Here is a 42665-nt window from a genome sequence, read left to right as displayed (position 1 = left end):
CGGCCCCTGCCGTCCACCGACCCTGCAGCCCACGGCCCCTGCCGTCCACCGACCCTGCAGCCCACGGCCCCTGCCGTCCACCGACCCTGCAGCCCATGGCCCCTGCCGTGCACCGCCCCGTGCTACGCCGTCGCCCGGTCCGCGTACATGCGCGCGATCACCGCCTCGATGTCCGGCTCGCGCACCGAGAGGTCGACCAGGGGGTACTCCGCCGCGATCCTGGCCACGAGGCCCGCCGCCGACTCCCCCGCCGGGAACGCCAGCCACTGCCTCGGGCCCTCCACCTTCACCACCCTCGCCGACGGGCCCGCCTCGATCGGTGGCAGCTCCCGTTCCAGGTCCACCACCAGGGTGCGCTCGCCGCCGCCCACCTCGTGCAGGCCGGTGAGCGAGCCGTCGTAGACCATCCGTCCGTGGTCGATGACCATCACCCGGGAGCAGAGCTGCTCGATGTCCTGGAGGTCGTGCGTGGTCAGCAGCACCGTCGTGCCGCGGTCGGTGTTCAACTCCCGCAGGAACTCGCGGACCTTCGCCTTCGAGATCACGTCCAGGCCGATCGTCGGCTCGTCCAGGTACAGCACCTCCGGGTCGTGCAGCAGCGCCGCCGCGATGTCCCCGCGCATCCGCTGGCCGAGGGAGAGTTGCCGTACCGGGACCTCCAACAGGTCCTCCAGCTCCAGCAATTGGACACACCGGTCCAGGTTCTCCCGGTAGCGGGCCGCCGGGATCCGGTACATGCGGTGCATCAGCCGGTAGGAATCGATGAGCGGCAGGTCCCACCACAGCGTGGTGCGCTGGCCGAAGACCACGCCGATCCGGTGCGCGAGCCTCGTCCGCTCGCGCGAGGGGTCGATCCCGGCGACCCGCAGCCGCCCTCCGCTCGGCGTGAGAATCCCGGTCAGCATCTTGATCGTCGTCGACTTGCCCGCGCCGTTCGGGCCGATGTACCCGACCATCTCGCCCCGCGCCACCGTGAAGGAGATCGAGTCGACCGCCCGCACTTGCCGCCGCTCCCGCTTCAGGAACCCGGTCTTCCTGCGCACGTCGAAGACCTTCTCGACACCGTCCAGTTCGATGAACACACCGGTCACCCCGGTCCTCAACTCCCCGTACTCCGATACGACCGCAGCCCCGCCCGCCAGGCGAGTCCCGCGAGGCCGCAGAACCCCGCCGCGACGACCGGCGGCGCGAAGGCGGCCCACTCCGGCAGGTCCAGCGGATACGGCCGCCCCAACACATAGGCCGCCGGCACCCAGTTGACGAAGGCGAGCGGCAGCACGAAGGTCACCCCGCGCAGCAGCTCGGTCCCGAACACGGTGGGCGGATACTGCAGCAGCGTGGCGCCGCCGTAGGTGAACGCGTTCTGCACCTCGGCCGCGTCCTGCGCCACGAACTGGAAGGCCGACCCCGCCACGAACACCGAGCCGAAGATCACCGCGCCGCTCGCCACCGTCACCGGCACCAGCAGCACCTCCGCCACGGTCCAGTCGACGTCCACCGCGAACAGCGCCCAGCCCAGCACCGCCGTGCTCTGGGCGACCCGGCCCAGGCGGCGCAGCGGGAAGCGGTCGGCGCCCACCTGGGCGAGCACCGGCGCGGGCCGCACCAGCAGCGTGTCGAAGGAGCCGTCGCGGATCCGGGCGCCGAGCCCCTCCACCGAGCCGAACACCAGGTCGGCGAGGCCGAAGGCGGCACCGCACAGCCCGTACAGCAGGGCGACCTCCGGCAGGGTCCAGCCGCCGAGCGAGTCGACCTGCGAGAACATCAGCAGGATCGCGACGAAGTCCATCGCGGTGATCAGCAGGTTGCCGATCACCGTGAGCACGAAGGACGTGCGGTAGGTCATCGACGCCCTGATCCACATCCCGGCGATCAGCCCGTACGCGCGCACGCCCTCGGTCAGCCGGGAGCCCGGGAAGGGATCAGCCACCCTGGACCACCACCCGTCGTGTCGCCACGGTCTGCAGCAGCCGCCCGGCCGCCAGCAGCACCACCGCCCAGGCCGCCTGGAAGGCGTACGCGTCCCAGGGCGAGACCTCCCCCATCAGCACGTCCGCCGGCATCTGCAGCTGCGCCGCCCACGGCAGCGTCCGCACGATGTCGCCGAGCGGGTCGGGAAAGGCGTTCAGCGGAAGGGTCATGCCGGAGCAGAAGACGCCCGTGATCATCAGGGTCTGGCTGATGCCCCGGTCGTCCATCAGCCAGAACATCGTCAGCGCGGCGAGGTAGCGGATCCCGAAGCTGACCACCATCGCCAGCCCGATCGCGACCAGGAAGGAGAACCAGACCGTCGCGTCGGTCGGCAGCGCCATCGGGAAGAACAGCGCACCGAAGGCGAAGGGGATCACTCCTCGGCCCAGCAGTTGGAAGACGGACCGGCCCAAGTCGCCCGCCAGCCACCACAGTTGGAGGTCGGCGGGACGGTACAGATCGACCGCGATCTCGCCGGTGCGGATGCGGGCCATCAGCTCCCGCTCGGCGCCGCCGCCCTGGATCGCGAGCGTCGAGAACAGGGCCTGACCGAGCCACGCGTAGGTGACGGCCTGTGTCTGGTCGTACCCCCCGAGGTGTGGTCTCTCGTCCCACAGCGCGAGGTAGGTGTAGACGAGGATCACACCGAAGACGGTGTTGGTGAACACTCCGGCGGCGGTCGCCGCCCGATAGGTCGCGTACCGTCGGAATCCTCCCGCCGCGACGGCCGCGTACAACCGTGCGGACCCCACCGCCACCACCCTCCTCGGGCCGCCGGACACCGAAGCGCCGGAGCCTAGTACGCAGGTGGTGACGCACGCCACGCATTTTCCGTTGCCGAAGCGTGCCGTGATCCGGGAACGGAACGCATGGTGCGAGAGTCTTCAACAGGGGGCGCAGAACGCGTAGGAGGTCGTACGGGAACGTACGACGCGAAACAGGAGTCCTGGCACTAGATGAGCGACGAGCCGCAGCCGCAGGCACCACAGCCGACCGAGAAGGCCAAGCGGCCGAGGCGCACCGGCTGGCGCCGGCTGATCCCTACCTGGCGGATGGTGCTCGGCACCTTCGTCGTCGGCGTGCTGCTCCTGGCCGGCCTGTTCTTCCTCGGCTACTCGATGGTCAAGATCCCTCCGGCCAACGCGCTCGCGACCAAGCAGAGCAACGTCTTCCTGTACGCCGACGGCAGCCAGCTCGCCCGTGACGGCGAGGTCAACCGGGAGAACGTCACCCTCGCGCAGATCTCCAAGCCCGCCCGGTTCGCCGTACTGGCCGCCGAGGACCGCGACTTCTACAGCGAGTCCGCCATCGACCCCAAGGCGATGGTGCGCGCCGGCTGGAACACCGCCACCGGCAAGGGCAAGCAGTCCGGCTCCACGATCACCCAGCAGTACGTGAAGAACTACTACCTCGCGCAGGATCAGACGGTCTCGCGCAAGGTGAAGGAGTTCTTCATCTCGATCAAGCTGGACCGCACGGAGTCCAAGGACCAGATCCTCGAGGGCTACCTCAACACCAGCTACTTCGGCCGCAACGCCTACGGCATCCAGGCCGCGGCGCAGGCCTACTACGGCATCGACGCCGCCGAACTCACCGCCGCCCAGGGCGCCTACCTCGCCGCCCTGCTCAACGCGCCCAGCGAGTACGACGTCGTCGCCCACCCGGAGAACAAGGCCGCGGCGCAGGCCCGTTGGAACTACGTGCTCGACGGCATGGTCAAGGAGGGCTGGCTGAGCGAGTCGAAGCGGGCGGGCCTGAAGTTCCCGATGCCGAAGGAGGCGACGGTCTCCACCAACCTGTCCGGGCAGCGCGGTTACGTCGTCCAGATCGTCAAGGACTACCTCGTCACCAACAAGATCGTCGACAAGGAGCAGCTGGAGGCCGGCGGTTACCGCATCACCACCACACTCCACAAGGACAAGCAGGACGCCTTCGTCGACGCCGTCAACGACAAGCTGATGGACAAGCTCGACCCCAAGGCCCGCAAGGTCGACTCCTACGTCCGCGCGGGCGGCGCGGCCATCGACCCGAAGACCGGCAAGGTCGTGGCGATGTACAACGGCATCGACTACGTGAAGCAGTACACGCCGAACGCCGCGCGCCGCGACTTCCAGGTCGGCTCCACCTTCAAGCCGTTCGTCTTCACCTCGGCCGTCGAGAACGACTCCACCACCCAGGACGGCCGCCCGATCACCCCGAACACGATCTACGACGGCACCAACGAGCGCCCGGTGCAGGGCTGGACCGGCGAGACCTACGCCCCGGAGAACGAGGACTACGTCGACTACGGCGACATCACCGTCCGCCAGGCCACCGACAAGTCGGTGAACTCGGTGTACGCGCAGATGGCGGTGGACGTCGGCCCCGAGAAGATCGAGCAGACCGCGATCGACCTGGGCCTGCCCGCGAGCACCCCGGACCTGGAGCCGTACCCGTCGATCTCGCTCGGCGTCGCCACGGCCAGCGTGCTGGACATGGCGGAGGCGTACGCGACGCTCGCGAACCACGGCAAGCACGGCACGTACACGATGATCGAGCGGATCACCAAGGACGGCCAGGACGTCGTCGACCTGCCCAAGCGCAAGACCTCCCAGGTCGTCAGCCGGGCGGCCGCGGACACCACGACCTCCGTCCTGCGGAGCGTGGTCCAGAACGGCACCGCTACCGCCGCGCAGGCCGCGGGCCGTCCGGCGGCCGGCAAGACGGGCACGGCGGAGAAGGACCAGGCCGCCTGGTTCGCGGGCTACACCCCCGACCTCGCCACCGTCGTCGCCGTGATGGGCCAGGACCCGGTCACCGCCGAGCACAAGTCGCTGTACAACGTGATGGGCCTGCCGCGGATCAACGGCGGCGGGGCGCCCGCGGAGATCTGGGCGCAGTTCACCGAGGACGCCCTGAAGGGCGAGCCGGTCACCGACTTCGACCTCGAACTCCAGGAGGGCGCCGACGTCATCCAGGCGCCGCCCGCCGATCCGTCCGCGGACCCCGGCACGGACGAGCCGGACGACGGCGGTACGCCGACCGGCGGCGAGGACTCCGGCGGCCAGACCCCGGGCGCGACCGAGGGGCAGACCCAGGGCCAGACCGGCGGCGGCGCCACCACGGACGGCTCCACCACGACCGGCGGCACGGACGGCGGGACGACGACCGGCGGCACCGAGGGGGGCACCACCGACGGCTCCACGACCGGCGGCGACACCGCCACCGGCGGTACGACGGACGGCGGGACCACCGGCGACACCAGCACCGGCGGCGGGACCACGGAGGGCACGACGGGGGACGGCACGACGGTGGGCCCGCTGTCGTGGACCCGTGGATTCGACTGACCGGTGGACCTCGGAACCGACTGATCAGTGCCCGCTGGTCGCCTTGAGCCCCACCACGGCGACCAGCAGCAGGCAGACGAAGAAGATCCGGGCGGCGGTCGCCGGCTCGCCCAGCACCACCATGCCGACCACCGCGGCACCGGCCGCCCCGATGCCGACCCATACGCCGTAGGCGGTGCCGATGGGCAGGGAACGGGCCGCGTACGACAGCAGCAGCATGCTGGCGACGATTCCGGCGCCGGTGAACAGGCTGGGCACCGGACGGGTGAATCCGTCGGTGTACTTCATCCCGATCGACCAGCCGACCTCGAGCAGACCGGCGACGACGAGCAGAACCCAGGCCATGGGGAGCACCTCCGAGAGACGAAAAGCGAACGGCGGTGCGTCGTCTTTTCCCTTACCCGGTACGGCGCGTCTCGTCGGGGTCCTCTCCAAGCTAGCAAAGGAGCGACGGAAGGAGCCGGTGACGATGGTCACCGGCCCCTTTCCGCTTCGTGTCCCCAGGTACGGCCGGCTCTACAGGTAGAGGCCGGTCGAGTCCTCGGATCCCTCGAACCGGTCGGCGGCCACGGCGTGCAGATCGCGCTCGCGCATCAGCACGTAGGCGATCCCGCGCACCTCCACCTCGGCGCGGTCCTCCGGGTCGAACAGGACCCGGTCGCCGGGCTCCACCGTCCGTACGTTCTGCCCCACCGCGACGACCTCGGCCCAGGCCAGCCGGCGGCCGACCGCCGCGGTGGCGGGGATCAGGATCCCGCCACCGGAACGCCGCTCGCCCTCGCTCGTGTCCTGCCGCACGAGAACACGGTCGTGCAGCATGCGGATGGGCAGCTTGTCGTCATGCGGGGTGTCGTTTCTGTTGGCGCTCACGCCTCGAACCTACCTGCCTTCGCCGCGTCCGTGAGCCGCCGGGTCAGCGCCTGCGACGCCGGGTGCCGACGGCGAAGAGGCCGACGACCCCGACGACGAGCACCGCGACCGGCACGACGCGCTCCAGCCGGGGCGCGCCCTCCTCGTCGACGAACTGCGCCCTGACCTCACTGACCACCCGGTTGGCCTGGACGTAGGCGCGTCCGAGCGTGTGGTCGATGTTGGAGACGACCTTGGCCTTCGCGTCCCCGACGATGGTCTTCGGGTGGACCCGAACCCCGATCTCGTCGAGCGTCTCGGCCAGCAGCTCGCGGCGGGCCCTGATGTCCGCCTCGATCTGCGCCGGGGTTCTGGTGTCCGACGTTTCCGCCACCGTTCGGCCTCCGAAGTCCGCTGATACTGTTCCGGACAGTCTGTCAGCTCTCCGCGCCGCCGCACTGTCAGGACCCCCGGTTACGCTAGCGAGATGAGCGAGCGACTCCAGCCCGGGGACGTGGCCCCCGCCTTCACCCTCCCCGACGCCGACGGCAAGCCGGTCTCCCTGTCGGACCACAAGGGCCGAAAGGTGATCGTCTACTTCTACCCGGCGGCCCTGACCCCCGGCTGCACCAAGCAGGCCTGCGACTTCACCGACAACCTGGACCTCCTGGCCGGCGCGGGCTACGACGTGATCGGCATCTCCCCCGACAGCCCCGAGAAGCTGGCGAAGTTCCGGGACAAGGAGTCCCTGCGGGTCAAGCTCCTGGCCGACCCGGAGAAGACGGTCACCGAGGCCTACGCCGCGTACGGCGAGAAGAAGAACTACGGCAAGACCTACATGGGCGTCATCCGCTCCACGATCGTCGTGGACGAGACCGGCAAGGTCGAACGGGCCCTGTACAACGTCCGGGCGACGGGCCACGTGGCCAAGATCATCAAGGACCTGGGCATCTGACCCGACCTCTCCCGTTCTGCCCCACGGCTCGTACCGAGATCCTCCGGTACGAGCCGTTCCGCATTTCGGGCGTAACTGTCCGATAGTCGGTTCGTTACTCCGTACGAGGCTGCGAACGGGTGGCCGAGATCGGAGGGGGCTCCATGAGGGCCAGTGCGTACACCAAGGAGCGGCTGGAAGAAGCGGCTCGGGGGGCGCGGACGTTGTCGGAGGCGTTGGTGGGGTTGGGGGTGGATCCGCGGAGTTCGACGCGGAATTACATCCGGGAGCGGATGAGGAGGCTCGGCGTGGACACGTCGCACTTCGAGCGGGAGGGGGTGAAGTGGACACGGGAAATCCTTCAGGAGGCAGTTTCGGAGTCGACGAACATGTGCGAGGTACTGCGCTACCTCGGACTTGAGATCGTCGGCGGCCAGCACTTGCACATCAGCCGGCGGATCAAGACGTACGGAATCGATGTCTCGCATTTCCAGGTGCCGACGCAGCGGGGTAGGGCATGGCTGCCTCGAACGCCGGAGGCTCTGTTCGTTGAACAACCGGTCGGCCAGGCGCGGCGCATCCCGAGTGATCGGCTCAGATGGGCGATGACGACCACGGGCGTGTCGGATCGGTGCGCCCTGTGCGGCACCGACGCGATGTGGCGAGGGCACCCACTCCCCTTGGAGGTCGATCACATCGACGGCAATTGGCGCAACAACCGCATCGAGAACCTGCGATTCCTGTGCCCCGACTGCCACTCAACAACGGACAGTTACAGGGGGCGGGGCAAAGGCAGGGCTTCATGAGCAGCGGCGTGCAGTACACCCGGGAGCGGCTGGCCGAAGCCGCCGCGCAGTGTTCCAGCGTCGACGAGGTCATCGCCTTCCTCGGCACCAACCCCTACGACAAGTTCGATCGCTACCTGTTGAGGCGCTTCGCTCACTTCGGCATCGACGTCTCCCATTTCAGCCGCCGGTGCAGGTTGCCTCGCCCGACAACCGAGGAGTTGTGCACGGCTGTCGCCGAATCGGTGTCCATCGCTGGGGCGCTACGCGCCATGGGGCGCCCCAACAGCGGGACGCAACGCGCGCTTTTGCGTCAGTGGATCGCCGAGGAGGACCTGTCGACCGAGCACTTCCTCGGGCAGGCGCACCAGCGAGGCAAGGCGGGCGCGGTGACCGCCAAGCGTCCCGAGGAGATCCTGGTCCAGCACGCCGGCAAGCGTCGGACGAAGACCTACCTGCTGCGCCGCGCCCTGCGCGAGGTCGGAGTCCCCGAGGAGTGTGCGGGCTGCGGGGTCGGCCCCGAGTGGCTCGGCAGGCCCATGACGCTGGAGGTCGATCACATCAACGGCGACTGGAGCGACGACCGGCGGGAGAACCTACGGTTGCTGTGCCCGAACTGTCATGCAATCACCAGCACCTGGTGCAGAGGGGGTCGGCGCCAGAAGACCCGGCCCAGTACAGTAGACGGCGTGCCGGCGCCCGTACGCCAACGGCCGAGCGGCGATCTTTAGGTGGTCGTGTTTGTCGGTTCGAATCCGACCGGGCGCACAGACAAAAGGGCCCCATGCCTTCGATTCAAAGGTTCGGGGCCCTTTTCGTGGTCTCAGCCCAACAACTCCCGCACCACCGGCACCAACGCCCGGAACGCCTTCCCCCGGTGGCTGATCGCGTTCTTCTCCTCCGCCGTCAGCTGCGCGCACGTCCGGGACTCGCCCTCCGGCTGGAGGATCGGGTCGTAGCCGAAGCCGTTCGTGCCCACCGGTGCGTGCCGTAGTACGCCCCGGAGTTGGCCCTCGACCACCCGCTCCCGCCCGTCCGGCAGGGCCAGGGCCGCCGCGCAGGCGAAGTGGGCTCCCCTGTGCTCCTCGGCGATGTCCGACAACTGGGCCAGGAGCAGGTCCAGGTTGGCCTGGTCGTCCCCGTGGCGGCCCGCCCAGCGGGCGGAGAAGATGCCGGGGGCGCCGTTCAGCACGTCCACGCACAGGCCCGAGTCGTCGGCCACCGCGGGCAGTCCCGTGGCCCGGGCCAGGGCGTGGGCCTTGAGGAGGGCGTTCTCGGCGAACGTCACCCCGGTTTCCTTGACGTCGGGGATGTCGGGGTAGGCCTCCGCGCCGACGAGGTCATGGGGCAGACCTGCGTCGGCGAGGATGGCCTTCAGCTCGGTGATCTTTCCGGCGTTGCGTGTGGCGAGGATCAGGCGGGTCATGCCCCCAGTATTACGGCGTGCAGACCTTGGTCAGTTCGCCGGCCGCGTCGGTGACGGGGCTGAGGTCGGGGGTCTCGTCGCCGTTCTTGATGGCCGTACGGACGTTGTCGACCGCGGCGGCGAGGTCGTCGACGGCCTTGTCGACGTCGGCGTTGTCGGTCTTGTCGCCGACCTCGCCGAGGTTCTGGTCGATGGAGTCGAGGGACTCGTCGATCTGCGTCGGGTCGTTCGCCGCGTTCTCCACGGCCTGCTGGAGGTCGGTCACGCTGTCGGCGACCGCCTCGGCGGTCTGGACGCAGTCCAGTGCCTTGCTGACGGCGTCGCAGCCGGTGGTCAGGCCGGTGGTCAGACCTACGGCCGCCACCGCGGCGACGATGGCGATACGGCTCCGACGGCGTCGGCTCGCGCCCATGCTGGTGTCCCTCCCGTGCTCCAGGCCCTGCCTCTGGGCAGGCCCCCCGTACTGGCCGGGCGTACGACGGTGTGTCGTACGCCCGTACCCCTACTGACGCCACAGGGGTCGGCCCGGTTGCCCCCGCCGCCCTCGTCCCTTGGTGCGTCCTTTACTTTTCGAGGACGGTATCAAGCGCCGTGCGCTGGATTGCGGCCAGTTCCGTGCAGCCGGCGACGGCGAGGTCGAGCAGGGCGTTCAGCTCCTCGCGGGCGAACGGCTCGGCCTCGGCGGTGCCCTGGACCTCGACGAAGCGGCCGTCGCCGGTGCAGACCACGTTCATGTCGGTGTCGGCCTTCACGTCCTCCTCGTAGCAGAGGTCCAGCAGCGGGACCCCGCCGACGATGCCGACGGACACCGCGGAGACGGTGCCGGTCAGCGGCTGCCGGCCGGCCTTGATCAGCTTCTTGCCCTGGGCCCAGGAGATGGCGTCGGCGAGGGCCACGTACGCGCCGGTGATGGCCGCGGTGCGGGTGCCGCCGTCGGCCTGGAGCACATCGCAGTCGAGGACGATGGTGTTCTCGCCGAGGGCCTTGTAGTCGATGACCGCGCGCAGGGAGCGGCCGATGAGGCGGCTGATCTCGTGCGTACGGCCGCCGATCTTGCCCTTGACCGACTCACGGTCGCCGCGGGTGTTGGTGGCGCGGGGCAGCATGGAGTACTCCGCGGTGACCCAGCCCTCGCCACTGCCCTTGCGCCAGCGCGGGACGCCTTCGGTGACGGAGGCGGTGCAGAAGACCTTCGTGTCGCCGAAGGAGACGAGGACGGAGCCCTCGGCGTGCTTGCTCCAGCCGCGTTCGATGGTGACGGGGCGGAGCTGTTCGGGGGTGCGGCCGTCGATTCGAGACATGGCCCTGAGCGTAGCCGTACATGTGGAAGGGGCCCCTCCCCCGGTGGGAAGAGACCCCTTCGCGTGAGCCGTGGGGCTCACATCATGTCTTCGATCTCCGCGGCGATCGGGTCGGCGTCGGTGCCGATGACGACCTGGATGGCGGTGCCCATCTTGACGACGCCGTGGGCGCCGGCCGCCTTCAGGGCCGCCTCGTCGACGAGACCAGGGTCGTTGACTTCGGTGCGCAGGCGGGTGATGCAGCCCTCGACCTCTTCGATGTTGTCGATGCCGCCGAGCCCGGCAACGATCTTCTCAGCCTTGCTGGCCATGTTCTTTCTCCCTGATCCGAACCGCTTTGTCGCAGTAACCCACAGTTGGCCCATCTTCGCGAGCGGTCATGCCGTACGTGCCGAATGATGGCGATCACGACAGCGGAACCGTCCGCCAACTGGTCTACACCACCTGGCCGACGGTCGCCAAACCCGCTTCCAGCAGAGGGGTCCGGATGAGTTCCGACGAGGCGGTGAGCCCGGCGCGGGCGCGCTGGAACACCCTGTTCCAGGGTCTTCAGAAGATGGGGCGCAGTCTGCAGCTCCCGATCGCCGTACTGCCGGCCGCCGGCATCCTCAACCGTCTCGGCCAGCCGGACGTGTTCGGCGACGACGGGCTCGGCTGGGACAACGTCTCCAAGGTCATGGCCGGCGCGGGCGGCGCGCTGCTGGACGGCTCGCTGGGTCTGCCGCTGCTGTTCTGCGTGGGCGTGGCCATCGGCATGGCGAAGAAGGCGGACGGGTCGACAGCCCTGGCGGCGGTGGCGGGTTTCCTCGTCTACTACAACGTGCTGCGCCAGTTCCCCGAGGACTGCCCGCCCGACTCCGTGGCCATCCCCAACGTCGGCTGCCTGGCGCCCGCCGAGGACACCGCGGCGGGGTTCACCTACCAGAACCCGGGCGTGTTCGGCGGGATCGTGATCGGCCTGCTGACGGCGTACTTCTGGCAGCGTTTCCACCGTACGAAGCTGGTGGACTGGCTCGGCTTCTTCAACGGCCGGCGGCTGGTGCCGATCATCATGGCGTTCGTCGCGATCGCGTTCGCGGCGCTGTGCCTGTGGATCTGGCCGCCGATCGGTGACGGGCTGGAGAACTTCAGCGACTGGCTGAGCGACGCGGGCTCCTGGGGCGCGGGCATCTTCGGGATCGCCAACCGGGCGTTGCTGGTGATCGGCCTGCACCAGTTCCTGAACGTGCCCATCTGGTTCCAGTTCGGCACCTACGTCAAGCCGGACGGCACCGAGGTGCACGGCGACATCAACATGTTCCTGGCGGGCGACCCGGACGCGGGGCAGTTCCTGTCGGGCTTCTTCCCGATCATGATGTTCGCGCTGCCGGCCGCGGCGCTGGCGATCACGCACTGCGCGAAGCCGCACCGGCGCAAGGAGGTCGGCGGTCTGATGCTGTCGGTCGCGCTGACCTCGTTCGTCACCGGCATCACCGAGCCGATCGAGTACTCGTTCCTGTTCGTCGCGCCGCTGCTGTACGCGGTGCACGCGCTGCTGACCGGTGTGTCGATGGCGGTGACCTGGGGGCTCGGGGTGCACGACGGCTTCAGCTTCTCGGCCGGGCTCATCGACTACATCATCAACTGGAACCTGGCGACCAAGCCGTGGGCGATCATCCCGATCGGCCTGGCGTTCGCAGTCGTGTACTACGCGATCTTCCGTTTCGCGATCACGAGATTCGACCTCAAGACCCCGGGCCGGGAGCCCGAGGAGGAACACGAGGACGTCACGAAGGCCTGACCGGCCGGCCCCTGAACAACGGTTCCATAACCCGCGGTTCCCGTCACGGAATCGCGGGTTCCTTATGCGCCCTTCATCGTGCTACAACAGGTCTACACCACTGAGTGGTGTAGACCACCACCCGATGGAGGAAGTCTATGAGCACCGCCACCGCATCGGCGGCCCCCCCGAAGAAGTGGGGATCCGGCCTGTTCCAGGGTCTGCAGAAGGTCGGCCGCAGCCTCCAGCTCCCGATCGCCGTACTGCCGGCCGCGGGCATCCTGCTCCGGCTGGGCCAGGCTGACGTGCAGGAGAAGCTGAACCTGCCCGACAAGGTCACGGCGGTCTTCGCCACGGCCGGTGGCGCGATCTTCGACAACCTGCCCCTGCTGTTCTGCATCGGTGTCGCCATCGGCTTCGCCAAGAAGGCCGACGGCTCGACCGCGCTGGCCGCCCTGGTCGGCTTCCTCGTCTACAGCAACGTCCTCAAGGCGTTCCCTGTCACCGAAGCAAAGGTGCAGGCGGGCGCGGACATAGCCGCGACCTACAACAACCCGGGTGTCCTCGGCGGCATCCTCATGGGTCTGCTCTCCGCCGTGCTGTGGCAGCGCTTCCACCGCACCAGGCTGGTGGACTGGCTCGGGTTCTTCAACGGCCGCCGTCTCGTGCCGATCATCATGGCCTTCGTCGGCACCCTCATGGGCGTCTTCTTCGGCCTGGTCTGGGAGCCGATCGGTGAGGGCATCTCGGACGTCGGTGAGTGGATCACCGGTCTGGGCGCCGCGGGTGCGGGTCTGTTCGGTCTGATCAACCGCGCGCTGATCCCGATCGGCATGCACCAGTTCGTCAACACCGTCTCCTGGTTCCAGATCGGCGACTTCACCAACGCGGCGGGCGAGGTCGTGCACGGCGACCTGAACCGCTTCTTCGCGGGCGACCCGGACGCCGGTCAGTTCATGTCCGGCTTCTTCCCGATCATGATGTTCGGTCTGCCGGCCGCCGCGATCGCCATCGCCCACGCCGCCCGCCCGGAGCGCCGCAAGGCCGTGATGGGCATGATGATCTCGCTCGCGCTGACCTCCTTCGTGACCGGTGTGACCGAGCCGATCGAGTTCTCGTTCATGTTCATCGCGCCGCTGCTGTACGCGATCCACGCGGTGCTGACCGCCCTGTCCATGGCGATCACCTGGGCGCTCGGCGTCCACGCGGGCTTCACCTTCTCGGCGGGCGCCATCGACTACGGGCTCAACTGGTCGCTGTCCACCAAGCCCTGGCTGATCATCCCGATCGGTCTGGTCTTCGCGGCGATCTACTACGCGCTCTTCCGCTTCGCGATCGCCAAGTTCAACCTCCCCACCCCGGGCCGCGAGCCCGAGGAGGAGGTCGAGGACCTCACGAAGGCGTGAGCCTCGCCCCCACGGCATGACGAAGGCCCCGGAACCGGGCAGGTTCCGGGGCCTTCGTGCGGGTTGGGGGGTCAGACGTCGTACGAGCGCCTCGGCACCGCCAGTTCCACCGGGCCGTCGTAGACCGCTCGGGCGTCGGCCAGGTTGACCTGGGGGTCGGTCCACGGGGGGATGTGGGTGAGGACCAGGCGGCGGGCGCCCGCCCGGGCCGCCGTCTCACCCGCCTCGCGGCCGTTGAGGTGCAGGTCGGGGATGCTCTCCTTGCCGTGCGTGAACGCCGCCTCGCACAGGAACAGATCGGTGTCCCGGGCCAGTTCGTCCAGCGCCGGGGTGACGCCGGTGTCGCCGGAGTACGTCAGCGACTTACCTGCGTGCTCGACGCGGATGCCGTACGCCTCGACCGGATGGGCCACGCGCTCCGTGTGCACCGTGAACGGGCCGAGCTCGAAGGTGGACGGCTTGACCGTGTGGAAGTCGAAGACCTCGCTCATCGAGGAGGCCGAGGGGGTGTCGGCGTACGCCGTGGTCAGCCGGTGCTCCGTGCCCTCGGGGCCGTAGACCGGGATCGGGGCGCAGCGGCCGCCGTCGTGCCGGTAGTAGCGCGCGACGAAGTAGGCGCACATGTCGATGCAGTGGTCGGCGTGCAGATGGCTCAGGAAGATCGCGTCGAGGTCGTAGAGACCGCAGTGGCGCTGCAGCTCGCCAAGGGCGCCGTTGCCCATGTCGAGGAGCAGCCGGAAGCCGTCGGCCTCGACGAGGTAGCTCGAGCAGGCCGATTCCGCGGACGGGAACGACCCCGAGCAGCCGACGACGGTGAGCTTCATGAAGCAGAAACCTCCGCTGGCGGGGAAATCCGGATGGGGGGCGACGGGGGTCGTGCGGTGCGTCGAGCGTAAGGCGCAAAACGTCCGGTCGCTCCTCCGCCAAGGGCTGTTGTGGGCGAACTCACCTGTGCTGTCACCGGTTCGGCTGGCAGCGGGGCAGGTGGGGCGCGCGAGAGAGCGCGCGTGGCGGAGCGGGCGCCGGTAACGTCGTCGTATGGACACGTCCTGGTGGCTGGCGCTCGCGGCGGTGGTGCTGCTGGCGCTGGTCGCCGCGCTCGTGGACGGCTGGGGGCGCAGGTCGGCCGGACGGGCGGGTCGGCGGCGGGCGGCCATGCGGCCGCGGCCCACGGAGATCTGGTGGGCGAGCGTGCCGTTCGAGGACCGGCCGGGCGCCAAGGACCGGCCCTGTCTGGTGCTCGCGGTGCACGGCAAACGGGTGCGGGTCGCGAAGATCACCAGCCGCTACCACGACGAGCGGTCCGGGGTGATCCCGCTGCCCCCGGGCGCGGTCAGCGACGCGCAGGGGCGGGCCAGCTTCCTGGAGACGGACGAGCTGCGGGAGGTGCCGGTGCGGGACTTCCGCAGGAAGGTGGGGGTGGTGGACCCGGTCCTGTGGGACCAGATCCGGCACCTCGCTACCTGATCAGGCCCAGAGCTGGCCCTGCAGCGTCTCGATCGCCTCTTCCGTCGTCGCCGCCGTGTAGACGCCCGTCGACAGGTACTTCCAGCCGCCGTCGGCCACGACGAAGACGATGTCGGCGGCCTCCCCCGCCTTCAGCGCCTTCCTGCCCACGCCGATCGCGGCGTGCAGGGCGGCGCCGGTGGAGACGCCCGCGAAGATGCCCTCCTGCTGGAGGAGTTCACGCGTGCGGGTGACCGCGTCCGCCGAGCCGACCGAGAAGCGGGTGGTCAGGACGGAGGCGTCGTACAGCTCGGGGACGAAGCCCTCGTCGAGGTTGCGCAGGCCGTACACCAGGTCGTCGTAGCGCGGCTCGGCGGCGACGATCTTGACGTCCGGCTTGTTCTCCCGCAGATACCGGCCTACGCCCATCAGGGTGCCCGTCGTGCCGAGGCCCGCCACGAAGTGGGTGATGGAGGGGAGGTCGGCCAGGATCTCGGGCCCGGTGGTGGCGTAGTGCGCGCCCGCGTTGTCCGGGTTGCCGTACTGGTAGAGCATCACCCAGTCGGGGTGCTCGGCGGACAGCTCCTTGGCGACGCGTACGGCGGTGTTGGAGCCGCCCGCGGCCGGGGAGGAGATGATCTCCGCGCCCCACATGCCGAGCAGGTCCCGGCGCTCCTGCGAGGTGTTCTCGGGCATCACGCAGACCATGCGGTAGCCCTTGAGCTTGGCCGCCATGGCCAGCGAGATGCCGGTGTTGCCGCTGGTCGGCTCGAGGATCGTGCAGCCGGGCGTCAGGCGGCCGTCCTTCTCCGCCTGCTCGATCATGTGCAGAGCCGGGCGGTCCTTGACCGAGCCGGTGGGATTACGGTCCTCCAGCTTGGCCCAGATCCGGACGTCGGCGGACGGCGACAGCCGCGGCAGGCGCACCAGAGGGGTGTTGCCCACCGCGGCCAGCGGGGAGTCGTAGCGCATCCGGGATCAGACCATGCCGCCGGCCACGGCCGGCAGGATCGTGACGCTGTCGCCGTCGGTGAGCTTGGTGTTGATGCCGTCGAGGAAGCGGACGTCCTCGTCGTTCAGGTAGACGTTGACGAACCGGCGCAGCTGCTCGCCGTCCACGATGCGCGCGTGGATTCCCGCATGCCGGGACTCCAGGTCGGTGAACAGGTCGGCGAGGGTGTCACCGCTGCCCTCCACCGCCTTCTGACCGTCGGTGTACTGGCGGAGGATGGTGGGGATGCGGACCTCGATGGCCATGGCAAGGGGCTCCTGTCGGAAAAGTGGTCTGGTCTCGGTGGGCGCGGTCTGAAGTGGGCGCGCGACGGCGCGCCGCTACTGCGCGGCCGTACGGCTTACAGCGGGACGGTCAACAGATGGCGCTGTTCAGCCTGCACAGGTCGACGTGCAGCCGCGCAACGAGCAGCGTGCCCGGCGCCTTGTCGCTCACGTCGAGAAGAACCATGGGCTCATCGTATCGATTCCCGGACCGGCTCCTGGAGTGTGATCTCACCCTGCGGACATAAACCATCCGCCATGTGGGATCAGTACCTCTCCACGACCTTGACCTCCTCCTCCGTGACCTCCCCCTCCAGGATCCGGAAGGAGCGGAACTGGAAGTCGCCGAGGCCGTCGGTGTCGGCGGTGGAGACGAGGACGTAGTGGGCGCCGGGCTCGTTGGCGTAGGAGATGTCCGTGCGGGAGGGGTAGGCCTCGGTCGCCGTGTGGGAGTGGTAGATGACCACCGGTTCCTCGTCCCGGTCGTCCAGCTCGCGGTAGAGCTTGAGCAGGTCGCCGGAGTCGAACTCGTAGAAGGTGGGCGACATGGCCGCGTTCAGCATCGGGATGAAGCGCTCGGGGCGGTCGGACCCGGCCGGGCCCGCGACGACGCCGCACGCCTCGTCGGGGTGGTCCTTGCGCGCGTGCGCGACGATCTGGTCGACGAGGGCCTGGGTGATGGTCAGCATGCGAGCAGGATAAGCAGAAGGGCGGCCCCGTACCGAGGAGTGGTACGGGGCCGCCCGAATGCTGGACAGCATGGGCGCCGCCAGGGGCGCGGGGAACCGCGCGACCAGCCACGACGGCGCCGCGGCCGACAGCCGGTCATCCCAGCGGAGCTTCTAGCCGACCTTCTCGAACTCCGGCTCGCGTCGCTGCGTGACCTCGGGGTTGCGGGACTTCAGCACCAGCCAGCCCACACCGAGCGCCGCGGCCCAGCCCGCCATCACGAACAGGCAGACGCGGGAGTCGGCGTCGTACGCGATGATGCCCGTGACGAAGAGCAGGAACGCGATGGCGACCCAGCTGCACTTCGCACCGCCCGGCGCCGGGAAGGACGAGGCCGGCAGGCGGCCCGCGTCGACCGCGCGGCGGTACAGGACGTGGCTGACCAGGATCATGAGCCAGGTCCAGATACCGGCGGCGGTGGCGACCGAGACGACGTAGCCGAAGGCCTTCTCCGGGACGATGTAGTTCAGGACCACACCGATGCCCATGAAGAGCACGGAGATGGTGATGCCGAAGGCCGGGGTCTTGGTCGAGGAGAGCTTCTTGAAGACCGCCGGGGCCTCACCGCTCTCGGCCAGGTTCCGCAGCATGCGGCCCGTGGAGTACATGCCCGAGTTGCAGGACGACAGGGCCGCGGTCAGCACGACGAAGTTGACGATGGCCGCGCCGGCCGGGATGCCGATCTTCGCGAAGGCCGCGACGAAGGGGCTGACGCCCTCGCTGAACTCGGTCCACTTGACCACGCACAGGATGACGGTGAGGGCACCGACGTAGAACAGGGCGATGCGCCAGGGCAGGGTGTTGATCGCCTTGGGGAGGGTCTTCTCCGGGTTCTCGGACTCGCCCGCGGTGACGCCGACGAGCTCGACGGCCAGGTAGGCGAACATGACGCCCTGGAGGGTCATCAGGGAGGAGCCGATGCCCTTGGGGAAGAAGCCGTCGAAGGCCCAGAGGTTGGAGACCGCAGCGGTGTCACCGGCGGAGCTGAAGCCGAAGGTGAGGACGCCGAGACCGATCACGATCATGCCGATCAGCGCGGTCACCTTGACCATCGAGAACCAGAACTCGATCTCGCCGAACAGCTTCACCGAGATCAGGTTGGCCGCGAACAGCACCAGCAGGAAGACCAGGGCCGTGACCCATTGCGGGATCGACGGGAACCAGTAGTTGACGTAGATCGCGGCGGCCGTGAGCTCGGCCATGCCGGTGACGACCCACATCAGCCAGTACGTCCAGCCGGTGAAATAGCCGAAGAACGGACCGAGGAACTCGCGGGAGTACTCCGCGAAGGAGCCCGAGACCGGGCGGTACAGGAGCAGCTCGCCGAGCGCCCGCATGATGAAGAAGATGATGACGCCCGCGAGGGCGTACATGAGGATGAGGCTGGGACCGGCCTTGGCGATGTTCGCCCCGGCCCCCAGGAAGAGGCCGACGCCGATGGCGCCGCCGATGGCGATCATCTGGACCTGGCGGCTGCCGAGGCCGCGCTCGTAGCCCTCTTCTTCCGGAGCCTTCTCCGTGTCGACCTGAGCGGAGGTCATGTGTTCGTGCGCCTTTCTCCACGCCGACCCGGGCCTCTTGTCGGCCTCGGACCGGATCTCGATCCCCCCGGATTGATGGAGCTTTGTGCCTAACCGGCGATCTGCCGGTCGGTGGCGCACCCGGACGGAACATGGGTGGTGTTCGCCGGGCGGTCGTGAAGATTTATCACGGCCGTCGCATTGATCGTCATGGCGCGATCGAGAGCCCTGTGGCCCATCACACAAGGAGAAGGGCGCAAACAGGACACAAAGGGGACACAGGGGGCCGAGCGAGTGACGCGATCGTTATCCGGATTTGAGCGTCCGCTGAGCGAACACAACACCGTCACATTCAGGGCATAAGCGTGGAGACCAACGACTCCTGGAGCCCGCCGAGCCAGAGATAGGCCATCACCATGGGCTTGCGCGGGTCCTCGTCCGGGAGCCGGTACAGCAGGTCCGTGTCGTCCTCGTCGACGATGTCGAGCCGCGAGCCGATGGCCAGGCGCAGGTCGTTGAGGGCCCCGAGCCACTGGCGGGACTCCCCCGGCGCCAGCTTCAGCACCGCGCCGCCGTCACCGGCCGCGGAGCTGAGCTCGTCCAGGGAGCGGATCACGGCGAGGGCGTTGTCCCGCTTGCCGGCCCGCAGGTCGTTCTCGGTGTAGCGGCGGAACTCCGAGGAGTACGCGCGCTGCTCCTCGGCCTCCTGGGGGCCGGGGGTGGCCTCGGGGTCGCTGTAGGCGTCGGGGAACAGACGCTTGAGGACCGGGTCGGAGGGCGGCTCGCTCGGGCCCTCGGCGAAGAGTTCGGCGAGCGGGTCGTCGGGCTTGTCCCCGCCGGGTCCCGGACCGATCAGCTCCAGGAGCTGGACGGCCAGTGACCGGATGATGGAGATCTCGACGTCGTCGAGGGCGACGGCCGCGCCGCCGCCGGGGAGCGGTTCGAAGGTTCCTGGCATCAGCGCTGGTCGCTACTTCCGGTCCTGCTGGAGGGTGGCCCACAGACCGTATCCGTGCATCGCCTGCACGTCGCGCTCCATCTCCTCGCGGGTTCCGCTGGAGACGACCGCCCGGCCCTTGTGGTGGACGTCGAGCATGAGCTTGGTGGCCTTGTCCTTGGGATAGCCGAAGTACGTCTGGAAGACGTACGTCACGTAGCTCATGAGGTTGACCGGGTCGTTGTGGACGATCGTGACCCAGGGGACGTCGGGCTCGGGGACGGCGAATACCTCTTCCGCCGACTCGGTGCGTTCGATCTCTACGGGAGCGGGTGACGTCACATGGCCCATGCTGCCACGCGCTCGATAAATCGTCACACTGACGCGAAGTGCGGTAGCATGCTTGCCATGAACACAGCGGACCTTGGGCTGCCGGTGGATGTTCCCTCGACGGCGCTCTTCACGGACCAGTACGAGCTGACGATGCTCCGGGCCGCCCTGAAAGCGGGCACGGCCGAACGGCGGAGCGTGTTCGAGGTCTTCACGCGGCGGCTGCCGAACGGGCGCCGGTACGGGGTGGTCGCGGGCACCGGCCGGGTGCTGGACGCCGTGGAGAACTTCCGCTTCGACGCGGGCGTCCTCGGCTTCCTGCGGGAGCGGTCCATCGTCGACGAGGAGACCCTGGACTGGCTGGCGGACTACCGCTTCAGCGGCGACATCTGGGGCTACCCCGAGGGCGAGGTGTACTTCCCCGGCTCACCGATCATGCGGGTCGAGGGCAGCTTCGCCGAGTGCGTGCTGCTGGAGACGGTGATCCTCTCCATCCTCAACCACGACTCCGCGATCGCGGCCGCGGCCTCCCGGATGTCCTCGGCCGCCGGGGAGCGGCCGCTCATCGAGATGGGCGCCCGGCGCACCCATGAGCTGGCCGCCGTCGCCGCCTCGCGCGCCGCGTACATCGGCGGTTTCGCCACCACCTCCGACCTCGCGGCGGGCTTCCGCTACGGCATCCCGACCGTCGGCACCTCCGCGCACGCCTTCACCCTGCTGCACGACACCGAGCGCGACGCCTTCCAGGCCCAGGTGAACGCCCTCGGCCGGGGCACCACGCTGCTCGTGGACACCTACGACGTCGCCGAGGCGGTCCGTACGGCCGTGGAGGTCGCCGGGCCCGAGCTGGGTGCGGTCCGGATCGACTCCGGCGACCTGCTGCTGGTCGCGCACCGGGTGCGGCAGCAGTTGGACGAGCTGGGTGCCCGGGACACGAGGATCATCGTGACCTCGGATCTCGACGAGTACGCCATCGCCTCGCTGGCGGCGGCGCCGGTGGACGCGTACGGCGTCGGCACCCAGCTGGTGACCGGCTCCGGGCACCCGACCTGCTCGATGGTCTACAAGCTGGTCGCCCGCGCCGAGTCCGCGGAGCCGGGGGCGCCGCTGGTGCCGGTGGCGAAGAGGTCGACGGGCGGCAAGACCTCCGTCGGCGGCCGCAAGTGGGCCGCGCGCCGGCTCGACGGCTACGGCGTCGCGGAGGCCGAGGTCGTGGGCACCGGGGCGGTCCCCGCCGAGCTGGCCGACCGGCAGCTGCTGGTGGAACTGGTCAAGGGCGGCGAGGTCGTGGCCCGCGAGCCCCTGGACGCCGTACGCGACCGGCACGCGGCCGCCCGGGCGGGGCTGCCGCTGTCCGCGACGCAGCTGTCCCGGGGGGAACCCGTCCTTCCGACGGAGTACGTCCATGGGCGCTCGGGTAGCTAATGCGGGTGCGCCCTCCCGCAGCCGCCCCTGAGTCTCTAGGCTCGTAAGTTCACTCTTAGTCGAAGGACAGCCACCATGCGCCGCGCCTTGATCGTCGTAGATGTGCAGAACGACTTCTGCGAGGGAGGCAGCCTCGCGGTGGCCGGCGGCGCGGATGTCGCCGCAGCCATCACCGAGCTGGTCGGGCAGGCCGCCGGTACCGGGTACCAGCACGTGGTGGCCACCCGCGACCACCACATCGCGCCGGGCGGCCACTTCGCCGACAACCCCGACTACGTCCGCTCCTGGCCGGCGCACTGCGTGGCCGGGACGGAGGGGGTCGGCTTCCACCCGAACTTCGCCCCCGCGGTCGCCTCCGGCGCGATCGACGCCGTGTTCGACAAGGGGGCGTACGCGGCGGCGTACAGCGGGTTCGAGGGGGTCGACGAGAACGGGGTGACGCTCGCCGACTGGCTGCGCGCCCGGGAGGTCGGCGAGGTCGACGTGGTGGGCATCGCCACCGACCACTGCGTGCGCGCCACGGCCGTGGACGCGGCCCGCGAGGGCTTCCGTACGCACGTCCTGCTCGATCTCACCGCCGGAGTGGCTTCCGAGACCACGGAGCGGGCGCTGGAGGAGATGCGGGAGGCCGGGGTCGCGCTGTCCGGGAAACCGGTCGTCGCCTGACGCTCCCCAGGGGCCCCTTCAGGACGTCGCCGCCGGGCGCCTCAAGAGCGCTCGTATCGGGCGCCACAGCTCCTGCGCCAGTTCCGGGCCCAGGGGGACACCGTTGTCAGGGGCCGTCCGCCATATCAGGCCGTCGGGGTGGTGCAGGACCGCGGTGATCTCGTCCGGGGACGGCGGGGCCGCGTTGCCGCGCAGGTAGACCGCTCGCAGGCCCAGGTTGCGCAGCCTGGTCAGGGCCCTGGCGCGGTTCCGGGCGTGCACGAGGACGCGGACGGAGCCCGTGCCGTCGGCGGTGGGCATCGGCAGGTTCAGCGCCACCACCACGCTGCCGGTCGGCAGCTTGCAGAAACCTCCTGCGGCCATGCGGTCATACCCCCGTGTACGTCGGTGTCAATAAGAGAGCCACAGGACGCACCTAAACACGACCGGCGGCAACCCGCCAAGGGGTTGCCGCCGATACGCTTCTGACCTGCGGAAATACCGACTACTTCACCGCGGGGCCGACCTCGACCGAGATCGTCGAGCCGTTCTTGGCCTCCTTGACGATCTTGATCTTGGTGTTGGTGTCAGTGACGTTGACACCGGCGAGCGGGGTCGCCTTGTCGTAGTAGGTGTTCGTGTGGTCGTTGAAGACCGGCACGCCCTTCGACGACAGGATCTTGGTCGCGACGTCCGCGTTGTGCAGCGTGATGCCGTCCGTGCGGTACAGGCTGAACGGCGAGTCGTAGGCCTGGATGCGGCTGCGCATGAGCGTGCCGTCCGACCACTTCATCGCCTTCGGGTGCGAGTCCACCGGCAGGATCAGACCGACACCCGGGTGCTTGCTGGTGTTGTTGTCCGCCTGGGAGGTGTCCCACTTCCAGATCAACAGACCGTTCTGGTACGGGTAGTGCTCCACCCAGCTCGGACGGGTCGTGGAGAAGCCGAAGTTGTACGGGCCGACCTTGAGGGTCTTGTCGTACGACACGTACTGACGGTTCTCGGCGATGTAGTACTGCGCGTAGTCCTTGGTGAAGGACGCGCCCATGCGCTCGAAGCCGGCCGCCGTCCAAGCCGCGTCCGCCGTCTCGGCGTTGTCGGTGAACAGGGCCGCGCCGTCCGCGGTCACCGAGATCCGGTCGGCCGCGAAGCCCTTCTCGGCCACACCACCGTCGGTGGCGTAGCGGAAGCGCACGTCGATCTTCTTGCCGGCGTAGGCGTCCAGCGGGAAGGACAGCTTCTTGTACGTCTGGGAGAAGCCGGTGAGCGCGGGCTTGTCGCTGCCGTCACGCGGGATGGCGGCGCCGTCCGCCGTGCCGTCCAGGGCGGTCCAGTTGGCGCCGCCGTCGGTGGACACCTCGGTGTAGAGGTAGTCGTAGCCCGACTCGATGGCGTACCAGCCGTCGAAGGCCAGCGTCGCCGAGGCCTTGCCGGTGAGGTCGACGGAACGGGTCAGCGTGTTCTTGAGGTTGTCGCCGCTGCCGCTCCACCACTGCTTCGTGCCCTCGGCCGGGGCGACGATCTCCGTCGTGACCGGCTTCTTGGGCAGCTCGACGATGAGCGCCTGCTTGTTCCTGGTGTTGTACTCGGCGACGCCCAGCTTGTGCTTCGACTTGGTCGCGGCCTTCGCCGCGGCGTAGTCGAGCCAGCCCAGCTGGAGCTTGTCCCAGGCCGTCATGTCGCCGGGCAGGTCGCCAATGGCCTCCTTGCCGGTGCCGAGCCAGGAGCCGGAGGACATGAGGGTCCAGAAGCCGGTGGAGTTCTCGCCGCCGCCGGTGGTGTCGTAGTGGTCCGGCAGACCGAGGTCGTGGCCGTACTCGTGGGCGAAGACACCGAGCCCGCCGTTCTCCGGCTGGACCGTGTAGTCGCCGACCCAGATGCCGGTGGACCCGATCTGGGCGCCGCCCAGGCGGTTGTTGTCCGGGCCGGTGGCGCCGGCGTCGGTGCCGAAGGCGTACCAGCGGTGGGCCCAGATCGCGTCCTCGCCCTGCGCGCCGCCGCCCGCGGACTCGTCCTCACCGGCGTGCACGACCTGGAAGTGGTCGATGTAGCCGTCGGACTCGTTGAAGTTGCCGTCGCCGTCGAAGTCGTAGCGGTCCCACTGGTCGAACTGCTTGACGTCCGCCTGGATCTCGGCGTCGGTCCGCCCCGCTGCCTTCTGCTGGGCGACCCAGGCCGTCACACCGTCGCTGACGATGTTCCAGACGCTCGGGCAGTTGGTCTCGCCGCACTTGTTGTTGCCGTAACGGGCCTCGTTGTAGGGGACCTTGACCCAGTCCGAGACCTCGCCGTCGATCGAGTAGCGGCCCGAGGACTGCTTCTCGTAGTACTTCTTCATCGACTCGACACGCTTGCCGGTGCCGAAGTAGAGGTCCTGAAAGTGCTTCTGGTTGTAGTCCGCCTGCCAGGCCGTGCTGTTGTCCTGGGTGCGGTCCGGCTTCGCTATCTGGTTGTGCAGCGGGCCGGGGGTGCCGCCGAACTCGGGCTTGGTCTGGTCACCGAACTCGACCAGAATCGTGAAGATCTTGTCGGTCTTCTCGCGGCCGAGCTCGACGTACTTGCTGTCGCCCTTCTTGCTCTTGAGCTCGACGACCTGGGAGCCGCCGCGCTCCTTCACCTCGGCCTTGCCGGATATGACCTGCTTCAGGGCCTCTTCGCGCTGCGCCTCCTGCGTCTGGCTCAGCGGGCCCTCGAGGTCGTGCTCGGACTCGTTGTGCACCGGCGCCGGGTCGCGCCGTTCGGCTGCGGGGCTCTTGGCCGTGTCGTCGGCCTGCGCCATGGTGAACGTCGAGAACGTGGCGGTGGCCGCCGCGAACGCGACAGCCGTCGCGGCCGCTCTGAACGTCCAGGTTCTGCTGGTCACTTGAGATCCTCCCCCGCGTTCGGCGCGCGCGACGGGAGGGTTCCTGGTCATGGAAAATGCGCGCGCGTGATCAACGCGTGTAGTCAAGTGACGACATTTGACTAGAGGTTCACCAGAAAAGACAGACCTTGACTTGAGCAGGTCAAGTGCACTATGCGGAGTCGCAATCCGCTTTACGGACGCCCGGGGCTCACTCGACAGGCGCGCGACGCTGTCCACTTGCTGGACGCCATGACTCCGTGCGCCCCCCGTGCACCGGTACTGTTGGTTAGGTCACGCTTACTGTTCGTTCCCCTCGGGCATGCACGCGATTAGAGTCGGATGGCGGAACGCCCGGAAGCTGACGGAATGCCAGGCCGACACCCCCGTGCACCCCCGAATCCGAGGACACGATTACCATGCCTCGTCCGACCGCCGCACAGCTCGCCTACGGTTCGTGCACCGTGCTCTTCTCGACCCTCGCCATGCTGCTGCTGTCACAGACGAGTTCGGCCGCGGGAATCGCGATCGTCGCCGTCGCGGCACTCGCCCTCGGACTGCTGGTCGCGCTGACCGTTCCGACCCCGAAGGCGCGCGTGGTGGCGATGCGCAGGCCGGCCCCCGTCGTAGCGGAGGACGCGCCCGCCCCGGCCCCGGTTCCCGAGCGCGCCGCCTGACGCTTCTCAGCGAGTGCTGACCACCACGGTCTTGGCCGCCTTGTCGTGCAGGCCCTGCTTGTAGGGCTTGTCGAAGAAGCTCCAGCCTCCGCAGATCGCGGTCCAGATGCAGGCGCAGCAGAAGGCGAACGGGATCCACAGCACCAGGGAGCGGACCAAGGCGGTCTGCACGGAGGGCGTGGAGCCGTTGTCCAGGTTCGCCACCCGCATGCCCAGCCACTTCTTGCCGAGCGTCTGGCCGTTCCTGGAGATCATGAAGGTGTCGTAGCCGATGTAGAGCAGGGCGGCGATCAGCGACTGGCCGAGGGACTTGCCGTAGTCGACGTTGTCGGCGCTCATGTCCAGCTCGTTGACCCGGAACGCCCAAGTGAGCAGCCACACCACGACGGCCACCATCACCATGTCGATGATCCGCGCCAGGGTGCGCTTGCCGCTGTCCGCGAGCGGTGGCATGCCGGCCAGCGGATCGGCCGGGTAACCACCAGCGCCACCGCCGTAGGGGTCGCCGCCGTAGGGGCCGCCTCCGTAGGGCGGTGGCTGGCTGCCGTGCGGGGCGTCGTACGGCGAGCCCGCGCCCGCACCGGAGTCCCCGGACGGGGGCTGCTTCCTGAACGGGTCGTCTTCCGGCGGCTGCTGGCCGGAGCCGGGGGGCGGTTCACTGCTCATGGCCCGAGTCGACCGCGAACGTCCGGACCGCGCATCCGGCGAGCGGCCGTCCGGGGTACGGATTTATCCGGGCACTTCGCCGTATCCGGTCATCCCGCTACGAACGTATGTGCGGCCTTGTCGTGCCAGCACTGGCGCCACGGCCGGTCGAACAGGCACCACAGGACACCGACGACCCCGATGACGAGCAGGCCGGGGACGCTGTAGACGAGCCACCGGCGCAGGGCCCCGCCGAAGGTCGGCGGCTCGTGCCCCTCGATGTCCCGCACCTCCAGACCGAGCAGCTTCTTGCCCAGGGTGCGGCCCCACTTGGCGGTGGGCAGGGCCTCGTAGAGGGCGCCGAAGAGGAGGAGGACGCCGAGGATGATGCCGAGGTAGACGGACGTCGTGGCGTCGAGCAGCCAGACGGTGACGGTCTCGCCGGAGAGCTTGGCCGCGTCGATCTTCTCGTCGACGTGGTCGATGGCCTTGGTGCCGAGGGGTACGGCGGCCACCGCGGTGACGGCGAGCAGGACGACGGTGTCCAGCAGCCGCGCGGCCAGCCGCTTGCCGAGGGAGGCGGGCCGGGCGGCGGCCTGTCGGCGGGCGGCGGCCTGGAAGGGGTCCTCGACCGGGGGCTTCCAGGGCGCGACGGGCTGGTCCTCGTCGGCCGCTCCGGCGAGCCGGTGCACCTGCTGCGCCCAGGAGGGCTGCCCTCCGCCGGGGCCGGTGGTGACGGCGCCCTGAGCGGCGGCCTGAGCGCCATGGGCGCCGCCGCCCTGAGCGGGGACGTGCGGTGCCTGCTGCGGTCCGGACTGGAGCGGGACGGCGGGGGCCGCGGGGGCCGCCTGCGGCCCCGACAGGGCCGTGGGGGCGCCGACTTGGGCCTGCTGCGCGGCCGCGCGCTCGGCGGCGGCCTTCCCGGCACCGAAGCCGGGGCCCTGGGCGGCGGAGGCAGCGGCACCGAAGCCCGGGGCCCCGCCACCGGCCGCACCCGATCCGGAGACCGAGCCGGCCGCACCCGCGCCACCCGCGGCCCCGAAGCCCGACGCACCCGCGCCACCGGCCGCACCCTGACCGCCGGCGCCGCCCTGGGGTGAGCCGAAGCCGCCCCCACCCGGCCCACCGGCGGAGCCCGCCGCACCCGGGCCGCCCTGGCCCTGGAAGCCCGGCGCCCCCGCGCCCTGGGGCCCGCTCGGTGCCTGGCCGGTCGGCCCGTCGGGTGTGCGCCCCTGTTGTGCCTCGGGCGCCCCGTCCTGGCGCCCCGTGCGCGGGGACAGTGCGCGGAATGTCATGGTCCCCTCGTCCGTGGCGGAGCCGTGTGCGGCGGAACCGGGCGTCGGGCGGCGGAAGACGAAGGTGTTGCCGGAGCCGGAGGCGGCCCCGGTGTCGGCCGGCGCGATCGTGGCCGTGCCGTCGGTGCTCGGCGTGCTGCCCTCGGCCGGAACCGCCGCCGTGCCGTCGCCCGGTGCCGGGACCCTCGGGTCCGGCGCGCCCCACGAGACACGGCGGTCCTGGTCGCCGCCGAAACCGGACTGGTGGGAGCGGTCGGCGCCCCATGCCGTGGCCGGTTCAGGACGGCTGCCGTGCTGGGACTGGCCCTGGGCCGGGGCGGGTTCGCCGACCGGGTCCTCGTCGAAGAAGTGCGGTCCCGTCTCCTCGACCGGGGCCGAGGCAGCGCCGGGAGCCGAGGCCGTGCCGGGGGCCGCGCCGGGCGGCGGGGCGAGCGGCTCGCCGCCCGTGGGCGCCGGACGGCTGGTGCCCGGTACCCACGCGGCACCGTTCCAGTACCGGACATATCCAGGAATGGACGGGTCCGGGTAATACCCTTCGCGGGGCCTGTCGTCGCCGGGGGCCGGGGTTGGGGCGCTCATGTCCGTCGTCCCGTATCTGCTCGGGGGTCGTATGGGGGCCTCCACATCTATCAGACGCGGGCAACCCCCACCGCCAGTCCCGCTGGACCCACCCCTTTCGGGACCCCTTTCAGGAGGTCCCGAAGAAATTTCCGCGAACCCGCGTAATGCTCCGGGCCCACCCCTCTCTCCCTCGTACGGGCCCACCGAAGGCCCCGTACGAGAAGCCACCGGAGAGGACACCGAACGCCATGCACCCCACCGTCGTAGAGCGGGAACTGGAGCTCAAGCTCGTCCTGTCGCCCGAGCGCAGCATCCCCGTCCCGGCCCGGCTGAGCTACACCAGCGCCGACCCCTACGCCGTCCACGTCACCTTCCACGTCGGCTCCGACCACCCCGTCCACTGGACCTTCGCCCGCGAACTCCTCGTCGAGGGGGTGTTCCGCCCGTGCGGTCACGGTGACGTACGGGTGTGGCCGACGAAGGTCGAGGGCCGCAGCGTCGTGCTGATGGCGCTGAGTTCGCCCGACGGGGACGCCCTGCTGGAGGCCCCGGCCGCGCAGGTGTCGGCCTGGCTGGAGCGAACGCTCCGGGTGGTCCCCCCGGGCTCCGAGGCCGAGCAGCTCGGCATCGACGACGGCCTCGCCGAGCTGCTCGCCCCGACCCCGGCTGACGACCTCTGGCTGCGCGACCCCTGGCCGAGCGACGAGTCCAGGGACGGTGAGTGAGCCGTACACCCGAAGCGGCCTCAGAACAGCTTGCCCGGGTTGAGGATGCCGAGGGGATCGAAGACCTGCTTGATTCCTCGCTGCAACTCCACGCCCACCGGGCCGATCTCGCGCGCCAGCCACTCCTTCTTCAGCACGCCCACGCCGTGCTCGCCGGTGATCGTGCCGCCGAGCTCCAGGCCGAGGGCCATGATCTCGTCGAAGGACTCGCGGGCGCGCCGGGACTCGTCGGCGTCCCGAGCGTCGAAGCAGACCGTGGGGTGGGTGTTGCCGTCGCCGGCGTGGGCGACGACACCGATGGTCAGCTGGTACTTCTCGGCGATCCGCTCGACCCCTTCGAGCATGTCGCCGAGCCGGGAGCGCGGCACGCACACGTCGTCGATCATCGTCACGCCCCGCACCGCCTCCAGCGCGGTGAGGGACAACCGCCTTGCCTGGAGCAGCAGTTCGGACTCGGCGACGTCCTCGGCTGGCACGACCTGGGTGGCGCCGGCCGCCTCGCACAGGGCCCCGACGGCGGCGAGGTCGGCGGCCGGGTCGGGGGTGTCGAAGGCGGCCAGCAGCAGCGCCTCCGTCGACTCCGGAAGTCCCATGTGGGCCAGGTCGTTGACCGCCTTGACGGTCGTACGGTCCATCAGTTCGAGGAGGGACGGGACGTGGCCGCCGGCCATGATCCGGCACACGGCGTCGCAGGCGGCGGCAGCGGAGGCGAACTCGGCGGCCAGCACCAACTGCTGCGGCGGCTGCGGCTTGAGCGCCAGGACCGCGCCCACGACGATGCCGAGCGAGCCCTCGGAGCCGACGAACAGGCGGGTCAGGTCGTAGCCCGCGACGCCCTTCGCGGTACGGCGGCCGGTGGTCATGAGCCGTCCGTCGGCCAGCACGACGTCGAGGCCGAGGACGTACTCGGCCGTCACCCCGTACTTCACACAGCACAGGCCGCCCGAGGCGGTGCCGATGTTGCCGCCGATCGTGCACTGTTCCCAGCTGGAGGGGTCCGGCGGGTAGTACAGGCCGTGTTCGCCGACCGCGCGGGACAGGGCCGCGTTGACGACGCCCGGTTCGACGACGGCGATGCGGTCGACCGGGTTGATCTCCAGGATCCGGTCCATCTTGGTCAGGGACAGCACGACGCAGCCGTCGGAGGCGTTGGCCCCTCCGGACAGGCCGGTGCGGGCGCCCTGCGGGACGACCGGTACCCGCAGCTCCGTGGCGGTGCGCATGACGTGCTGGACCTGCTCGACCGTCCGGGGCAGGACGACCACCGCCGGGGCGCCGGACGGGCAGAAGCTGGCCATGTCGTTGGCGTAGGAGGCCGTGATGTCGGGATCGGTCAGGACCGCCTCGGCGGGCAGACCGGTGAGCAGACGGTTGACGAGGTCGTGGCTCATGATCACAGCCTCGCACCGGGGGCCATCGGTGTGAACCCCGCCAGCGGGGGGCTTTCGGTACGGGAATGTGGTCGTCGTACTGCCGCACAGTGAGCGCCATGGAGAACCAACATCAGGAGCGCTCGCGCGTCGGCAGGCGGGTGCTGGTCGGGGCCGGCGTCGGGTGTGCCCTGCTCGGCGGGATGGTGGCGTTGCTGCCGTGGGGCGGGTCCTCGGGCCGTCCCGCCGCTCCGGCACCGGGCGCGCAGGCGCTGGCGGCGGTCACCACGGGCGTGCCGGCCGCGCTGCCCGACCTGGCGGCGCTGATCGGTGAGCGCGAGAGCCACCTGCGCGAGCATCCGAAGGACGCCGAGTCCTGGGCGGTGCTCGGGGCCGCCTACGTGGAGCAGGGGCGGCGGACCGCTGACGCGGGGTACTACCCGAAGGCCGAGCGGATGCTGCGGACCTCGCTCAAGGTGCGGGCGAAGGACAACGTGGAGGCGCTGAGCGGGTTCGCCGCGCTGGCGGGCGCCCGGCGGGACTTCCCGGCCGCGCGGAAGTGGGGCGAGGCCGCGCTGAAACTGGAACCCAATCGCTGGACGACGTACCCCCTGCTGATCGACGCCTATACCGGCCTCGGTGACTACAAGGCGGCCAAGAGGAAGCTGGACCGGCTGCTGGAGCTGCGCTCGGGTCCGGCGGTGATGGCGCGTGCCGGGGCCGTCTACCGCGACCACGGCTGGCGCGAGGACGCGGCGGCCTCCCTCTCCGACGCCGCGGCGGCCGCCGAGGCGCCGGCCGAGCGGGCCGCGTACCTGGAGCGTGGCGGGCAGCTCGCCTTCGAGCGCGGCGACCGCGAGACGGCCCTGCGCCACTTCCAGGCGGCGGTTCGGCTCGACCCCGACCAGCGGGCCGCGCAGGCCGGGCAGGGCCGGGCGCTCGCGGCCCTGGGCCGCACCACGGAGGCGCTGAGCGCCTACCAGGTGGCCCTCAACAAGCAGCCGTGCCCGCAGTACGCCCTGGAACTGGGCGAGTTGTACGAGTCGCTGGGGCTCGGGCAGGCGGCCCGGGTCCAGTACGACCTGTTGCGCGAGCGGGTGCGGAGCGCGGCGGCGGGCGGGGCCGACGAGGAGCTGGTGCTGGGCCAGTTCGAGGCGGACCACGGGGACCCGGTGTCGGCCGTACGACGGTTGCGGGCCGAATGGCGGCGGCAGCCCGGGATCGCGGTGGCGGACGCGCTGGGGTGGGCGCTGCACCGGGTCGGAGACGACGAACAGGCGCTGCGGTTCGCCAAGGTGGCCACGGACAGGACCAAGGGGGGCGGGGTACGCAGCGCGCTGTACGCGTACCACCGCGGGATGATCGAGCGGGACCTGGAGCTGGCCGGTCCCGCTCGGCGGCATCTGGAGGAGGCGCTGCGGATCAATCCGTACTTCTCGACGCTGCACGTGACGAAGGCCCGCCGGGCTCTGGACGAGCTGGGCGAGCCTTCGCTGGAGGCGCCTGAGGAATCCGGGGAGAGCGAGGAGAGCGAGGAGTCCCAGGAGTCCCAGGAGTCCCAGGAGTCCTAGAGGTTGCCCCTCTTGGCCTGCTCGCGCTCGATGGCCTCGAACAGGGCCTTGAAGTTGCCCTTGCCGAAGCCCATCGAGCCGTGGCGTTCGATGATCTCGAAGAACACCGTCGGACGGTCCTGGACCGGCTTGGTGAAGATCTGCAGGAGGTAGCCGTCCTCGTCGCGGTCGGCGAGGATCTTCAGCTCGCGCAGGGTCTCCACGGGCACGCGGGTGTCGCCGACCCACTCGCCGAGGGTGTCGTAGTACGAGTCCGGGGTGTCGAGGAACTGCACCCCGGCCGCCCGCATGGTGCGTACCGTCGCGACGATGTCGCCCGTGTTCAGCGCGATGTGCTGGACGCCGGCGCCGCCGTAGAACTCCAGGTACTCGTCGATCTGGGACTTCTTCTTGGCGATGGCGGGCTCGTTGATCGGGAACTTGACCTTGAGCGTGCCGTCGGCCACCACCTTCGACATCAGCGCGCTGTACTCGGTCGCGATGTCGTCGCCCACGAACTCCTTCATGTTCGTGAAGCCCATGACCTTGTTGTAGAAGCCGACCCATTCGTTCATCCGGCCGAGTTCCACGTTGCCGACGCAGTGGTCGATGGCCTGGAAGGTGCGCTGGGCGGGCGGCTCCACGATCGGCTTCGCGGCCACGAAACCGGGCAGGTAGGGGCCGTCGTAGCCGGTGCGCTCGACGAGGGTGTGGCGGGTCTCGCCGTAGGTGGCGATCGCGGCGAGGACGACGGTGCCGTGCTCATCCTTGAGCTCGTACGGCTCGGCGACCGAGCGGGCGCCGTGCTCGAGGGCGTAGGCGTACGCGGCACGCGCGTCCGGGACCTCGATGGACAGGTCGATGACGCCGTCGCCGTGCTCGGCCACATGCTCCTTGAGGAAGCGGCCCCAGTCGGTGGCGGGCTTGATCACCGAGGTGAACACGAAGCGGGCGGAGCCGTTCTCCAGGACGTACGAGGCGGTCTCGCGGCTGCCGTTCTCCGGTCCGGAGTAGGCGACCAGCTGCATGCCGAAGGCGGTGGAGTAGTAGTGCGCGGCCTGCTTGGCGTTGCCCACGGCGAAGACGACCGCGTCCATTCCCTTGACCGGGAAGGGGTCGGCCTGCCGGGCGGTGTCGGGAGTGTGGTCTGTGGTCTGCGTCATAGCGGCAGCGTGACCCCGCCTCGCAAGGTGCGCAATAGTTTGCAGAATTGCTGGGCAATGTGCGCAGTGATACGCCGGTGGCGGCGGGCTTTCTGTACAGGATGACCAGTGTCGGGAGGGCCTCATGGGGATCGATCAGCTGGACGGCCGCATCATCGTGCTGCTCGCGCGGGAGCCGCGGATCGGGGTGCTGGAGATGTCCCGGCGGCTCGGGGTGGCGCGCGGGACCGTGCAGGCGCGGCTCGACCGGCTTCAGTCGAACGGAGTCATCCGGGGATTCGGTCCGCAGGTGGACCCGGCGGCGCTCGGCTATCCGGTCACCGCCTTCGCCACGCTCCAGATCCGGCAGGGCCAAGGGCCCGACGTGCGGGCGCACTTGGCCACGGTGCCGGAGGTGCTGGAGCTGCACACGACCACCGGCAGCGGGGACATGCTGTGCCGGCTCGTGGCCCGCTCGAACGCCGATCTGCAACGGGTCATCGACCGGGTTGTCGGTTTTGATGGGATCGTCCGGGCCGCCACCGCGATCGAGATGGAGAACCCCGTTCCGCTGCGGATCATCCCGTTGGTCCAGCAGGCGGCACTCGGGGAGCAGGCGGAGGGCCGGGAGAGGAGCTGATTCGACCGCTGGGGTGAGCGATGTGAACTTCTGGGAGTACCTGGGCACCCGCCACCAGCAGTTGCTCGCGGACGCGTACCAGCATGCGAGCGCCGTGTTCCAGTGCATGGTCGTCGCGACCGTGCTGGGCGTGTTGATCGGTGTCCTGACCTACCGCAGCGAGCTGGCCGGGAACATCGCCACGACGACCACAGCGACCTTTCTGACCATTCCCTCGCTCGCCATGATCGGTCTGCTCATCCCGCTCGTGGGTCTGGGCGTTCCGCCCACGGTGATCGCCCTGACGCTGTACGGGCTGCTGCCGATCGTGCGGAACGCGATCGTCGGACTGCGCGGGGTCGATCCGGCCCTGGTGGACGCGGCCAAGGGCATCGGGATGTCCCGGCTGACCCGGCTGGCGCGGATCGAGCTGCCGCTCGCCTGGCCGCCGATCCTGACCGGGATCCGGATCGCCACCCAGATGCTGATGGGCATCGCGGCGATCGCGGCCTACGCCTCCGGGCCCGGCCTCGGCAACGAGATCTTCCGCGGGATCGCCTCCCTCGGCAGCAAGAACGCGCTCAACCAGGTGCTCGCGGGCACGCTCGGGATCATCGTCCTGGCCCTGCTGTTCGACGCCGCGTACGTCCTGATCGGACGGCTGACCATTCCCAGGGGGATCCGTGCCTGAGTCCAGCGCCACCGGTACGTCCGGTGCCTCGATCGAGCTGGAGAACCTGACCAAGCGGTACCCGGGCAACCCCAGCCCGGCGGTCGACAACGTCAACATGGAGATCCAGGCGGGCGAGATCGTCATCTTCGTCGGGCCGTCCGGCTGCGGGAAGTCCACGACGCTCAAGATGATCAACCGGTTGATCGAACCGACCGGTGGCCGGATCCGGATCAACGGCGAGGACGTCACCCGGATCGACCCGGTGAAGCTCCGCCGCAAGGTCGGGTACGCGATCCAGTCGGCCGGTCTCTTCCCGCACATGACGGTCGCGCAGAACATCGCGCTGGTACCGAAGATGGTCGGCTGGCCGAAGGGGCGGATCAAGAACCGGGTGGAGGAGCTGCTGGACCTGGTCGGGCTCGACCCCGGGGAGTTCCACGGCCGCTATCCGCGTCAGCTCTCCGGCGGCCAGCAGCAGCGGGTCGGGGTGGCCCGGGCGCTGGCCGCCGATCCGCCGGTGCTGCTGATGGACGAGCCGTTCGGCGCGGTCGACCCGATCACCCGCGACCATCTGCAGGACGAGCTGATCAGGCTGCAGCACGAGCTGCACAAGACGATCGTGTTCGTCACGCACGACTTCGACGAGGCGATCAAACTGGGCGACCGGATCGCCGTACTGCGCGAACACTCCCACATCGCTCAGTTCGACACCCCGGAGGCCATCCTCACCAATCCGGCCGACGACTTCGTCTCCGGGTTCGTCGGCGCCGGGGCGGCGCTGAAGCGGCTGAACCTCACCCGCGTACGGGACGTGGAGATCCGGGAGTATCCGACGGTCACCGTCGACGACCCGCTCCAGGAGATCTTCAACAAGCTCCGCTCCAGCGGCACCAACGAGATCCTGCTGCTCGACAAGCGCCGGCGCCCCTACAAGTGGCTGCGCCGCGGCGACCTGATGCGCGCCAAGGGCTCCCTGGCGCGGGCGGGCACCCTGGTGCACGACACGGTCACCCGGGACGCCACGCTCCGGGACGCCCTGGAGGCGGTCCTCACCGACAACGCGGGCCGGGTCGCGGTCACCGGGCGGCGCGGTGCGTACGACGGGGTCGTGGACATGGAGACGCTGATGAACTCCGTGCACGAGCTCCTGGAGGCGGACCGGCTCGAGGCGATCGAGCACCAGCACGAGCTGGAGTCCGCCCGGGCCACCCAGACCCACGCCGAGCAGGAGGGCGACGGAGGGGAGAAGAAGGCGTGACGACCTCTCCCGACCAGGAACGCCCCGAGGGCGAGCACGAGGTCAAGGGGCTCGCCTTCCGCGACGAGGGCGAGGCCGAGCAGGAGGCGCCCCCGCCTCCGGCCCCGCCCTCGCAGGCGACCGGACGCCGGGTGACCTGGCAGAAGCTGACCGTCCTGCCGACCCTGCTGGTGGTGATGCTGCTGGCGACCTGGCTGTGGTTCCAGCAGGCCGACCTGGACGCGATCTCCGAGAACGCGCTGTCGAACGGACAGGTCTCGAAGGCGCTGTGGCAGCACGTGGAGCTGACGCTGATCTCCACGTTCTTCGTGCTGATCATCGCGATCCCGCTGGGCGTCCTGCTGACCCGCAAGGCGTTCCGCAAGGCCACCCCGGTGGCGATGACCATCGCCAACATGGGCCAGGCGACCCCGGCGATCGGTCTGCTCGCGCTGCTGGTGATCTGGCTCGGTACGGGGACGAAGGCGGCCCTGATCGGCATCACCGCCTACGCCGTCCTGCCGGTGCTGTCGAACACGATCACCGGTCTGAAGGCGAACGATCCGACGTTGCTGGAGGCGGCGCGCGGCATCGGCATGTCACCGTTCGGCGTCCTGTCCCGCGTCGAGATGCCGCTGGCGGTCCCCCTGATCCTTGCCGGTGTGCGTACGGCCCTCGTCCTGAACGTCGGTACGGCGACCCTGGCGACCTTCGGCGGGGGCGGCGGTCTGGGGGTGCTGATCACCACCGGCATCACCAACCAGCGGATGCCGGTGCTGATGCTCGGCTCGATCCTCACGGTGGCGCTGGCCCTGCTGGTGGACTGGCTGGCCTCATTGGCCGAACTGCTGCTGCGGCCGCGCGGGCTGGAGGTGGGGACATGAGACGGGCCGCGGGCGTGCTGCTGACCGGGGCGTTGGTGACCGCCTGCGGGCTGACCAGCGGCTCCCCCATGGTCGACGACGTCCGGCCCGGCTCGATCGGCAAGGGCGAGCCGCTGAAGGGCGCCGAGCTGACGGTCACGTCCAAGGAGTTCAGCGAACAGCTCATCCTGGGCGCGATCATGGGCATCGCCTTCGAGGCGGCGGGCGCCGAGGTCCTGGACCGCACCGGGATCCAGGGCTCGATCGGCTCGCGGGAGGCGGTCAAGAGCGGCGAGGCGGACGCGGACTACGAGTACACGGGCACCGGATGGATCAACTACCTCGGCAACACGGAGCCGCTGCCCGATCCGCGGGAGCAGTGGAAGGCGGTGCGGGACGCGGACCGCGCGAACGGGGTGACGTGGCTGGAGCCGTCGCCCCTGAACAACACCTACGCCCTGGCGATGAACCGGGCCGACTACGAGAAGTACGGCACGAGGACCCTGTCGGACGTGGCGGAGCTGTCGAGGAAGGACCCGGACGCGGTGACGCTGTGCGTGGAGAACCAGTTCGCCAACCGGGCCGACGGGCTGCCGGGCATGGCGAAGGAGTACGGCATGGACATCCCGGCGGAGAACGTCACGCAGATGGACACCGGGATCATCTACACCCAGGTGGCCAAGGGCAGCTGCACGTTCGGCGAGGTCTTCACGACCGACGGCCGCATCAAGTCGATGGACCTGGTGGTGATGGAGGACGACAGGAAGTTCTTCCCCAACTACAACCTCGCTCCGATGGTGCACACGAAGACGCTGGAGAAGTACCCCGAGATCGCGGACATCCTGGAGCCCATCGGGAAGAGGCTGAACAACACGGTGGCGCGGGAGCTGAACGCGAAGGTGGACGTGGAGGGCGAGGACCCGCACGAGGTCGCGCTGGAGTGGCTGGTGCAGGAGGGGTTCGTGCGGGAGGGCTGAGCGTCAGCAGCTCGGCACGTCGCCCTCGCCCTTCTCCAGGGCGACCAGGGAGTCGACGGCGCCCTCGAGGGTGGTGACCGGGATGAGACGCAGGCCCTTGGGCAGTTCCGCCTTGGCGTCGGAGCACTCGGCCTCGGGGACGAGGAACACGGTGGCGCCGTCGCGGTGCGCGGCCTGTGTCTTCAGGGCCACGCCGCCCACGGGGCCGACCTTGCCGTCGGCGGCGATGGTTCCGGTGCCGGCGACGGTGCGGCCGCCGGTGAGGTCGCCGCCGGTGCCGTCGCCGTCCAGCTTGTCGACGATGCCGAGGGAGAAGAGCAGGCCGGCGCTGGGGCCGCCGACGTCGGCGAGCTCCAGGTCGACATTGATCTTGTCGGGGTCGAGGTCGAGATAGTTCAGGGCGGCCTCGGTGGCGGCGTCCTGGGACTTGCGCATCTGCTCGGTGTTGTACTTCTCGATCTCGTCGGTGCTCTTGTCGCTGGGGTAGACCGAGTCACGGGGCATGACGGCGCGGTCGGTCCGGAACCAGGAGTCGAGAACGTCCCCGAGCGACACACTGACATCGGGCCCCGTGGCCTCGATGGTCGTCATCCGCAACTGACCCTCGGTCTCCCGGGTGGTGGCCCCCTCGATCGTGATCACCGGCTCCCCCTTGTTCTCCCCCAGCACGTCCGCCGTCATCCCGGGCTGCGTGAGCGAGAACGGCAGCGGCGCGAAGGCGGCGGCCGCCAGCAGACCGACGACAGGCAGCGCACAGACGACGAGGGCCTGGGGGCGAGAGAGACGAGAGAGCACGGGGTCAATCTAACGTGACGGCGATCCGGCGGAGCCCGGGGCGGTCAGCGCAGCGCCTCCGCCACTTCCCGCGCCGCGTCCATCACGCGCGGGCCCACCCGTTCCGGTACCGCGTCCGCCAGCATGACCACGCCCACGCTGCCCTCCACTCCGGTCACCCCCAGCAGGGGCGCCGCCGCTCCGCTCGCACCCGCCTCCAGTTCGCCGTGGGTCAGGGTGTAGCCGGGCTCCTCCAGCGGCTGGCGGCGGGCCGCCAGGATCGCCTTGCCCGCCGCGCCCCGCTCCAGCGGGTGCCGGAAGCCCGCGCGGTACGCCACGTGGTAGTCCGTCCAGGTCGGCTCGACCACCGCCACGGCCAGCGCCTCGGCGCCGTCCACCAGGGTCAGATGCGCCGTCGCCCCGATGTCCTCCGCCAGCGACCGCAGCGCGGGCAGTGCCGCCTCCCGTACCAGCGGATGCACCTGGCGCCCGAGCCGCAGCACGCCGAGACCCACCCGGGCCCGGCCGCCGAGATCACGGCGTACGAGGGCGTGCTGCTCCAGCGTGGCGAGCAACCGGTACACCACGGTCCGGTTCACGCCCAGTTTGTTGGAAAGCTCGGTGACGGTCAGCCCGTGGTCCGTGTCAGCCAGCAGTTTGAGGACTCGCAGTCCCCGGTCGAGCGTCTGGGAGGTCTCCGCGGTCACGACGCCCACTCCTTAGTGGTGAGGTCGGCGGCCCCCTCGCGGCAGATGCGTCACCGAGTCCCGTCGGCGACGCGCTTCAGAGGCCGCCGATCGGCCGGCGGCCCGGCATGTCCGGACCGCGTCGCTTCACGGCTGCGCTCCGCGGCGGCGCTGCCACGGGGCGTGTGCGTAGCGGGACAGTAGCGAAGCCGGTTCGCTGAGCGGAAGGCTCCGTCCAGAATCCGGGCAGCGGCCGGTACGGCACGCCTGTGTTTGTCCGGATACGCACAGCGCGCGGCGTCACCGCATGCGCGTGGCCCACTCCTGCACCTTGGCGATGCGCTGCCGCAGCTGCCCCGCCGTGGCCTCCGCGCTCGGCGGCCCCCCGCACACGCGGCGCAGCTCGGTGTGGATCACCCCATGGGGCTTGCCGCTCTGGTGGACGTAGGCACTGACCATGGTGTTCAGCTGCTTGCGCAGCTCCATCATCTCCTTGTGCGAGACGACGGGCCGCCGCTCGGCGGGCAGCTCCAGCAGGTCCGCCTCGGCGTCCGGCTTCTTCCGGCTGTGCGCGATCTGCCGGGCCTGCCGCTTCTGGAGCAGCAGCTGGACCTGGTCGGGCTCCAGCAGTCCGGGGATGCCGAGGTAGTCCTGCTCCTCCTCGCTGCCGGGGTGGGCCTGCATGCCGAACTCGGCGCCGTCGTAGAGGACCCGGTCGAAGACGGCGTCGGACTCCAGCGCCTCGAAGGGCAGCATGTCCTGCTCGCCGGTGTCCTCGTCCTGCTCCTTGTTCGCCTCCTCCATCTCCTTCTCGGATTCGGCGTACGGGTCCTCCTCGCCCTCCTTCTTCGGCTTGTCGAGCGCGTGGTCGCGCTCGACCTCCATCTCGTTGGCGAAGGTGAGGAGGTCGGGGATGGTCGGCAGGAACACGGACGCGGTCTCGCCGCGGCGGCGGGAGCGCACGAAGCGGCCGACGGCCTGCGCGAAGAAGAGGGGCGTGGAGATGGTCGTTGCGTAGACACCGACCGCGAGGCGGGGGACGTCGACGCCCTCGGACACCATCCGCACGGCGACCATCCAACGGTCGTTGCTCCCGCTGAAGTCGTCGATCCGCTTGGACGCGCCGGTGTCGTCGGACAGGACGAGGGTCGCCTTGCTGCCCGTGATCTCGCGGATGAGCTTGGCGTAGGCGCGCGCGGAGTCCTGGTCGGAGGCGATGACGAGGGCGCCCGCGTCCGGGATGGCCTTCCTGACCTCGGTCAGCCGCTGGTCGGCGGCGCGCAGCACGCTCGGCATCCACTCGCCGCGCGGATCGAGCGCGGTGCGCCAGGCCTGCGACACGGCGTCCTTGGTCATCGGCTCGCCGAGCCGGGCGGCGATCTCGTCGCCGGCCTTGGTCCGCCAGCGCATGTTGCCGCTGTAGGAGAGGAAGATGACGGGCCGGACGACACCGTCGGAAAGGGCGGAGCCGTAGCCGTAGGTGTAGTCGGCGGCCGAGCGGCGGATCCCGGCGTTGTCCTCTTCGTACGTCACGAAGGGGATGGGGTTGGTGTCGGACCGGAACGGCGTACCGGTGAGCGCGAGCCTGCGTGTGGCGGGCTCGAAGGCCTCCAGGCAGGCCTCGCCCCAGGACTTGGAGTCACCGGCGTGGTGGATCTCGTCGAGGATGACGAGGGTCTTGCGCTGCTCGACGCGGTTGCGGTGCAGCATGGGCCGCACGCCGACACCCGCGTAGGTGACGGCGACGCCCTGGTAGTCCTTGCCGAGCGGGCCGGCGCTGTACTCGGGGTCGAGCTTGATCCCTATCCGCGCGGCGGCCTCGGCCCACTGCTTCTTCAGGTGCTCGGTCGGCGCGACCACGGTCACCTGCTGCACGACGTGATGGTGCAGCAGCCAGGAGGCGAGGGTCAGGGCGAAGGTCGTCTTGCCCGCGCCCGGGGTCGCGACCGCGAGGAAGTCACGCGGCTGTTCCTGGATGTACTTCTCCATCGCCCCCTGCTGCCAGGCACGCAGCTTGCTGGCGGTGCCCCAAGGGGCACGGCCGGGGAAGGCTGGGGAGAGGTGATGGGAGGTGGAGGCGGCGGTGGTAGTCACGGTCTCCGTGGGGTTGGGGCGGCTGCGTAGGACGACCGGGTCACCCTACCGGCGCCCGACCGCTGTCAACGCGCGCACCGGGCCGGGTCACCCCCGGGTGGGACCGACGTCACAGCGCCCGGGGCCGCCGCGCGAGCACCGGGATCTCCTCTCCGCCCCCGCCGCCTCATCGATGACCAGGTCATACGCGTGTTGTGAGCGCAGCGGACGCGGTGGAGGCCGTCGGCACGGTCGTACGCGTCCGCCGGATACGGCTCACCGCTCCCGCAGTCGCGTCGTGACCCACACCCCGGCCAGGGCCACCGCCGCCATCGGCAGGAACACCGCGGCGAAGGCGGCCGGGTGGGATCCGGAGCCGGTCGTGTGGTGCAGGGTGCCGCCGCCGAGGGTGGCGAAGGCAGCACCGCCCACGGAGAGGAGGACGACGTTGGAGAGGGCGTCGGAGATCTGCAGGGAGGCGGAGTTGGTGCCGGCCTCCTCCGGGGTGGAGAGCTTCAGGAGCAGGACGCTGGCGGAGGAGATCACCAGCCCCATGCCGAAGCAGCCGAAGGCCCAGGCCACGGCGACCGTCCAGACCGGCACGGAGTCGACCAGCACGCTCGGCGCGGCGGCGATCGCGGCGGCGACCAGCACCATCCCGAAGGTCGTCAGCCGTTCCCGGTACGGCTCCAGGCGCGGCCGGGACTGCACCCAGGAGCCCGCCGCCCAGGTCCCGCCCCCGGCGGCGAGGGAGAACCCGGCCAGCGTCGGCGACAGACCCCGCTGGGTCACCAGCATCAGCGGGACGAAGGACTCGGCCGCGATGAAGGAGCCCGACGCGACTCCGCGCAGCAGGATCACGGAGGGGAGTCCGCGAGCGGCCCGGTAGGTGCCGCGCGGGAGCAGGCCGAGGACGGCCGGCACCAGCAGCGCGGCGCCCAGCGCCCCGGGCAGCAGCGACAGCGGGCGCAGGTCCTGGGCGGCGTACTGGAGGAGCCCCGCGCCCAGGGAGATCCCCAGGGCCAGCCGGATCCGGCGGCGGTCGAAGGAGGCGGGCGTCCCGGCCACCGGGCCCGAGGCCCGCCTGCCGATCTGCGGCAGCGCGAGCGCCAGCGGGAACACGATGAGCACCGGAACTCCGATGAACACCCAGCGCCAGCCGAGGTGTTCGGTCACCGCCCCGGACGCGAGCGGCCCGACGATCGACGGCACGACCCAGCTGGCGGCGAACGCGGCCACGATCGCCGGCCGCAACCGCTCCGGATAGGCCCGCCCGATCACGACGTACAGGCCGACGATCACCAGCCCGCCCCCGAGCCCCTGCACGGCCCGCCCGAGCACGAACAGCCACATCGCCGTGGCCGTCCCCGACAGCAGCAGCCCGGCGGCGAAGGCGCCGATGCCCGCGGTCACCGGCCCCAGCGGCCCGCGCCGGTCCGCCCACTGCCCCGCGAGCACCATCCCGAACAGCGAGGTGGTGAAGAACCCCGAGAAGGCGAAGGCGTACAGCGGCACCCCGTCCAGTTCCCGTGCCGCCACCGGCATCGCCGTACCCACGGCCGTGGCCTCGAAGGCGATCAGCAGCACGACGGAGACGATCCCGATGCTGAGCGCCCGGTACGAACGGCTCAGCACGGTCTCGGCGGACTCGGAGGACACGGCGGTGGAGGGGTCGGCGGTGGGCGCGACGTCGGTGTCGCGCGGCTCGAGTCCGGTCATGCGTGCGAGTGTAAGGTCCGAACCCGCCCTCTGCCCCTGTCGCGAGTCCCGCCCCGACCGGGACCTTGGTCGTACGACCTAGGTCGTGTCTTCAATTGATCTTGCTTAGTGGATCATGGTCGGGTGATTCGTCGCCATGAACTGTCTGATGCAGAGTGGGAGTTCGTCCGGCC

The 42665-nt window shown here is 70.0% G+C and carries 45 protein-coding genes, 1 tRNA gene and 1 riboswitch; of the genes, 18 read left to right on the top strand and 28 right to left on the bottom strand.

What is annotated here, in order from left to right; all coding sequences use genetic code 11:
- Nucleotides 1-122: 122 nt before the first annotated feature.
- The 3 genes from ACWDRW_RS07915 to ACWDRW_RS07905 are packed head-to-tail and all read right to left on the bottom strand — an operon-like array spanning nucleotide 123 to nucleotide 2723.
- Nucleotides 123-1103: an ABC transporter ATP-binding protein gene (locus tag ACWDRW_RS07915; RefSeq protein WP_451721426.1), complete on the bottom strand. Its 981-nt coding sequence runs from the start codon at nucleotides 1101-1103 to the stop codon at nucleotides 123-125.
- Nucleotides 1100-1864, bottom strand: coding sequence for an ABC transporter permease (locus tag ACWDRW_RS07910; protein WP_451721603.1), 765 nt, complete (start codon nucleotides 1862-1864; stop codon nucleotides 1100-1102). The genes ACWDRW_RS07915 and ACWDRW_RS07910 overlap by 4 nt, the downstream gene beginning before the upstream one ends.
- 58 nt (nucleotides 1865-1922) lie before the next feature.
- A complete protein-coding gene (locus tag ACWDRW_RS07905; RefSeq protein ID WP_451721425.1) occupies nucleotides 1923-2723 on the bottom strand; it encodes an ABC transporter permease in 801 nt (266 codons plus the stop codon).
- A gap of 204 nt (nucleotides 2724-2927) precedes the next feature.
- Here ACWDRW_RS07905 and ACWDRW_RS07900 point away from each other — a divergent pair, with 204 nt between their 5' ends.
- Nucleotides 2928-5297 (top strand): transglycosylase domain-containing protein, encoded by a 2370-nt coding sequence (locus ACWDRW_RS07900; RefSeq protein WP_451721424.1) that lies wholly within the window; start codon nucleotides 2928-2930, stop codon nucleotides 5295-5297.
- A 24-nt stretch (nucleotides 5298-5321) separates the two neighbouring features.
- On the opposite strand, the gene ACWDRW_RS07895 is transcribed toward ACWDRW_RS07900, so the two are convergent.
- The 3 genes from ACWDRW_RS07895 to ACWDRW_RS07885 form a co-directional block, all read right to left on the bottom strand.
- Complete coding sequence (locus ACWDRW_RS07895; protein ID WP_451721423.1) at nucleotides 5322-5642, bottom strand: DMT family transporter; 321 nt, start codon at nucleotides 5640-5642, stop codon at nucleotides 5322-5324.
- 34 nt (nucleotides 5643-5676) lie between these two features.
- Nucleotides 5677-5738: riboswitch (guanidine-III (ykkC-III) riboswitch) on the bottom strand.
- Between the two features lie 75 nt (nucleotides 5739-5813).
- On the bottom strand, nucleotides 5814-6167 hold the full coding sequence (locus ACWDRW_RS07890; protein WP_250076311.1) for a GroES family chaperonin: 354 nt from the start codon (nucleotides 6165-6167) through the stop codon (nucleotides 5814-5816).
- Between the two features lie 43 nt (nucleotides 6168-6210).
- Nucleotides 6211-6540, bottom strand: coding sequence for a DUF3618 domain-containing protein (locus tag ACWDRW_RS07885; RefSeq protein WP_451721422.1), 330 nt, complete (start codon nucleotides 6538-6540; stop codon nucleotides 6211-6213).
- A gap of 93 nt (nucleotides 6541-6633) precedes the next feature.
- On the opposite strand from ACWDRW_RS07885, the gene bcp reads away from it, so the two are divergent.
- The 4 genes from bcp to ACWDRW_RS07865 all read left to right on the top strand — a co-directional run bounded on the left by bcp (nucleotide 6634) and on the right by ACWDRW_RS07865 (nucleotide 8633).
- On the top strand, nucleotides 6634-7101 hold the full coding sequence (gene bcp, locus ACWDRW_RS07880) for a thioredoxin-dependent thiol peroxidase (RefSeq protein WP_451721421.1): 468 nt from the start codon (nucleotides 6634-6636) through the stop codon (nucleotides 7099-7101).
- Between the two features lie 143 nt (nucleotides 7102-7244).
- Nucleotides 7245-7886, top strand: coding sequence for an HNH endonuclease (locus ACWDRW_RS07875; RefSeq protein WP_451721602.1), 642 nt, complete (start codon nucleotides 7245-7247; stop codon nucleotides 7884-7886).
- Complete coding sequence (locus tag ACWDRW_RS07870) at nucleotides 7883-8596, top strand: HNH endonuclease signature motif containing protein (RefSeq protein WP_451721420.1); 714 nt, start codon at nucleotides 7883-7885, stop codon at nucleotides 8594-8596. Before ACWDRW_RS07875 ends, ACWDRW_RS07870 begins: the two co-directional genes overlap by 4 nt.
- Nucleotides 8561-8633: transfer RNA gene (locus ACWDRW_RS07865), tRNA-Leu, on the top strand. The genes ACWDRW_RS07870 and ACWDRW_RS07865 overlap by 36 nt, the downstream gene beginning before the upstream one ends.
- Before the next feature lie 55 nt (nucleotides 8634-8688).
- On the opposite strand, the gene rdgB is transcribed toward ACWDRW_RS07865, so the two are convergent.
- From rdgB to ACWDRW_RS07845, 4 genes are all read right to left on the bottom strand, one after another.
- Nucleotides 8689-9291, bottom strand: coding sequence for an RdgB/HAM1 family non-canonical purine NTP pyrophosphatase (gene rdgB / locus ACWDRW_RS07860; RefSeq protein WP_451721419.1), 603 nt, complete (start codon nucleotides 9289-9291; stop codon nucleotides 8689-8691).
- 10 nt (nucleotides 9292-9301) lie between these two features.
- Entirely contained in the window at nucleotides 9302-9703 is a 402-nt protein-coding gene (locus ACWDRW_RS07855; RefSeq protein WP_451721418.1) for a hypothetical protein, read from the bottom strand.
- Nucleotides 9704-9854: 151 nt separating this feature from the next.
- Nucleotides 9855-10592 (bottom strand): ribonuclease PH, encoded by a 738-nt coding sequence (rph, locus tag ACWDRW_RS07850; protein ID WP_451721417.1) that lies wholly within the window; start codon nucleotides 10590-10592, stop codon nucleotides 9855-9857.
- A 77-nt stretch (nucleotides 10593-10669) separates the two neighbouring features.
- Nucleotides 10670-10903 (bottom strand): glucose PTS transporter subunit EIIB, encoded by a 234-nt coding sequence (locus ACWDRW_RS07845; protein WP_107417711.1) that lies wholly within the window; start codon nucleotides 10901-10903, stop codon nucleotides 10670-10672.
- 176 nt (nucleotides 10904-11079) lie between these two features.
- On the opposite strand from ACWDRW_RS07845, the gene ACWDRW_RS07840 reads away from it, so the two are divergent.
- A complete protein-coding gene (locus ACWDRW_RS07840) occupies nucleotides 11080-12372 on the top strand; it encodes a PTS transporter subunit EIIC (protein WP_451721416.1) in 1293 nt (430 codons plus the stop codon).
- A 137-nt stretch (nucleotides 12373-12509) separates the two neighbouring features.
- A complete protein-coding gene (locus tag ACWDRW_RS07835) occupies nucleotides 12510-13757 on the top strand; it encodes a PTS transporter subunit EIIC (RefSeq protein WP_451721415.1) in 1248 nt (415 codons plus the stop codon).
- Between the two features lie 71 nt (nucleotides 13758-13828).
- On the opposite strand, the gene ACWDRW_RS07830 is transcribed toward ACWDRW_RS07835, so the two are convergent.
- Nucleotides 13829-14581, bottom strand: coding sequence for an MBL fold metallo-hydrolase (locus tag ACWDRW_RS07830; protein ID WP_451721414.1), 753 nt, complete (start codon nucleotides 14579-14581; stop codon nucleotides 13829-13831).
- 214 nt (nucleotides 14582-14795) lie between these two features.
- Between ACWDRW_RS07830 and ACWDRW_RS07825 the strand changes: the two genes are divergently transcribed.
- The gene (locus ACWDRW_RS07825) at nucleotides 14796-15224 is read left to right on the top strand and encodes a type II toxin-antitoxin system PemK/MazF family toxin (protein WP_451721413.1); all 429 of its coding nucleotides are present in this window, start codon (nucleotides 14796-14798) and stop codon (nucleotides 15222-15224) included.
- Here ACWDRW_RS07825 and ACWDRW_RS07820 read toward each other — a convergent pair whose 3' ends face one another.
- The 7 genes from ACWDRW_RS07820 to clpS form a co-directional block, all read right to left on the bottom strand.
- Nucleotides 15225-16175, bottom strand: coding sequence for a PLP-dependent cysteine synthase family protein (locus ACWDRW_RS07820; protein WP_451721412.1), 951 nt, complete (start codon nucleotides 16173-16175; stop codon nucleotides 15225-15227).
- Nucleotides 16176-16181: 6 nt separating this feature from the next.
- A complete protein-coding gene (locus tag ACWDRW_RS07815) occupies nucleotides 16182-16460 on the bottom strand; it encodes a MoaD/ThiS family protein (protein ID WP_451721411.1) in 279 nt (92 codons plus the stop codon).
- A gap of 109 nt (nucleotides 16461-16569) precedes the next feature.
- Nucleotides 16570-16665, bottom strand: a complete 96-nt coding sequence (locus ACWDRW_RS07810; protein WP_019065921.1) for a putative leader peptide — start codon at nucleotides 16663-16665, stop codon at nucleotides 16570-16572.
- Between the two features lie 79 nt (nucleotides 16666-16744).
- Nucleotides 16745-17167: a Mov34/MPN/PAD-1 family protein gene (locus ACWDRW_RS07805; RefSeq protein WP_451721410.1), complete on the bottom strand. Its 423-nt coding sequence runs from the start codon at nucleotides 17165-17167 to the stop codon at nucleotides 16745-16747.
- 153 nt (nucleotides 17168-17320) lie between these two features.
- Entirely contained in the window at nucleotides 17321-18748 is a 1428-nt protein-coding gene (locus ACWDRW_RS07800; RefSeq protein ID WP_451721409.1) for an amino acid permease, read from the bottom strand.
- Nucleotides 18749-19079: 331 nt separating this feature from the next.
- Nucleotides 19080-19685 (bottom strand): DUF2017 domain-containing protein, encoded by a 606-nt coding sequence (locus ACWDRW_RS07795; protein ID WP_451721408.1) that lies wholly within the window; start codon nucleotides 19683-19685, stop codon nucleotides 19080-19082.
- Nucleotides 19686-19697: 12 nt separating this feature from the next.
- Complete coding sequence (gene clpS, locus ACWDRW_RS07790) at nucleotides 19698-20015, bottom strand: ATP-dependent Clp protease adapter ClpS (RefSeq protein ID WP_155054666.1); 318 nt, start codon at nucleotides 20013-20015, stop codon at nucleotides 19698-19700.
- A gap of 57 nt (nucleotides 20016-20072) precedes the next feature.
- On the opposite strand from clpS, the gene ACWDRW_RS07785 reads away from it, so the two are divergent.
- Nucleotides 20073-21419: a nicotinate phosphoribosyltransferase gene (locus ACWDRW_RS07785; RefSeq protein ID WP_451721407.1), complete on the top strand. Its 1347-nt coding sequence runs from the start codon at nucleotides 20073-20075 to the stop codon at nucleotides 21417-21419.
- Between the two features lie 75 nt (nucleotides 21420-21494).
- Entirely contained in the window at nucleotides 21495-22085 is a 591-nt protein-coding gene (locus ACWDRW_RS07780; RefSeq protein WP_451721406.1) for an isochorismatase family protein, read from the top strand.
- An 18-nt stretch (nucleotides 22086-22103) separates the two neighbouring features.
- On the opposite strand, the gene ACWDRW_RS07775 is transcribed toward ACWDRW_RS07780, so the two are convergent.
- Both ACWDRW_RS07775 and ACWDRW_RS07770 read right to left on the bottom strand, forming a co-directional pair.
- Nucleotides 22104-22448, bottom strand: coding sequence for a hypothetical protein (locus ACWDRW_RS07775; protein ID WP_451721405.1), 345 nt, complete (start codon nucleotides 22446-22448; stop codon nucleotides 22104-22106).
- Between the two features lie 121 nt (nucleotides 22449-22569).
- Complete coding sequence (locus tag ACWDRW_RS07770) at nucleotides 22570-24927, bottom strand: immune inhibitor A domain-containing protein (RefSeq protein WP_451721404.1); 2358 nt, start codon at nucleotides 24925-24927, stop codon at nucleotides 22570-22572.
- A gap of 398 nt (nucleotides 24928-25325) precedes the next feature.
- On the opposite strand from ACWDRW_RS07770, the gene ACWDRW_RS07765 reads away from it, so the two are divergent.
- Nucleotides 25326-25583, top strand: a complete 258-nt coding sequence (locus ACWDRW_RS07765; protein ID WP_451721403.1) for a hypothetical protein — start codon at nucleotides 25326-25328, stop codon at nucleotides 25581-25583.
- Nucleotides 25584-25589: 6 nt separating this feature from the next.
- Here the strand turns inward: ACWDRW_RS07765 and ACWDRW_RS07760 are convergent, their stop codons facing one another.
- Nucleotides 25590-26249, bottom strand: a complete 660-nt coding sequence (locus ACWDRW_RS07760; RefSeq protein WP_451721402.1) for an RDD family protein — start codon at nucleotides 26247-26249, stop codon at nucleotides 25590-25592.
- An 89-nt stretch (nucleotides 26250-26338) separates the two neighbouring features.
- Entirely contained in the window at nucleotides 26339-28102 is a 1764-nt protein-coding gene (locus tag ACWDRW_RS07755) for an RDD family protein (protein ID WP_451721401.1), read from the bottom strand.
- Between the two features lie 230 nt (nucleotides 28103-28332).
- Here ACWDRW_RS07755 and ACWDRW_RS07750 point away from each other — a divergent pair, with 230 nt between their 5' ends.
- Nucleotides 28333-28809 carry an SsgA family sporulation/cell division regulator gene (locus tag ACWDRW_RS07750; protein ID WP_451721400.1) on the top strand — a complete coding sequence of 159 codons (477 nt, stop codon included), beginning with the start codon at nucleotides 28333-28335 and terminating at the stop codon, nucleotides 28807-28809.
- Between the two features lie 20 nt (nucleotides 28810-28829).
- On the opposite strand, the gene ACWDRW_RS07745 is transcribed toward ACWDRW_RS07750, so the two are convergent.
- Entirely contained in the window at nucleotides 28830-30200 is a 1371-nt protein-coding gene (locus ACWDRW_RS07745) for an FAD-binding oxidoreductase (RefSeq protein ID WP_451721399.1), read from the bottom strand.
- Nucleotides 30201-30298: 98 nt separating this feature from the next.
- Here ACWDRW_RS07745 and ACWDRW_RS07740 point away from each other — a divergent pair, with 98 nt between their 5' ends.
- Complete coding sequence (locus ACWDRW_RS07740; protein WP_451721398.1) at nucleotides 30299-31750, top strand: tetratricopeptide repeat protein; 1452 nt, start codon at nucleotides 30299-30301, stop codon at nucleotides 31748-31750.
- Here the strand turns inward: ACWDRW_RS07740 and hppD are convergent.
- Nucleotides 31747-32892 carry a 4-hydroxyphenylpyruvate dioxygenase gene (gene hppD, locus ACWDRW_RS07735; RefSeq protein ID WP_451721397.1) on the bottom strand — a complete coding sequence of 382 codons (1146 nt, stop codon included), beginning with the start codon at nucleotides 32890-32892 and terminating at the stop codon, nucleotides 31747-31749. The two genes, ACWDRW_RS07740 and hppD, sit on opposite strands and share 4 nt — an antisense overlap.
- Nucleotides 32893-33016: 124 nt before the next feature.
- On the opposite strand from hppD, the gene ACWDRW_RS07730 reads away from it, so the two are divergent.
- From ACWDRW_RS07730 to ACWDRW_RS07710, 5 genes are read left to right on the top strand one after another with little or no spacing between them, the layout of a single operon-like run.
- On the top strand, nucleotides 33017-33511 hold the full coding sequence (locus tag ACWDRW_RS07730) for an Lrp/AsnC family transcriptional regulator (RefSeq protein WP_451721396.1): 495 nt from the start codon (nucleotides 33017-33019) through the stop codon (nucleotides 33509-33511).
- 22 nt (nucleotides 33512-33533) lie between these two features.
- Nucleotides 33534-34181, top strand: coding sequence for an ABC transporter permease (locus ACWDRW_RS07725; protein ID WP_451721601.1), 648 nt, complete (start codon nucleotides 33534-33536; stop codon nucleotides 34179-34181).
- Nucleotides 34174-35421, top strand: a complete 1248-nt coding sequence (locus tag ACWDRW_RS07720) for a betaine/proline/choline family ABC transporter ATP-binding protein (RefSeq protein WP_451721395.1) — start codon at nucleotides 34174-34176, stop codon at nucleotides 35419-35421. The genes ACWDRW_RS07725 and ACWDRW_RS07720 overlap by 8 nt, the downstream gene beginning before the upstream one ends.
- A complete protein-coding gene (locus ACWDRW_RS07715) occupies nucleotides 35418-36284 on the top strand; it encodes an ABC transporter permease (protein WP_451721394.1) in 867 nt (288 codons plus the stop codon). The genes ACWDRW_RS07720 and ACWDRW_RS07715 overlap by 4 nt, the downstream gene beginning before the upstream one ends.
- Nucleotides 36281-37240 (top strand): glycine betaine ABC transporter substrate-binding protein, encoded by a 960-nt coding sequence (locus ACWDRW_RS07710; protein WP_451721393.1) that lies wholly within the window; start codon nucleotides 36281-36283, stop codon nucleotides 37238-37240. Before ACWDRW_RS07715 ends, ACWDRW_RS07710 begins: the two co-directional genes overlap by 4 nt.
- 3 nt (nucleotides 37241-37243) lie before the next feature.
- On the opposite strand, the gene ACWDRW_RS07705 is transcribed toward ACWDRW_RS07710, so the two are convergent.
- The 4 genes from ACWDRW_RS07705 to ACWDRW_RS07690 form a co-directional block, all read right to left on the bottom strand.
- Nucleotides 37244-38035: a S16 family serine protease gene (locus tag ACWDRW_RS07705; RefSeq protein WP_451721392.1), complete on the bottom strand. Its 792-nt coding sequence runs from the start codon at nucleotides 38033-38035 to the stop codon at nucleotides 37244-37246.
- Nucleotides 38036-38079: 44 nt separating this feature from the next.
- Entirely contained in the window at nucleotides 38080-38721 is a 642-nt protein-coding gene (locus tag ACWDRW_RS07700) for an IclR family transcriptional regulator (RefSeq protein ID WP_015660070.1), read from the bottom strand.
- A gap of 279 nt (nucleotides 38722-39000) precedes the next feature.
- Entirely contained in the window at nucleotides 39001-40794 is a 1794-nt protein-coding gene (locus ACWDRW_RS07695; RefSeq protein ID WP_451721391.1) for a DEAD/DEAH box helicase, read from the bottom strand.
- A gap of 255 nt (nucleotides 40795-41049) precedes the next feature.
- On the bottom strand, nucleotides 41050-42492 hold the full coding sequence (locus tag ACWDRW_RS07690) for an MFS transporter (RefSeq protein ID WP_451721390.1): 1443 nt from the start codon (nucleotides 42490-42492) through the stop codon (nucleotides 41050-41052).
- Nucleotides 42493-42665 lie beyond the last annotated feature (173 nt).

Source organism: Streptomyces sp. NPDC003635 (genome assembly GCF_053587635.1).
This window is presented reverse-complemented; position numbering and strand designations above follow the sequence as displayed.

Bases quoted from the DNA above. Each gene is read 5' to 3' on its own strand.
- ACWDRW_RS07815 (WP_451721411.1), bottom strand. From the start codon at position 16,460: ATGGCCATCGAGGTCCGCATCCCCACCATCCTCCGCCAGTACACCGAC.
- rph (WP_451721417.1), bottom strand. From the start codon at position 10,592: ATGTCTCGAATCGACGGCCGCACCCCCGAACAGCTCCGCCCCGTCACC.
- ACWDRW_RS07765 (WP_451721403.1), top strand. From the start codon at position 25,326: ATGCCTCGTCCGACCGCCGCACAGCTCGCCTACGGTTCGTGCACCGTG.
- ACWDRW_RS07795 (WP_451721408.1), bottom strand. From the start codon at position 19,685: ATGCCAGGAACCTTCGAACCGCTCCCCGGCGGCGGCGCGGCCGTCGCC.
- ACWDRW_RS07825 (WP_451721413.1), top strand. From the start codon at position 14,796: ATGGACACGTCCTGGTGGCTGGCGCTCGCGGCGGTGGTGCTGCTGGCG.
- ACWDRW_RS07755 (WP_451721401.1), bottom strand. From the start codon at position 28,102: ATGAGCGCCCCAACCCCGGCCCCCGGCGACGACAGGCCCCGCGAAGGG.
- ACWDRW_RS07785 (WP_451721407.1), top strand. From the start codon at position 20,073: ATGAACACAGCGGACCTTGGGCTGCCGGTGGATGTTCCCTCGACGGCG.
- ACWDRW_RS07780 (WP_451721406.1), top strand. From the start codon at position 21,495: ATGCGCCGCGCCTTGATCGTCGTAGATGTGCAGAACGACTTCTGCGAG.
- ACWDRW_RS07710 (WP_451721393.1), top strand. From the start codon at position 36,281: ATGAGACGGGCCGCGGGCGTGCTGCTGACCGGGGCGTTGGTGACCGCC.
- ACWDRW_RS07740 (WP_451721398.1), top strand. From the start codon at position 30,299: ATGGAGAACCAACATCAGGAGCGCTCGCGCGTCGGCAGGCGGGTGCTG.
- ACWDRW_RS07835 (WP_451721415.1), top strand. From the start codon at position 12,510: ATGAGCACCGCCACCGCATCGGCGGCCCCCCCGAAGAAGTGGGGATCC.
- hppD (WP_451721397.1), bottom strand. From the start codon at position 32,892: ATGACGCAGACCACAGACCACACTCCCGACACCGCCCGGCAGGCCGAC.
- ACWDRW_RS07750 (WP_451721400.1), top strand. From the start codon at position 28,333: ATGCACCCCACCGTCGTAGAGCGGGAACTGGAGCTCAAGCTCGTCCTG.
- clpS (WP_155054666.1), bottom strand. From the start codon at position 20,015: ATGGGCCATGTGACGTCACCCGCTCCCGTAGAGATCGAACGCACCGAG.
- ACWDRW_RS07800 (WP_451721409.1), bottom strand. From the start codon at position 18,748: ATGACCTCCGCTCAGGTCGACACGGAGAAGGCTCCGGAAGAAGAGGGC.
- ACWDRW_RS07820 (WP_451721412.1), bottom strand. From the start codon at position 16,175: ATGCGCTACGACTCCCCGCTGGCCGCGGTGGGCAACACCCCTCTGGTG.
- ACWDRW_RS07775 (WP_451721405.1), bottom strand. From the start codon at position 22,448: ATGGCCGCAGGAGGTTTCTGCAAGCTGCCGACCGGCAGCGTGGTGGTG.
- ACWDRW_RS07805 (WP_451721410.1), bottom strand. From the start codon at position 17,167: ATGCTGACCATCACCCAGGCCCTCGTCGACCAGATCGTCGCGCACGCG.
- ACWDRW_RS07895 (WP_451721423.1), bottom strand. From the start codon at position 5,642: ATGGCCTGGGTTCTGCTCGTCGTCGCCGGTCTGCTCGAGGTCGGCTGG.
- ACWDRW_RS07830 (WP_451721414.1), bottom strand. From the start codon at position 14,581: ATGAAGCTCACCGTCGTCGGCTGCTCGGGGTCGTTCCCGTCCGCGGAA.
- ACWDRW_RS07870 (WP_451721420.1), top strand. From the start codon at position 7,883: ATGAGCAGCGGCGTGCAGTACACCCGGGAGCGGCTGGCCGAAGCCGCC.
- bcp (WP_451721421.1), top strand. From the start codon at position 6,634: ATGAGCGAGCGACTCCAGCCCGGGGACGTGGCCCCCGCCTTCACCCTC.
- ACWDRW_RS07840 (WP_451721416.1), top strand. From the start codon at position 11,080: ATGAGTTCCGACGAGGCGGTGAGCCCGGCGCGGGCGCGCTGGAACACC.
- ACWDRW_RS07730 (WP_451721396.1), top strand. From the start codon at position 33,017: ATGGGGATCGATCAGCTGGACGGCCGCATCATCGTGCTGCTCGCGCGG.
- rdgB (WP_451721419.1), bottom strand. From the start codon at position 9,291: ATGACCCGCCTGATCCTCGCCACACGCAACGCCGGAAAGATCACCGAG.
- ACWDRW_RS07745 (WP_451721399.1), bottom strand. From the start codon at position 30,200: ATGAGCCACGACCTCGTCAACCGTCTGCTCACCGGTCTGCCCGCCGAG.
- ACWDRW_RS07690 (WP_451721390.1), bottom strand. From the start codon at position 42,492: ATGACCGGACTCGAGCCGCGCGACACCGACGTCGCGCCCACCGCCGAC.
- ACWDRW_RS07855 (WP_451721418.1), bottom strand. From the start codon at position 9,703: ATGGGCGCGAGCCGACGCCGTCGGAGCCGTATCGCCATCGTCGCCGCG.
- ACWDRW_RS07845 (WP_107417711.1), bottom strand. From the start codon at position 10,903: ATGGCCAGCAAGGCTGAGAAGATCGTTGCCGGGCTCGGCGGCATCGAC.
- ACWDRW_RS07910 (WP_451721603.1), bottom strand. From the start codon at position 1,864: ATGTGGATCAGGGCGTCGATGACCTACCGCACGTCCTTCGTGCTCACG.
- ACWDRW_RS07760 (WP_451721402.1), bottom strand. From the start codon at position 26,249: ATGAGCAGTGAACCGCCCCCCGGCTCCGGCCAGCAGCCGCCGGAAGAC.
- ACWDRW_RS07875 (WP_451721602.1), top strand. From the start codon at position 7,245: ATGAGGGCCAGTGCGTACACCAAGGAGCGGCTGGAAGAAGCGGCTCGG.
- ACWDRW_RS07810 (WP_019065921.1), bottom strand. From the start codon at position 16,665: ATGGTTCTTCTCGACGTGAGCGACAAGGCGCCGGGCACGCTGCTCGTT.
- ACWDRW_RS07900 (WP_451721424.1), top strand. From the start codon at position 2,928: ATGAGCGACGAGCCGCAGCCGCAGGCACCACAGCCGACCGAGAAGGCC.